Raw genomic sequence first — 55903 nt, forward strand, 5'->3', positions numbered from 1 at the left:
CCAGGGCCAGATCGGCTATCACGATTTCGAAGGCGTAACCGTGCGTCCGGAAGAGGGCGAGCGGCTGGTCGAGAATCTCGGCGATCATTCGATCCTGATGCTGCGCAACCATGGCCCGGTGGTTATGGACAAGACCATCCCCGGCATGTTCGTGAAGATGTGGGCGCTCCAGCGCGCCTGCGAGATTCAGGTCGCGACGCTCAGCCAGGGCGAGGCGAACGTGATTTCGCAGGATGTCGTCGACGTCCACCAGCGCGATTTGTCGGTCATGGCTTCGCAGGGCGGCGCGGGTGTGTTCGACTTCGAGGCCTGGAAGCGCCGCGTGTCGAAGCTGGACGACAGCTGGAAATACTGACCGCTCGCGCTAGAAGCGCCCCATGACCAGCATGACCGTCAACGGGAAGCCCGTTCGCTTCCTGATGGACCCCGACACGCCGCTGCTGTGGGCGCTGCGCGACGCGGCCAATCTCACCGGGACCAAATACGGTTGCGGGGTCGGCGATTGCGGCGCCTGCATGGTCCATGTCGACGGCGAGGCGCTGCGCAGCTGCCTGATCACCATTGCCGAAGCCGAAGGTCGCTTCATTACCACGATCGAAGGGCTGAGCCGCGACCGCTCGCACCCGGTGCAGCAGGCAATGGTCGCCGAACAGGCGATCCAGTGCGGCTTTTGCACGCCGGGCATGGTCATGGCGGCGAGCGCGCTGCTGGCCAAGACCGCGACCCCGAGCGAGGCGGAGATCAAGGCGGCGATTCCCAATCTCTGCCGCTGCGGCGTCTATCCGCGGCTGGTCCGGGCGATAGAGCGGGCGGGGCGGGTGGCGCGGCGTGCGGAGACCATCAGCGCCGCGCCCGCTCCGGGTGTCAGCACCGCGGATGCCGCGCGCGAAGTCCCTGCGATAGGCGCCCCGCAGGCCGACGAGTAGCCACGGTGCCGTTGGAGCGGAGCTTGTCGCAGGAAAAAGCGCGAAGGCCGCTTTCGTCCGGCCGCTCTCTCGCCTAGGCCTCCCCACCTCAGGAGGAGATTCGACCGATGAAGGCGACCATCTGGCACAATCCGAAATGCGGCACGTCGCGCAAGACGCTCGCGATCCTCGAGAACCTGTCGAAGGTCGAGGTCGAAGTGATCGAATATCTCAAGGATCCGCCGAGCGCGGAGAAGCTGGCGCAGCTCTATCGCGACGCGGGGCTCACTCCCAACCAGGGCCTCCGCCTGCGCGGCACCGACGCCGAAGAGCGCGGCCTCCCCGATGCGTCGGCCGACGCCGTGCTGGCGGCGATGGCGGCCGATCCGATCCTGATCGAGCGGCCGCTGGTTGAGACCGACAAGGGCGTGCGCCTGTGCCGCCCGCAGGATACGGTGCTCGAAATTCTTTAGCTTGTCGCGTGCGGACCGGACCTCTGTCCGGCCCTTGCGGTCCCATCCCACACCCCCTCTCGGCCACCCACGGCACGGTATCTGATGGGTGGCCGGGAGGGGGCGTGGGGCGGAACAGCCGAGCCGTCAGGCGAGCAGACTAGCGCCGTTCGCGCGTAAGCTCGCTGTCGGGCTGCAGCGCGACCAAGCCATAGGCGAAGACGGCGAGGCACAGGCCGACGATGAGGCCGAATCCGACCCATTCGGAGTGATTGTAGGACCACACGCCGAGCGCGGGGGCGTAGATGTAGCTCGCCCCTGCGACCGAGGCGGTGATGCCCGAGGCCTGCCCCTGCTCCTCGCGTGTGACCGCGAGCGAGGTACCCGCCGTCGATCCCGGGCGGAAGAGCCCGAAGCCGAGCGAGGCGAGCGCGAAGGACAGCGCGATCAGGTGGAGATCCTGCGCCACCCCGAGCAGCACGGTGCCCGCTGCCGCGGTGGCGATACCGACCAGCGTGGCGGCGCGCGGGCCGAGATCGAAGCGCGGGATGATCCCCCACTGGGCGAGCAGGGTGGCCAGCGCGCCCGCCATCAGCACCAGCCCGATCGGGCCGGTCCCTTCCGCTGGGGTCGCTCGCAGGCCGAGCCGGTCGAGGACGAGGAACCCCGCTATGCCGAGTACCATGGCCTGGGCGTGCCCGCCCAGCAGGCCGCAGACGATCCACGGCCTCAGCCGCGGCTCGAACCAGCGCAGTTTGCGTGCGGAGGCCTGCGGCTCGACCTCCTGCGCCTCGCCGTCGCGGTCGGGATCGGGGTCGGCATTGGTGGCATTGGCGCCGCCGGCATAGGCCGCGGTGGTTCCGCGCGCCGGGAACTGCGGTTCGTCGTCGGGCAGCCGCAGCCGCAACAGCACCAGCGCGATCACGCCGATGGCCGAGAAGATCAGGAAGGGACCGGTCAGGCCGATCACCGGCAGCACCATCAGCGGGGCGAGGGCAGGGCCGATGACGGTTCCCAGGCCGAAGCTGGAGGCGATCAGCGAGAGCGCCTGTGTGCGCTGCGCGCGCGGCGTGCGGCTGGCGACATAGGCCTGCACCGCCGGCGGGGCCGCGCTGCCGAAGCCGCCATAGAGGCTGCGCGCGGCGGCGAAGGCGAGCAGGGCGGCGGTCGCGCCCAGAATGCCGTTGAGGCCCAGCCACAGCATCGCGCCGCACAAGGTGAAACTGACGATGAAGCCGACCAGGCCCAGCGCCATCATCGCCTTGCGGCCGCGCCGGTCGGAACGGTCGGCCCACAGCGGCGCGCAGATCACCCACAGCAGCGCCGACCAGCTGTAGGCCAGGCTGATCCACACATCGGCCACACCCAGTTCGGTGCCGATCGAGGGCATCACCGATTGCATGGCGGTGTTTCCCGCCGCCGTGGTCAGCATCACCGTGAAAAGCAACGCCATGCGCCCGCGCGGGATGGCGGAGGAGGCCGCCGGCGCGGGCCGGGCGAGCGTCGAGGCGGGATCGGTTTCGGCCATAGCTCGTCGGGTAAGCCGAGGTCGGGCCGCTTGCAATGGCGAAGACAGGCTGCCAGACCGCAGGTTTGTTGCCTGAGGTCGCAAGGAAGTCTCACTTGAATTCGGATCAAAGCGTTGGCGTAATCGAACGACCCGGCATGCGGCAGAAGGCCGCGCGCTTCTTCGGTCAGTGGGGCGTGTTCTTCCGCGGCTTTCTCGAACATCCGCGAATGGTCGGATCGATCATCCCCTCATCGCGCTTCACCATCGAGAAGATGCTGGCCCCGGTCGACTGGGGGCGGTGCGAGGTCTTCGTCGAATACGGCCCAGGCGTCGGCACCTTCTGCCAGCCGGTGCTCGACCGGTTGCGCCGCGACGGCACGCTGATCGTGATCGACACCAATCCGCTGTATATCGACTATCTCCGCAAGCACTTCCGTGACAGCCGCTTCCATGCAGTGCACGGGTCGGCGGCCGATGTGGTCGAAATCGTCAAGGCCCATGGCCACGATGGGGCGGACTACGTCCTCTCGGGCCTGCCCTTCTCGACGCTTCCCGACGGGGTCGGCCCGGCGATTGCCAAGGCAACCCACGATGTGATCCGTCCCGGTGGCGCCTTCCTCGTCTACCAGTTCTCGGCCAAGGCGCGCGACTTCATGGCCAAGCACTTCCGCCGCATCGACCGCGGTTTCGAATTGTGGAACGTGCTTCCCTGCCAGCTCTTCTGGGGCTGGAAGGACAGCGAGGCCTAGGCCTCGACCGCGCCGTCCGGCCCACGCGCCAGGCGGTTGAGCTGCGTGTGCACCGCCGCGAGTACGCAGACCACGATCACGATCATCGTCGCATTGACGAAGCCCGACATGACGGCTTCGCCGAGCAGCGCCGCCTGTTCGCCGAACAGCGCGAAGCCGAGGCCGAAGACCAGCGAGAGAACCGCCGACAGCACGATGAAGGCGATCAGCAACAGCAGGTAGAAGGCGAACAGCCGCACGCTGTTGCCGCGCGTCAGCGACCACGAGCGCCGGAGCGCCCTGATCGGGTTGAGTTCACCCTCGATCGCGATCACCGGTGCGGCGAGCGAGAGCTTGGTGACGATGTAGCAGATGACGACGAACGCGATCACCCCGCCGAGCGCCGCGAGCAGCTGCAGGCCGGTGACCGCGCCGAGCCCCACCAGCAGCATCGCCACGATCGCGATCAGCGCCGATTGCATCAATTGTGCGGCGATATAGCTAGGCACCGACCGCGCGCCGGTGGCCAGCGCCTCGCCCACGGTGGGATTGGCGCGCCGCCGGACCAGCGCCAGCATGGCCAGCAGGCCGGCGCCCTGGACCAAGGCGAGGATCAGGAACACCCACCAGTATCCCACGTAGAGTTCGGTCACCGCGGCCATCATGGTGTCGGGATTGCCGGTCGCTTGCGCCTTCTGCAGATCGGCCACTTCAGGCAGGGCGAGCGTGATCCCGGCATAGGGCAGGAAGAAGAACACGCCGGCGATTACTGCCAGCAGTCCGAAATTGCGCGACAGCAATCCGGTGGCGTCCTTCCACGCGGTGTCGAGATCGAATTTCATGCGGGGCTCTCTCCTTTGCCCCTTGATAAGCGCTTCGCCAGTCGCCACGCAATCGCGCATGTCCATGCCTTCACCCGAAACCATCGAATGGCGCACGGAGCCGGGGCAGATCGGCTATCGCGACGCGCTGGAAGCCATGACCGAGCGCAACCGTGCGATCGCCGAGGGGCAGGCAGCGGAAATGGTCTGGCTGCTCGAGCACCCACCGGTCTATACCGCCGGGACCAGCGCCGACGGGGCCGAGCTGCTCGACCCGCGCTTCGAGGTGGTCGAGGCGGGGCGCGGCGGGCGCTATACTTATCACGGGCCCGGCCAGCGGGTCGGCTACGTCATGCTCGATCTCAAGCAACGCGGCCGCGACGTGCGCTGCTTCGTCCACTCGGTCGAGGGCTGGGTCATCGCCACGCTGGCGGACATCGGGGTCGAAAGCTGGCGCAGCGAAGGGCGCATCGGCATCTGGACGCGCGATATCGATGGCCGTGAGGCCAAGATCGGCGCAATCGGCGTGCGCGTGCGGCGTTGGGTGACGATGCACGGCTTCTCGGTCAATCTGGCTCCCGATCTGTCGCATTTCACCGGTATAGTTCCCTGCGGGATCGAGGAATTCGGCGTCACCAGCCTCCAGCGGCTCGGAATCGACCTTGCGCCCGCGGCCTTCGATGAGGCATTGCGGGCGCGCTTCGGCGATTTCCTCGAAGCGCTCGAAGGAAAGGCCTGCGCGCTGCCATGACGTTTCGAACAGCTGCCTTGTTGGTCGCAGGCACGGCGCTGCTGTGGGCCTGCGGCGACGATACGCCCGCCGAAGAAACGCCGGCCGAGGCCGGGCGCAATGCCCAGGGCGAGGTGCTGGGGGGCACGATCAGCGACGACATGCTCCCGCTCGACCGACTGCGTTCGCAGGCGCCTTCCCTCCGCGAAGAGCCCGCGTCGCAATCTGGCACCCCGGCTGCGAGCGAGGCGGAGGCTGACAGCGCGGAAAGCGATGGCGAGGCCGCACCGGCGGAGGCGGCGGAGCCCGTCGCAGAGGCTCCCGCGGAGGATTAGTCCTCGCCGAGCAGGCGCTTGGCACGCAGCAGTTCGGTCGGGCCGACCCGGCGATCGCCTACCGTCACCATGCTTGCGCCCGGATTGGTGGCGAATGCCGAGACGACCTTCATGGCTTCGCTCGTCTCGCTTTCGATCGGAGCGAAGGCGGCGTTGATGCCCGCTACCTGCGAAGGGTGGATCGCGAACATGCCGGTGAAGCCGTCGGCCCTGGCTGTTTCGGCGATCCGTAATCCCGCGTCCTCGTCGCGGATTTCCCGAAACGGATATTCGATCGCCCCGAGCCCGCGGGCATGCGCGATGAGCAACAGCTGTCCGCGTACCTGAGCGAGCGGGTCGCTCCAGCGCCCCCCGGGGCCGCGCAGCCGGCGGGCGCCGATGGCATGGGCCAGCGCGACGGCATCCCACGTCAGCGCGCTGACTCGGGGGTGCAATTCGTCGACGAGGCGCCCCAGCGCCAAGGCGCAGGCCGGGGTCGAACCGAGCTGCGGGACGATGCGCGTGACATTGGCGGCGAGGCCCGCCCGATCCTCGATCTCGTAAAGGACCGAGGCCAGTTGGCGAATGTCCTCGGCCCCGCGGCAGTGCGACAGCACGATGCCATGCGGTGAGCCGTTCATCGCGGCTTCGAGGTCGTCGCGCCAATGCGGCGTATCGAGACCGGGGATCCGCGCCCAGCGTTCGAACCTGCGTTGCGCGAGCACCTGTTCGCGATGCGCGCGCAACCAGTCGGTCGCATCGGTCCTCGCGGTGGCCTGCCGGGCAGGCTGCAAGGGTCGGGAGAGATCGATGACGACGGCCTCGGCACCTGCCCCGGCCGCCGCATCGAGCGCCTTTCCATTATCCGCCGGGATCAGGATCCACGAGCGCACACTTGCCTCCAGTTTCTCGCCGCACGGCGAATCACCCGGCGGCAGTTTGCTTGACCTCGGTTACCATCGGGTAATCGATGTAACCCTCCGGTCCCGATCCATACCAACTATGCGGAACATTGACATTAGGGGCGATTGCCAAGCCCAGGCGGAAACGTGCGGGCAGGTCGGGATTGGAAATGAAATCGCGGCCCCAGCTGATCGCATCGGCCCGGCCAGCGTCGATATCCGCCACCGCGCCCTCGGGCGTATAGTCGCTGTTGAGCACAAGGGCGCCCGAATAGAGCTGGCGAATGAGCGGGCTCTGCTTGGGGACTTCGGTCGAGCCGAAAGTGCCGTCGGGGCCCGGCTCGCGCAGTTCGAGGAAGGCAAGGCCGAGGTCCTCGACGACGCGGGCGGCGGCGCCGAAGATCGCGGCCGGGTCGCTGTCGTCGCAGCCCTGCGTCTCGCCATTGGGGGAGAGGCGTACGCCGACGCGATCCGCGCCCCAGACGTCGATCAGGGCGGTCAGGACCTCGCGCAGGAAGCGCGTGCGGTTTTCGGGGTCACCGCCATATTCGTCGGTGCGCAGATTGGTGCTGTCGCGCAGAAACTGGTCGACCAGATAACCATTCGCGCCGTGCAGCTGGACCCCGTCGAAGCCGGCCTTCTTCGCGTTTTCGGCGGCGTGGCGGTAGTCCTCGACGATGCGCTTGATATCCTCGGTGGTCGCCTCGCGCGCCCGTTCGTAGTCCTTGCGGCCCTCGAACGTGTGCGCGTGGCCCGGGGCGGTCGTCGCGCTCGCCGAGACCGGCGGATTGCCGTCGAGGAACAGCGGATGGACGAGGCGGCCCATGTGCCACAGCTGGAGGACGATGAGGCCGCCTTCCTCGTGCACGGCGTCGGTCACCAGCTTCCAGCCTGCGACCTGCTCCTCGCTCCAGATGCCGGGTGCGGCAGGCCAGCCGAGGCCTTCGACGCTGATCCCGGTCGCTTCCGAGATGATCAGGCCGGCGCTCGCGCGCTGGCGGTAATAGGTTGCCATCATTTCGTTCGGGACCGAACCCGGCTGGGTCGAGCGACCGCGCGTGAGCGGGGCCATGAAGATGCGGTTCTTGGCCTCGAGGGCCCCCATTGTCAGCGGCTGGAACAGGCTATCGTGCATGCGGGACAAATCCTTTTTGCTGGCGCGACTTGGCCATTGAGCTAGGGGCGGGTCATGGACCGCGCAACCGCCACGCCGGACAAGAATGGCTTTCAGGTCGACGCGTGGCACTTTGCCGCGCTGATCGCCGGCAATGTCGCGCTTGCGCTGGGGCCATGGCTCGTGCGCCTTGCCGATACCGGCCCCGTCTCGGCTGCGTTCTGGCGATTGCTCCTGCCGTTGCCGCTGCTCGCACTGCTGGCATGGCGGGGACGATCGCCTGGTCCGCTCGACCGCAAGCTCGCGCTGCTGTGCATGCTCGCCGGTGCCTTTTTCGCCTTCGATCTGGCCAGCTGGCACATCGGTATCGAGCGTACTCGCCTCGCCAATGCCACACTGTTCGGCAATGCCGGCAGCGTGATCCTGATGGTCTGGGGGCTGATCGCAGCCCGCCGGGCACCGCTGGGTGCGGAAGCGGCCGGAGTGGCCGCTGCGCTTGCAGGTGCGGCCATCCTCCTGGGGCGCAGTCTGGAGATTTCGACCACGAGCTTCGTCGGCGACCTGTTCTGCCTGGCGGCGGGGATATTCTACGCCTTCTACCTGCTGCCGGCGCAGCGTGCGCGGGCGGTGCTGGGGCCATGGGCGGTGCTGATGCTGGTCAGCATAGCTGCCACGCCGCTGCTGTTCGGCATGGCGCTCGCGGCGGGCGAGCCGGTGTGGCCGGGTGCCGCCGGCTGGACGCCGGTGCTCGTCCTCGCGCTCAGCAGCCAGATCGTCGGGCAGGGCCTGCTGGTCTATTCGCTGCGGCACTTCCCGCCGCTGATCATCGGCATGGCGCTGCTTACTCAGCCTGCCATCGCGGCGCTGGTCGGCTGGCTCGTCTTTGGCGAGTTGCTCATGCCGCTCGACATCCTCGGAATGATGCTCGTCGGTACGGCGCTGGTCCTGGCGCGCGTTTCGGGCAAGGTCGGCCGGGTTCGCTGACGCGCTACCAGAAGGTCCGGTTGAACTCGGTCAGGTGGGCCTCGAAGCGCTCTAAATCGGGACCGACCAGAGTGAGGCGCGCTTGCTCGGCGAGCTTTTCGGCCTGCTCCTTGAGCAGCGCCTGCCGCTTCTCGTGACGTATCGGCATCGCCGCATTGGCCAGCGTATCGAGCATCACCTCCGATGCGATAGGCGAGGCGGCGACCGCGCTGCGCATGGCGCCGAAACCCCGGCTGACATAATGGTCGAAATCGTCGGGTAAGGGAATGACGGGGCAATCCTCCCCATCCTGCCCGCAAATCTCCTTGCGCAGATCGCGCCGTCCGATCTCGGCCGTCGCCGCGCCGAGCCAGTGGAGCGCGTTGATCGCGGTGAAGGGATCGTTGATTCCGGGGGACAGGGCGCGCAGGCCGATCTCCACCAGTTCGTCGATCAGGAACTGGGGATCCTGTTCGGGGGTGCGCGTCGAGCCAAGCGTGAAGCAGTCGCGTACGCGGTTCTCGATGTCCTCCGGGCTGGATCCCGCGACATCGATGAAGGGCATGTCGCGATGGACGAAGTCGCCTGTGCGCACGCGGAGCGAGAAAGTGCAGCCGCACTTGCGCGCGATCCGGGCGAGGTCGTCGAAATCGATCAGCTGCACATAGCCCGTATCCCATGCGGTGAGCGGCTTGCCCCCTTGGGATGGCAGCGCGTCGCGGAACTCGTCCTCGACCGGATAGGTCTCGCAGATCGCGTCGAGCAGGCGTTCGCCGATATCCTTGAGCACCTTGTTGATGCGGATGGACGAGGGGATGTGGTTGAGGAAAAAGACCAGCACCGCCACGCAGAGCCCCATCAGCGCATAGGCGACGAGCAGCGAGAGTTGCGGTGTGAAGCCAGGGAGCGCCGTGGCCGCCGCATCTGCCGCCGCTGCGGGGGTCTCGTCCTCGGCACGGACCGCGCGCAGCACGATCAGCGCATAGACGAAGCTGCCGATGAAGGTCGCCAGGCTCAGCTGGTTGCCGCGGTCCTCCATGAAATTGGTCAGCAGGCGCGGGCCGTAATTGCCGCTGGCATAGGCGACCGCGGCGATCGTGATCGAGAACACGGTCGAGGCGACCCCGATCATGCTGCCCGCCATGACGGTGAGCATGTTCGCCGCCCCCTGCGGGCGCGCGGGGACGATCCAGTCGACCTCGTTGAGGAACTCGGCAAATCCGGCGCGGTCGATCCAGACCATGACGAAGGCCAGGGCCCCTCCGATCACCGAAAAGAGTGCCGGATAGAACCAGTAGTTCGCGTTAAGCCGCGCCCAGAAAAAGCGTATGTCGGCGGTCAAGCGCCCATCCCCTGCCAGTGTCGGTCACGGGATGAACGCGTGAGCCGCATTTGGGTGCCTTAGTCCGCCCCGCTGCCGATCTCGCGATTGAGATAGGCGAGCAGCAGCGCCGCCCGCTTGGCATCTTCCACGTGATCGGCGCCGACCGAATGACCGCCCTCGCGGTATTCGTGGTAGTAGAACGTTTGGCCGTATGCCTCGTGCTTGGCCGCGGCCTTGCGTGCGTGCCCCGGATGCACGCGGTCGTCGAGCGTCGAGAGATAATAGAAGGCGGCGGGGACGCCGGGCTCGTCGCTCATGTTCTGATAGGGCGACCATTCCTTCATGAAGGCCCAGTCTTCGGGCACGTCGGGATTGCCGTATTCGGCCATCCACGAGGCGCCTGCCAGCAATTTATTGTAGCGCCGCATGTCGATCAGCGGGCTGCCCGAGATGATCGCGCCATAGAGGTCGGGGCGCTGGTTGGCGACCGCGCCGACCAGCACGCCGCCGTTCGACCGGCCGGAGGCCGCGATGCGACCGGGTTTGGCGAGGCGGTTGGCAACAAGATCGTCGGCCACGGCGTGGAAATCGTCGAAGCTGTTCTGGCGTTTCTCGCGCAGCGCGTCCTCGTGCCAGCGCGGGCCGTACTCGCCGCCGCCGCGGATGTTGGCGAGGACATAGGCGTTGCCGCTTTCGACCCAGAACAGCGCCAGCGGGCCGCTGCGGTAAGGTTCGGCGGTCAGGTATTTGGGGGTCTGCGCCGCGCGGAAGCCGCCATAGGCGTGGATCAGCGTGGGCAAGGGTCCTTCGGCGCCCTTCGGACGAACAAGGTAATAGGGGACCTTGGTGCCGTCCTTCGAGGTCGCGAATTTCTGTTCGACGGTGAACCTGCTCGCATCGAACTGCGCCGGTTCGCTGGCAACGGCGACCGGCGCACCTTCGCTCGGTACGGCGTAGAGCGTCGGCGGCGTAAGCATGCTCTCGACCGTGACGAAGGCGGTATCGCCCTTGCCGCTTGTCTCGGCGATCTGGATCGTGCTGTTGGCAGGCAGGTCCGTTTCGCGCGGCGTCCAGCCCGAACTTGCGGGCGACAGCTCGATCAGCTTGCCCGACACGTCGTCGAGCACCTTGACCCAGAGCTTGGTTTCCGATGCCGCGACCTGTTCGACCGCCTGCGTTTCGCTGGGGCGGAAGATGGTGAGGGGGGCGCTTTCGACACCGCGCAGCACATCGTCGAGCGACCAGGCAAGCAGGGCGCCGGGCTGTTCGGCACCGTCTGCGGTCTCGAGTTCGGAATTGAGCTTGGCGATGACGAACCCGCCGAGCACGGCCTCGAATTCGGCGTCCTCGGGAAGCGGCAGGGTCACCGTCGTCCCGTCTTCCTTCACCAAGGCGAATTCATTGGTCCAGAAGCTCGGGCTGCGATTGATGAAGCGCCAGCGCGTATCGCCGTCGAGGACCGAGAAGCCCGAAACGCTGATGTCGGCCTGTTCGCCCTCCGCGACCTGCCGTGCAGCGGAGAAGTCGGTCCCGCGCTGCCATAGCCTGACAAGGCGCGGATAGCCTGAATCGGTGAGCGATCCTTCGCCCTCGTCGGTGCCGACGAACAGCGTATCCGCGTCGAACCATGCGACGTTGGATTTCGCCTCGGGCAGGGTGAAGCCGCCGTCGACGAATTGGCCGCTAGTGACATCGAACTCGCGAACCACGTCGGCATCGGTGCCGCCCGCGCTGATCGAAACGAGGCAACGGGTATATTCCGGGGCGAGGCAATTCGCGCCGTGCCAGACCCAGCTCTTGCCCTCGTCGCGGCCGAGCTGGTCGACATCGATCAGCGTGCGCCACTCGGGCGTGCCCGCCATGTAGCTATCGAGGCTGGCGATGCGCCACAGGCCGCGCGGATTGTCCGCGTCGCGCCACAGGTTTGTAACCTGGTCGCCCATGATTGCATCGGGCATGGCAATCTGGCGCGTGTCGTCGAGGATCTGCTTCGCCCACGCCCTGGCCACCGGGTATTCCGGCTGGACCGTCAGCACAGCCTCGGTATCGGCATTCCACTGGTCGACCTTGGCCAGCGCCTTCTCGCCCTGGATCTCCTCGAGCCAGATATAGGGATCGTCGGCGTCGGTATCCTGCGCCGCGAGCGGGGCGGCGGTGAAGCAAAGCGCGGCGGCCATTGCCAGGCGTGCGACCATTGTGTTCTCTCCCTCAATCATTGTGTCAGACCCTCCCCAGATCGCCCTTGCCGATGGTGCCGCTGGCCATTTCGAGCATGCGGTCGAGGCTTTGCTGGGCTTTCAGGCGCAGGCCTTCCTCAATCTCGATGCGCGGCTCGAGATCGCGCAGGCAGGCGTACATCTTCTCCATCGTGTTCAGCGCCATATAGGGGCAGATGTTGCAACTACAGTTGCCGTCCGCGCCGGGGGCACCGATGAAAGTCTTTTCGGGCAGCGCCTTTTCCATCTGGTGGATGATGTGCGGTTCGGTCGCGACGATCAGCGTGTCGCCTTCGAAGGTCTGCGCGAACTGGAGGATGCCGCTGGTCGAGCCGACGTAGTCCGCATGGTCGACGATGGTCGGCGGACATTCCGGATGTGCGGCGACGGGCGCACCGGGGTGCTGCGCCTTGAGTTTGAGCAGCTCGGTCTCGCTGAAGGCCTCGTGGACGATGCAGACACCCGGCCACAGCAGCATTTCGCGACCGAACTTGCGGCTCATGTAGCCGCCCAGATGCCGGTCGGGGCCGAAGATGATCTTCTGGTCCTCGGGGATTTGGCTGATGATCGTCTCGGCGCTGGAACTGGTGACGATGACGTCGCTGAGCGCCTTCACCTCTGTCGAGCAGTTGATGTAGGTCAGCGCGATATGGTCGGGGTGCTTTTCGCGAAATGCCTTGAACTTGTCTGGCGGGCAGCTGTCCTCGAGGCTGCAGCCCGCGTCCATGTCGGGCAGCACGACGATCTTCTCGGGGCTGAGGATCTTGGCAGTGTCGGCCATGAACTTCACGCCGCAGAAGACGATCACGTCGGCGTCGGTTTCGGCCGCCTTGCGCGAGAGCTCGAGGCTGTCGCCGACGAAGTCGGCGATGTCCTGGATGTCGGCGGTCTGGTAGTAATGCGCGAGGATGATCGCGTTCTTCTCCTTGCGGAGGCGATCGATCTCGGCGAGCAAATCCTGTCCGGCAGGAAGCTTGGTTTCGGCAGTCATCGGTGATCCCGTTCTCTGGCGTTTGGGCGCTTATAGACAGAACGGGCCCGATGGCGAGTGCGTTCCGGACAAGTCCGGTTGTGCGGCGATCACATGGCAAAACCCGGTGGCAGGAAGGCCTGCATCGGACGCTCCGCCCCCGGCGTCCCGGCGATAACCCAATCGGTGAATGCGTAGCCGAGCGGCGAATAGGCGAGTGCCATGGAAGCGACGAACACCGCTGCATAGATGCCGAGGCCCCACCAATAGGCGGAGTGGACGCTCCCGGTGCGGCGCTTGTCGGCGATCATGCCGATAATAGGAAAGAGCATCGTGAGGGCGGTGGTGATGATCCAGGCGTAGGGTATCATGAAGGGCATGGGCAGAAGGCGGCCCAACCCAGGCCCGGTCAGGATCGCCATCGAGCACAGCATTAGCCGGCGATGCCAACCGTTGTAGCGCTGGCGCCGCAAGGCCCACCAGGCGAGCCCGCCGAAGCACACCAGCAGGGCGAGATTGCTGACGAGGAACTCGTTGACGTCGAAAAAGAACGGCCCGCCCGTACGCCGCGCGACCGTGACCATGATGACGCTTCCTGCCGCCACCATCAACGGCACCCACACATAGGCCAGCCTGCCGAGGCTGCGGTGGAGCGCCCATTGTCCGGCCGAAGCGGTGAGGTGCTGCGCGACATAGAGGCCGATCCAGCCCATGAAAATGAAGGCATGGACATGATAGGCGAGCGGCACGGCGAAGGTCGACCGGCCCATCGCGAGGTTCAGCGAAAAGCCTGCGACGATCGTCGTCGCCATGACCAGCGCCATGATCAGGAAAAAGCGCCGCTCCGCAGAATCGGCAACGGGGCGCGGGCCGCCCCCAGCAATGGTAGCCATGAGTTCCCTCCACAATGCGCGACCCGCATTGTCCGGTGTATTGCATGCCTAATACTGCGATCCGAAGACGGAGGAAAGTACCGTTTAGCGGTCTGGAATCGGCTCTCCGTCGAAACGCACCTCCACCTTGACGTCGCCATAGCCTGCAACCTGCATCGGGATCGCAAGGTTCTGGCGCACGGCTTCCTTGGCTGCCTCTCTCGCCAGCGCGAGGACTTCGGGATTTTTTGCGAACTCGGCTGCCTTGCGTTCCGCCTGACGCGAATTGTTGCGGGCCAGGTCGGCACTGGCATCGCGACTGACATAGGTGCCTTCGGTGAAGGTCTTCTGCGCCGCCTCGTCGAGATTTGGTCGCGAGATGCGCAGCGTGGGGAGCTCGACCGAGAGCGTTTCGGTTTCGGGATTCCATCCGAAGCGGTCGCGATCCATGCTCGACAGATCGAGCCGGTATTCGACGGTCGCCGGAATGATCGCGGCCTGGCGGCTTTCGAGCAGGTCGAGATTGAGCACGCCGCGCCGGTCGACGCTCTCGGCGACAACTTCGAAGCGCGAGGAGAAGACGGTCAGCGAGTTCTGCTTCTCGAAGGCGAGCATGGCGCTGCCGACCGGGTCGCCTTCCTCCTCGTAGAGGAAAGCCCGCCACCCGAGCCATGCGACGGCGGCGAGAAGGACGATCACGATCAGCCACGGCAATGCCTGCACGCGGGCGAGCGGCTGGTCGCGGTGCAGCTCGGGCTGGATCGTGGGTTCGCGCGTTTTCAGATCGTCTGCCATACATCGCCCGAACGGGCGACGAGGCCGCGGCGTTCCAGATCGATGAGATGCGCCGTGACCGACATTTCCGCCGCCTTGTGCAGTTTGGGGTCGAGACCCTTGTACATCTTCGGAACGAAATCCGCCGATGTATGCGGGCCTTCGCCGAGATGGCGGACGATCTGGCTTTCGCGCTGACGGCGGTGGCCGATCATTCCGCGGACAAGCTGGCGCGGCTTGTCCACTGCCTCTCCGTGCGCTGGATAATAGACGCGGTCCTCGCGCGCATAGAGCTTCTCCAAGCTCTGCATGTAGTCACCCATGTCGCCATCGGGCGGGATCACCACGCTGGTCGACCAGCCCATGATGTGATCGCCGGTGAACAGCGCCCCACTCTCTTCGAGAGCGAAGCACAGATGGTTGGATACGTGCCCGGGGGTCGCTACGGCGGTGAGCGTCCAGCCGGGGCCGGTCATCGCCTCGCCGGTTTCCATGACGCGGTCGGGTTCGTAGGTTCGGTCGAAGGCCGCGTCGGCGCGCGGGCCGCTGTCGTCGAGCACCAGCGGGGCGCAGCCTACGACTGGGGCTCCCGTGCGTGCAGCAAGCGTCTTCGCGGCGGGGGAATGGTCGCGGTGGGTATGTGTGCACATGATCGCACAGACATGTTCCTCCCCGATCGCGGCGTCGAGCGCCAGCAGGTGGGCCGGATCATCGGGGCCGGGGTCGATCACCGCGCAGCCATCGCCGAGGCCGACGATATAGGTCTGTGTGCCGGTATAGGTATAGGGCGAGGGGTTGGGAGCGAGCACGCGCCGCACCAGCGGTTCGAGCTGCATCGCCTGCCCGGTGGGCCAAGGTTTGGGAGGAGGTCCTGCCATGCCCTTGCATATGGGGACAAGGCTGCGCCATGTCACGTCCCGCCGTCTGCAAGGGAGAGAGCATGGCCGACCGTATCCTCGTCCTCGATGCCGGGACCACCTCGACCCGGGCGATGATCTTTGCACCCGACGGAACGCTGGAGGGCGTCGCCCAGGCCGAACTGACGCAGCATTATCCCAGGCCCGGCTGGGTCGAGCACGATGCCGGCGAAATTTGGGAGAAGATGCTTTCCTGCGCCCGCGAAGTCGTCGGCGATGTGCCGGATCGGATTGCCGCCATCGGTATTACCAACCAGCGCGAAACCGTCGTCGCGTGGGACCGCGATACGGGCGAACCTATCGCACGCGCGATCGTCTGGCAGGACCGTCGCACGGCCGAATTCTGCGCCGGCATGAAGGATTACGGTCACGAGCCGGAAGTTCAGCGGCGCACCGGCCTGCTGCTCGATCCCTATTTCTCGGGCACCAAGATGCGCTGGATGCTCGACCACGACGAAGCGGTTCGTGGTGCGGCCGAAAAGGGCACACTCGCCTTCGGTACGGTCGAGAGCTGGCTGGTCTACAAGCTCTCGGGCGGCGCGCATCTTACCGATGCGAGCAACGCCAGCCGCACGCTGCTGCTGGCGCTCGACGGGGCGCAGTTCGACGAGGATCTGGGCGAGCTCTTCGGCGTGCCCCGCGCCGCTCTGCCCGAGGTCGTCGACACGCATGGCCGGCTGGCCGAATGCCACACCGATTGTCTCGGCGCGGCCATCCCGATCTGCGGCCTTGCGGGTGACCAGCAATCGGCCACAATCGGGCAGGGCTGCCTGGCTTTCGGCGAGACCAAGGCGACCTATGGCACCGGCGCCTTCGTGCTCACCAACAAGGGGCAGGACATTCCACGTTCGGACAACCGCCTGCTGGGTACCGTGCTCTATCAAGAGGCAGGACAACGGACCTATGCGATCGAGGGCGCCTGCTTCGTCGCCGGCAGCCTGGTCCAGTATCTCCGCGACCAACTCGGCCTGATCGGAAGTGCGGCGGAGACCGAGGCGCTGGCGCGCTCGATCGAGGATAGCGGCGAGGTCGTGATCGTTCCAGCGCTCGCGGGCCTGGGCGCACCCCATTGGGCGCCCGGTGCGCGCGGGGTCATTTCCGGCCTCAGTTTCGCCAGTGGCAGGGCGCAGATCGCGCGCGCCGCGCTCGAGGCAATGGCGCACCAGACACACGATCTCGCAAGCGCCTTCGCCGCGGATGGTGCGCCGTGGTCGCGGCTGCGGATCGATGGCGGCATGAGCGCCAACGACTGGATGGCGCAGGACCTCGCGGATATGCTCGACATCGAAGTGGAACGACCGGACTTCGTCGAGACCACCGCGCTCGGGGCGGCCATGCTCGCAGCCGTGGGATGTGGGATGCACGCAGGCCTCGAAGCCGCCGCCAAGGCCATGCGCGGCGGGGCGCGGTGCTTTGCTCCGCAGATGGAAGAAGAGGTTCGAGAAGCGCGGTTGGCGCGCTACGCCAAGGCACTCGCCGCGGCCTGATCAGCCGAGAGCAAAGGCCTGGGCAAGGCGTCCGTGGAGCGCGGCGACTGGCGGAGCCGCGATCCGATCGATCCGCCAGTCGCGATCGAGCCGGGCCACGCGTGCATGGAGCCGCTCGCTATCCTCGATCAGGGCGCAGGTCGCGGGTTCGAGCCGCGCGAGATTGTCCGCGTCGCTCGCGCGTTCCTCGGGCAGGGCGCCACAACGCGCGATCTGCTGCTCGGACAGTTCGCCGGCGAGATAGGCGCGCTGGTTGAGCAGCCAGGCCAGAACATGCATCAGCCGCGTCGTCGTACGCAGGCCTTCGATGGAGAGGGCGACGCGGGTCAGATCGTCCGGGTTTTCGCTCCGCTCGGTGAACCGCAGGTCGAAGGCAGCGCGCGCATCGTCGGCGAGGACGAGCGCTTCGGCATAAAGGTCTTCGATGATTTCTTCGTTGAGATCGCGAGCAGGCATGGAGAATTTCCTACGCATCGCCGCGACCCGCGGCCAGAAGATTAACCACGCCCGTCCCGTCGTGAAACGCCGGGCAGGGGGGACATGAGCGCGCTTCAGGCGATGATATCGGGGAGCAGCAGATCCTCGATCGCCGCGATGCGATCCCTCAGCGCCAGCTTGCGCTTCTTCAGCCGGGCCATCTGCAACTGGTCGACGAAGCCGCGTTCCGCGCCGGCATCGCCCAGTGCCGCGATCGCCACATCGAGATCGCGGTGCTCGCTGCGCAGCAGTGCCAGTCTCTTGCGCAATTCCTGTTCGTTCACGCCGCCAATTCCAGATTGTCGCCCGTCGCGACCGACCTGCCGCATGCCCCCAACTCGGCGCTTTGTAAATTATCAATCCTGTGGTTTGATACTTGGTCTGCGGCTCGTTCCGCGCTTGCGCACGAGTCGCTCCTGAGGTCGTACAACCGTAAAGGAGACTACTCCGATGCAATCATCCCATGTCGATGCGCTCAAAGCCAAGCATGCCGGTCTCGAAGCCCGCCTGCACCAGGAACAGACGAGGCCGGCGCCCGACATCGCGATGATCCAGCAGATCAAAAAGCAGAAGCTCCGGATCAAGGAAGAGCTCGCTTCCTGCTGATTGCGGAAACTGCGGAGCGGGGCCCCGCGTCCCGCTTCCGCATTTCGACTTATTTGCTATAGGCTTCGGCCATGTCAGCCGCAGCCTCCGCCCGCCAGATCCTCACCCGCCTGCACGAGGTCATGGCCGGGCGCACCCATGCCCAGCACAAACTCGACCGCGTGGTCGAGATCATCGCCGAAAGCCTGACGAGCGAAGTCTGTTCGATCTACCTGCTGCGCGAGGGCGCGCTCGAACTTTATGCGACCCGCGGCCTCAATCCCGAAGCGGTTCACGTCACCCGGCTGGCCGTGGGCGAGGGCCTGACGGGGACCATCGCCAACAACATCGAGACACTGAACCTCGCCGAGGCCAAGGCGCATCCCGATTTCGCCTATCGCCCGGAAACGGGTGAGGAGAAGTTCCACTCCTTTGCCGGCGTGCCGATCGTCTATCGCGAACGCGCGGTGGGCGTGCTGTGCGTCCAGCACGTCGAGCCGCGGCGCTACGAGGATGTCGAGATCGAGGCGCTGCAGACCACCGCCATGGTGTTGTCCGAGCTGATCGCGCACAAGGAACTGGTCGATGGCGAAGAGGCGATCGATCTCGACATTGCGCATATCGAGAACGACGTGCTCGAAGGCCTGACCCTGGTGAAAGGCCTCGCGGCCGGACAAGCGGTGTTCCACCAGCCGCGGATCGAGATCGACCAGGTCGTGGCCGAGGATATCGAGGCCGAGCGCCAGCGCGTCTACCGCGCTTTCGACAAGATGCGCGACCAGATCGACGCGATGGCCAAGGAGCCCGAATTCGGGAAGGGTGGGGAACATGTCGAGGTCCTCGAGACCTACAAGATGTTCGCCTATGACGAAGGTTGGAGCCGCCGGATCAACGAGGCGATCGACAGCGGACTGACCGCCGAGGCGGCGATCGAGCGCGTCCAGCAGCGTACGCGCATGCGCATGCGCGAGATCGACGATCCGCTGTTGGCCGACCGGATGCACGATCTCGAGGACCTGTCGAACCGCCTTTTGCGGATCGTCTCGGGCCAGCTGGGTACGGCGGCGACCCAGGGGCTCAGGCGCGACACGATCCTCTTCGCGCGCAATCTCGGGCCTGCCGAACTGCTCGAATACGATCGCCGACGCTTGAAGGGGGTGGTGCTCGAGGAGGGCTCGCTCACCGCGCATGTCGTGATCGTCGCACGTGCGATGGGCGTGCCGGTTCTCGGCCGGGTTACCGGCATCCGGACCCGCGTGGCCGAAGGCGACGAGGTCATCCTCGATGCCGACAAGGGTACGGTCACCCTGCGACCCAACCAGCAGGTGCTCGATGCCTTCGAGACGCGCTTCGCTCGTACGCGCGAGAAGCAGGCGGCCTATGCCGAATTGCGCGACGTCGAGCCCTTCACCCGCGACGGCACCCGCATTACGGTGATGATGAATGCCGGTTTGCGCGACGACATCAGCGCGCTGGCGATGAGCGGCGCCGACGGGGTCGGACTGTTTCGCACCGAATTCCAGTTCCTCGTCTCGTCCACCCTGCCGCAGCGCGACCGGCAGATGCGCCTGTATCGCGATGTTCTCGATGCCGCGGGTGACAAGCCGGTGGTGTTCCGCACGGTCGATATCGGTGGCGACAAGGCGGTGCCCTATCTCGACAATCCCGTTGCCGAGCGTGACGAAAATCCGGCAATGGGCTGGCGCGCCCTGCGGCTTTCGCTCGAACGCGAGGGCTTGCTCAAGGCGCAGGCACGGGCATTGCTCGAAGCGGCAGCGGGGCGAACCCTGTCGGTGATGTTCCCGATGGTGAGCGAGCCCTGGGAATTTGACGCGGGCAGGCAGGTGTTCGAGGATCAGCTCGCCTTCCTGCGCGAACGGCGCAAGCTGCTCCCGGAGACGATCGAGTATGGCTGCATGCTCGAAGTGCCCGCGCTCGCCGAGGTGCTTGATGTGCTGGCGCCGAAACTGTCCTTCATCTCGGTCGGCACCAACGATCTGACGCAGTTCCTCTTTGCCGCCGATCGCGCCAACCCCAAGCTGGCCGAGCGCTATGACTGGCTAAGCCCGGCGATCCTGCGCTTTCTGGCGCGGGTGTCGCAAACGCTGGTCGGCTACAATGTTCGGCTCGGCGTATGCGGAGAGATGGGCGGGCGGCGGCTCGAGGCGCTGGCGCTGCTCGGTATCGGTTATCGCCGCCTGTCGATCACGCCTGCGGCGGTCGGACCGATCAAGGAACTGGTCCGCAAGGTGGATCTCGTCGAACTGACCGAGCAGATGTCGCGCTGGCTGGCGGCGCCTCCACCCGACATGCGCAGTGCGTTGCAGGATTGGGCGGGTAAGCACGATATCGACCTTGACTGATTTCGTCGCGAAACCGCCTCTTCTCGTCGGTAGTGTGACGCTGTGCTATTATGGATGCTTGACAGGCGTGCCGCGGGTTCGCTTTTCCTGCGTCAAGACCAAAGGCGGGAAAACCGCAGGATCGCATTATTCGGGGACCGCATGAGCGACGAAGAATCCATTGAACAAGAGCCGGCAGTCGAAGCCGGCGGTGTTGGCGCGCGGCTGAAGCGTGCGCGCGAAGCAGCGGGGCTGGAACTGGCGCAGGTTGCCGCCGAGACTCGGATCCCGCAGCGACATCTCCTGACGATTGAAAATGGCGCACTCGCCGACCTTCCGGCACGTACCTATGCCGTGGGCTTTTCGCGCACCTATGCCCGCCTGGTCGGGCTCGACGAGCGCGAGATCGTCGACCAGGTTCGCATCGAACTTGCCGAAGGCGACGATCGCGGCGCGGCACCGACCCGGTTCGAACCGGGTGACCCGGCCCGTGTCCCGGGTCGCGGCCTCGTCTGGTTCGCGCTGTTCGCGGCCGTTCTGCTCGTCGGCGGTATCTACGCCTTCTACCGCAGCTATTTCGCGCCGGGCCTGGGGCCGGCGCCCCTGCAGGATCCCGCAGCTCAGGTCGCGGAGCGACCGCAGCCGCCGCGCGCTGCAGCAAGCCAGGCCGCAGCACCCGCCGCCTCAGGGCCGGTGGTCTTCACCAGCGAAATGGACGGTACATGGGTCAAGTTCTACGATGCCGCGGGAGAGCGCCTGTACGAAGCGCAAATGAACAAGGGTGACAGCTATACCATTCCGGCCGATGCCGAAGGGCCACAGGTCTGGACGGGCCGGCCCTATGCTCTGGCGATAACCGTCGGCGGGCGGCCGGTCCCCAAGCTCTCGGAGGACGACGAGGTGATCAAGGATATGCCGGTCACCGCCGCAGCCTTGCTCGCACGAGACAGGAGGCCGACCGCGCCGGACGAAGCGGCCGCCAACGAGGGCTGACCCCTCCGCCCCTCCCGAAAGGGGATAAGCCCGTTTCATGACCTCGACAGATTCGCGGGGCTAGGGCACTTTCGCAACCTACGGATATCCTACCAGGAGCCTACCGATGATGTTCGGATCGTTCGCCCGCAACCTGTCCATGATGGGAGCCGGCGTCGCTCTCTTGGCCAGCGCAACGCCGGCCTTGCCGCAGGACGGCAATGACGAAGCGCGCCTGCGCCGCCTCGAAGCCGAGGTCCACGCGCTGCAGCGCAAGGTTTTCCCGGGCGGCGACGGGCGCTTTTTCGAACCCGAGATCAGCGCCCAGCCGACGGTGCGCTCGACCGTCGCGAACCCCTCGACAAGCGCGGTAACCGACATCCTCGCGCGGCTCGATGCGCTCGAGGCGCAGTTGCAGCGCCAGACAGCGCTCAATGAAGAGAACGGCAACACCATCCGCATGCTGTCCCAGCGGATCGAGGCGCTCGAAGGAGCGAAGAGTACCAGCGCGGTGGTCGAAGCCGCGCCGAAATCCGCGTCGGAGACGAGTACCGGGGCCTCGCGCTCGGTAGCGACAGCAAGGGCTGCCGGCCCGACTGCCGAACGCCTTGCGGCGGTGCAGGCGATCGCCAAGCCGCAGACCGACGATCCGGCCGACGACGAATATTCCTACGGTTTCCGCCTGTGGGATGCCGGCTTCTATCCCGAGGCGCAGCAGCAGCTCACGCTGTTCGTCGAGAAGAACCCGAAGCACTGGCGCGCGACCTATGGACGCAACCTGCTCGGCCGCGCCTATCTCGACGATGGCAAGGCCAAGGAAGCGGCGCCCTGGTTCCTGAAGAATTATCAGGAAGACAAAGCCGGTGCACGCGCCGGAGACAGCCTGTTTTACCTGGCCAAGACGATGATCGCGCTGGAGGACACGCGCCGCGCCTGCATAGCGCTGGCCGAATTTTCCGAAACCTATCCCGCACTGGCGACGGGGCGGCTCCAGAGCGAGTACGATGCCGTGCGTGGCAAGGTGAAGTGCGATTGACGCTTTCGTAGACGAAGCGATCCTTGCGCGGTTCGAAGCCGGCTTCCGCGCGCACAGACCTATCGGCAAATTGGGCCTCGCCGTCTCGGGTGGGTCGGACAGCATGGCGCTTCTGGCTCTGGCCCAAGACCTGATGAACGACCGGATCGAGGTTGCCACGGTCGATCATGGCCTGCGGCCCGAAGCTTCCGAGGAATGCGCGCTGGTCGAGCGCGTGTGCCGCGCGCGCGGCATTCCGTGCCGTATCCTCGAGGTGCATGTGGCGGAAGGCAATGTACAGGATCGCGCCCGTGCAGCACGCTATGCCGCGTTCGGCGCATGGGCAGCGGAGCGGAAACTGGCCGCCATCGCCACCGCGCACCACGCCGACGATCAGGCGGAGACGCTGCTGATGCGCCTGAACCGCGGAAGTGGTCTGTCAGGCCTCGCCGGAATTCGCTCCTGTACGGTCATGGAAGGATGTCCGGTACCGATCATGCGGCCGTTGCTCGATTTCCGAAAGAGCGAGCTGCTGCAAATCGTTCAGGACCTGGGCCTGCCTTTCGTCGAGGATCCGAGTAATCGCGATGCGAGCTTCGATCGGGTCAGGATCCGCCGCGAACTGGAACGGGCCGACTGGATCGACCCGCGGGCGTTGGCCCAATCGGCCGCGCATCTCGAGGAGGCGGAACGCACCTTGCAGTCGGTCGCCGACCGGCTGTGGGATTCGAAGGCCTCGGTCGGCGAGGCGCGCGTCGCCATGCCGGTGACTGCTTGGCACGATATTTCGGCAAGACTTGTCACCCGCGCGATCGAAACGCTGGGCGGCAACGTGTCGCGCGGTGAGGTCATCTCATTTCTCAAGACCTTCGGCAAACGCGGGAATATAGCCGGTGTGCTGATCGAGCAGATGGAGGACTTCTACGTCTGTACGCCCGAACCACCGCGTCGCGGCGGCTGAGGGCGACCTCAGATGATGCTGTCGCCGAGGCCGATCCGCTGGCCATCGGTGATCACAACCTTGTCGCCCTTCTTGGCGATGGCGAAGAGGCGGCTGGCGATCTCGTCGGGAACGCCGATACAGCCATGGCTGGCATAGCCGTTCTCGACGAGGTGCCCGCCATGGATGGCGACGCCGTCGTTTGTCAGGAACAGGCTCCAGGGCATCGGCGCATTGCCATATTTCTCCGAAACATTGTGACGGTCCTTCCATAGGATCGGGAACACCCCGAGCGGGGTCGGGTGCTCGTCTGTACCGAGCATCACGGCTGCCGCGCCGATTTCGTAGCCGCCCCGGAAAATAGAGATGACGCGTGCGTCGAGATCGACGGTCACGAGCAGGGGGCCGTCGGGCACACCTTCGTCGTTCCAGTGCCATTCGCCATACTTTATCGGGCCGTCGATCTGCAGGATGCGACGGACGGTGTAGAGCCTGTCAGCATCGGCGGCAGCCTTGGCGGCAATCGCGCCATGCGCGAAGACGGGCTGGGCGGCAGCTTGGGCCGACTCGACAGGTGCCCCCCCCGGCTCATCATCTGCCGTCGCCCGGCCGCCCAAGGCGACGCCAGCCAGCACCAGCCCGACCGCAACGGTTCCCCCACCGATCCACTTCAGAATCACGTCCATGGCGATACTATGCCCGCGAAGGGATGAATTTTCCAGCAACGCGCGGTCGGCGTCCCGCGCGGGCACATGGTTCCTCCGAACCGGTCAATCCGCCAGCGTCGCGGCCTGGCGGGCCAGTTGTTGCACCTGGCGCTCGTCGACGGGGCCGCGCGGGGCCACCCAACTGCCGCCCACGCACAGGACGGGATCGAAGGCGAGCCATTCGGCCGCATTGGCCAGCGAAATTCCGCCTGTAGGGCAGAAACGGCATTGACCGAAGGGAGCTGCGAGCGCCTTGAGCGCGGGCAGCCCGCCTGCCGCCATGGCCGGGAAGAACTTGAAATGGGTCAGGCCGAGATCGAGCCCCCGCATGATATCTCCGGCGTCCGCGATCCCGGGAAGGAAGGGGATTTCGGCAGCGTTTGCGGCTTTGCCGAGCGGCTCGGTGAGACCGGGCGACACGATGAACCGGCTTCCTGCGTCGATCGCCTCGGCGAGCTCCCGCCCGTTGGTCACCGTTCCCGCTCCGACGATCGCGCCGTCTACCCTGCTCATCGCACGGATCGCATCGAGTGCGACCGGGGTGCGCAGTGTGACTTCGAGCACCGGGAGCCCGCCAGCAACCAGCGCGCGCGCGAGCGGTTCGGCATGCTCCAGTTCGTCGACCACAATCACCGGTATGACCGGTGCGGTCTGCATGATGTCGGCGATGGTCATGCGTGTTCCCTGGCAAATGCTGCAGCGGCACCGAACAGGCCCGGCTGCGGATGGGTGATGAGCTTGACGGGGATCGATGCCATCAGCTCCTGGAAGCGGCCCTTGGCCTTGAACCGCTCGGCAAAGCCCGACTTCACCAGTGTCTCGCGGATGCGATAGCCGAGCCCTCCGGCGATGACGACGCCGCCGAAACCGCCCTGAGCGAGTGCGATATCGCCGGCAACGCTGCCCAGTGACAGGCAGAACCGGTCGACGGCCGCCGCGGCGAGGCTGTCGCTGCCGTCCTGCCCCCGTTTCCAGATTCCGATGTCGTCTTCCTCGGCGACCGGTTTGCCCTCCATCGCGGCGAGCGTCTGGTAGATATCGGAAATGGCGGGACCGGCAACGACGCGTTCGACCGAGACTCGGGTATGACGCTTGCGCAGGCGGGCGAGGATCGCATCGTCGATCTGGTCGAGGGGGGCGAAGTCGATATGTCCCCCCTCGGTCGCCGAGACGCGATAGGTTCCGTCGGGCTCGCGGTAGAGATGGGCAACGCCCAAGCCGGTCCCGGGCCCGAGGACGCTGAGGCGCCCGGTCGGCGCGAGCGGCTTGTCGGGACCGGTCAGGTGGATGAACTGATCGTCGTCGACGCGCGCCACCGCGTGCGCCACCGCCTCGAAATCGTTGACGATGCAATAGTCCTCGACGCCGAGCTTTTCGCGGACCATCGCCGGGCGGATGATCCACGGGTTGTTGGTGAAACGGATTACATCGCCGCCCACGGGCCCGGCGATGGCCATCGCCACGCGCGGCGGCAGGGTTCCGCCCATGCGCTCGCGGAAATCCTCCCATGCGGTCTGGAAGCTGGCATGATCTTCGGTGTGGAGCGTCTCGGGTTCACCCAGGCTGATCGAGCCGTCATCGGCCACCGTGGCGATGGCGAAGCGAGCATGCGTGCCGCCGATATCGACGCTGACGAGATCCATGGTCACAGACCCGCCATCGCGAGCATGGCCGATGCACCTTGTTCCGCGCCATCGGCACCGGCACGGAACATGGCGAAGAGTTCGCGGCCCATTCCGATATCGGGATCGGGGGCCGGGGCAGGCTCGCGGCTGTCGAGATCGGATCCGGTCGAAAGCTCTCCCGTAACCGCGCAGACGCGCACGATGTCGCCATCGCGCAGCTTCGCCAGCGGGCCGCCACCAAGCGCTTCCGGCGTGCAGTGGATCGCTGCGGGCACTTTGCCCGAGGCGCCCGACATCCGCCCGTCGGTAACGAGTGCTACCTTGTAGCCGCGGTCCTGCAGGACGCCGAGCGCGGGTGTGAGCTTGTGCAGTTCGGGCATGCCATTGGCGCGCGGGCCCTGAAAGCGGACGACCACCACCACATCCTTGTCGAGTTCGCCCTTGCGGAACGCTTCGTTGACGGAGGGCTGGTCCTCGAAGATCCGGCACGGCGCTTCGACGGTCCACCGCTCGCGCTCGACAGCGGAGGACTTGAAGCAGGCACGGCCGAGATTGCCCTGGACCAGGCGCATGCCGCCATCAGCCTGAAAGGGGGCAGAGGCGGGCCGCAGCATTTCGCTGTCGCCCGAAGGTCCCGGCTCGCGCCAGGTCAGCGTGTCGCCATCCATCCCGGGTTCCCGCGAATAGGCTTCGAAGCCGCCCTCCCACACGGTCACGATGTCGGCGTGGGCGAGGCCCTCATCAAGCAGGGTGCCGATGACGTAGCCCATGCCGCCGGCCTCGTGGAAATGGTTCACGTCACCCGAGCCATTGGGATAGACGCGAGCGACCAGCGGCACCGCCGAGGACAGTTCGGCGAGGTCGGTCCAGTCGAAGCGGATTCCGGCGGCGCGCGCCATGGCGGGAATGTGGATCGCGTGGTTGGTCGATCCGCCGGTAGCGAGAAGGCCGATTGCCGCATTGATGATGGCCTTTTCGTCAACCACGCGTGAGAGCGGGCGGAAATCCTCCCCCGCCTTGCCGATCGCGGCGAGCCGGTGAGTGGCGGCGCGGCTCAGTTCCTGCCGCAGCTTCGCGCCCGGCTGGACGAAGGCCGCGCCGGGTACGTGGAGGCCCATCATCTCCATCATCATCTGGTTGGAATTGGCGGTGCCGTAGAAGGTGCAGGTGCCGGGCGAATGATAGCTGCCCATCTCGCTGGTGAGCAATTCCTCGCGGCTCGCCTTGCCCTCGGCATAAAGCTGGCGGACGCGCTGCTTTTCCTTGTTCGAAATACCCGTACCCATCGGGCCCGAGGGCACGAAAATCGCGGGCAAATGGCCGAAGCGCAGCGCGCCCATCAGCAGGCCGGGTACGATCTTGTCGCAAATGCCGAGTAGTGCGACACCATCGTACATCGCGTGGCTCAGTGCGATCGTGGTCGAAAGTGCGATCGTATCGCGGCTGAAGAGCGACAGTTCCATGCCCGCCTCGCCCTGCGTCACCCCGTCGCACATGGCCGGCGTCCCGCCCGCGACCTGGACGGTGGCGCCGACCTCGCGCGCCCAGATCTTCATCCTCTCGGGATAGCGATAGTAGGGCTGATGGGCCGAGAGCATGTCGTTATAGGCCGTCACGACGCCCAGATTGGGGCCCCTGGCCGCCATGATCGCGGCTTGGTCCTCTTCGGCGCCGGCAAAGGCATGGGCGAGGTTCGAGCACGACAGCGATCCGCGATTGACCTGCCGCTCGCCTTCGCGCTCCATAAGATCGAGATAGGCGGCCCGGCTGTCGCGCGAGTTGGCGATCACCCGTTCGGTAACGCGATGGATCGTATCGTTGAGCGGTTTATTCGTCATGCCAGCTTACCCCGTCACGTTCTGCCAGCGCGATGGCAGCGCTCGGGCCCCAGCTGCCCGCGCCATAAGTCTTGGGTTTGATACCCTCGCTTTCCCACAGCGCGCGGATGGCGTCGATCCACTCCCATTGCGCCTCGACCTCGTCGCGGCGAACGAAGAGCGTCTGGTCGCCCTCGATCAGGTCGAGCAGAAGACGTTCGTAGGCGATGCGGCGGACCGCGCCCGAAAAGGCGTCGGGCATGGCGATGTCGAGCGGCACCTGGCGCAGCCGGATGCCCTCGCGGTCCAGTCCGGGAACCTTCGCCATCATCGACAACTGGACGTTCTCTTCGGGTTGGATACCGATGACGAGGCGGTTGGGCTGGGTGCTCGCCCCGCGCCCCTCGAAGATCGAGTGCGGAATGCAGCGAAACTGGACGACGATTTCGGTCACCCGCTCGGGCAGTCGCTTCCCCGTGCGCAGGTAGAAGGGCACGCCCTTCCAGCGCCAATTGTCGACATGCGCCTTCAGGGCGACGAAGGTCTCGGTGTCGCTGTCCTTCCCGAGTTCCTCGTCGTATCCAGGCACGGCCTCGCCGTTGACAGCCCCCGCGCGGTACTGGCCGGTCACGGTCTGGTCCCTGGCAATAGGGCGAAGCGCGCGCAGCACCTTTACTTTTTCATCGCGCACCGCGGTTGAATCGAAGCTGGACGGGGGCTCCATCGCCACCAGCGCCAATAGCTGGAGCATGTGGTTCTGGACCATGTCGCGCAGCGCCCCGCTGTCGTCGTAATAGGCCACCCGCGATTCCAGCCCCACGGTCTCGGCCACGGTGATCTGGACATGATCGATATAAGTCGAATTCCACACCGGTTCGAACAGCAGATTGGCGAAGCGCAGCGCCAGCAGGTTCTGGACGGTTTCCTTGCCGAGATAGTGATCGATGCGGAAGATGCGATCTTCGGAGAAGGCCTTGGCCACCGCGTCATTGATCTCCTTGCTCGACGCCAGGTCGGTGCCGAGCGGCTTTTCGAGACCGATGCGGACGTTGCCCTGCGTCAATCCGGCATGGACGAGCCCGTCGATGGTCGGTTCGAACAGGCTCGGCGCGGTCGACAGGAAGATCGCCAGCCCCTTCTCGTATACGCCGACTTCCTTCGCCAGCTCGTCATATCCTTCCAGCGTCGTGGCATCGACAGGGATGTAACTAAGCCGGTTGAGAAAGTCGGCCACGCCACCGCGGCGATGGTCGGGCAGGTATTTCTCCAGCGCTTCGCGGGCGAAATTGCGATACTCCTGCGTCGACAGCTCCGAACGCGCCGTGCCGACGATCTTCAGCTCTGGCTCAAGCAGGCCGTCCGCATCGAGCGCGCAAAGCGAGGGCAGCAGCATGCGCTGGGCGAGGTCGCCGGTGGCGCCGAACAAAAGCAGGCGATCTGCGGGTGCGTTCATGCAGCGGGCCTGACGATCATGGATGCTTCCTCCTCCATCAGGCGGATAACAGCGCGGGAAGAGGTCCGCCAGCGGGCTGCATTCCTATTCTTTGGTAGTGCCCCCAAGCCGCGCCAGCTGATCGCGGGGAAGCGAACGGCAGGGGAATGCTCAGACAATGACATTGGCGGGGGGCATATCTCCATCTGGTCGCTCAACGCGGCAGCCGCGCGAACGTTTCGAGGAGCGCGTCTACGAAAAAGGGCCCCAGCAAGGGGCCCTTTGTAATTGTGACTGAGGTGCGGGCTTAGCCCTTACCCAGCAGCCATTCCCAGATGTTCCACATGGTCGTACCTCCTGATTGCTCAGGAGTTATATGTCATTAACCATATCTCTTTGTAAAGCCTAAACCATGTTTGCGGCCGGTCTCTCTATATCAAGACTCTGATATTCAAGGAGATTAGATAGGGATAGCGGGCGCGAAAAGGCAAAGCCCTGAACCTGCTGACAGCCTGCGTTCTCGAGCAATGGGATATCCTGCGGGTTCTCAAGACCTTCCGCCACAACGGTGATTCGCGCGTCGCGGCCCATCGCGGCTATGCTCGAGACGATCGCCAAAGCCTTGGGATCCTTGCCGATATTTGACACGAACAGCCGGTCGATCTTGATCTCGTCGAATGGCAGTTCGTAGAACGCCTCGAAACTAGCTGCGCCGATGCCGAAATCGTCCATCGAGATCCTGACGCCGATCGCCTTGAGTTCGTCGAGGATGCTTGCGGCCACGCTATGGTCCGAAATTCGCGCGGTCTCGGTTATCTCGAGCGTCAGCGATTGCGGGGCGAACCGCGTCGCCTGAAGGACATTACGCACCAGGCCCACGATACGCATGTCACCGAGCAAGGTGGCCGAGATGTTGACCGACATCGAAATCATGTGGCCGCGGAAATGCAGCAGCTTTCCGGCGGAGCAGGCGCTCTGGAGGACATAGCGGGTCAGATGTTCCATGCGCCCGGCCTTTTCGCACTGCTGGATGAAGTGCATGGGCGAGATGAAGCCGCGTGCCGGGTCGTGCCAGCGGGCCAGGGCCTCCACGCCGACGATCGAATTCGTGCTCAGATCGATCTTGGGCTGGTAGACGCAGTAGATTTCCCCTGCTTCCATCGCCTCGTCGATGCGCGCGCGAAGCGAGATATCCCACAGAAGGTCGGTCTGCGAACCGGTCTCAGCAATGGCGATCGGATTATGCGCTTCGGAGGTTTCCTCTGCAGCGGCAACAGCTGCCGCCAGACGGGCAGGCGGATCGCCGTCGATCGATGCGATGCCGAAGGTGATGCCGACGTCGACTGAAAAGCCGCCAACCTGGACGGGAGCAGCAAAGATCGCGCGCAGTCCCTCCAGGTGTTCGACGACTGCTTCGGTCTCCTCGGTTGTTACGTGCCATCCGAGGTGATGACCTTCGCTGTAGACCGCCAGGTTGGGGTCGGCCGCACGGAGGCGGTCGACGAGCTTGAGCACATAGCTGCCCTTGTCGTCCGACCTGAGCGTTTTCAGGACCCGCTCGTAATTCTGGATTTTGGCGATGACGATGTGGCCGCTGGCGATCGAATCGCGGACAAGGCGCGCTTCGAGGGCTCGAATCTTGGGGAGTCCCGTCTCCAGATTGACCATCTCGAGACGCCGTTTCCAACGCATGCGCGAGCGGAAGATGGCGTAGATGACCAGGAGCGCGGCGCCATACGAGAGTTCCACGCGCACACCGATCTTGGACGTGGCAACCAGGAGGATCGGCGCAAGTGCAACGATGAGCGAATAGGCTACCCAGCGACGCCTGCGTGTCCTGCATACAGCCAGTACGAGAACCAGCAGGGCGGAGAAGATGAATAGGGTAGCAGGCCCGCTGAGGCTTCTTGTATAGCCTGCCTTCAGCGTCTCCGCGCCATAAATATCGACGTAGCTTGCAGGTGCGTTCGCAAGGCGCGGGATTCGCTGCTGACTGCCCGGAACTTGTCCGCTGTGGCCAATTACGACGGTCTTTCCCGTGATTTCCACCGAATGTGAATGTGCCGCCGCAGCATTCGGTGACAGCGCCGCAATCGAGATTGCGGGAATGCGCGCGGGAGGAATGCCGTAGTCGACCGGAAAGATCGCTTTTGGATTGCCAACGATGCCTGCCATCGACGAAGCGGCGGAAGGCACTTGCTTGCCATTGACCAGGTAGCTGTAGTGGAGCTCCCAGGCGAGGCCCGACCAGTCACGATCGGTTTGGTCCGAGACGACTCGTCTTGCAGCTCCCGCTATTTCAGGCGAAGTGGCTCGGATGGCTTCATCGACGGTTGCCCCGTAGACCTTCCGATCAACCAGCGTGATGCGTGGACCGAGGTCGGCGATTGCGCGCGCGAGCTCTGCATCGGCCTTCCGATCATCCGATTCAGCGAAGGTCATATCGAGGTAGACCTTGCCCACGCCTCTGCGGTCGAGCTCGTCTAGCGCGGTGGCCAGCTCGTAACGTCTTTGCGGCGACCGCGGATCGTTGTGGACTTCATCGGAACCGATGAAAACGATATCACCCGACGGGCTTCTCTCTGCAATTCGCGACTGGATCAGCCAGAAGAATTGATCCAGCGGTTGGAGGAACGTAATTCCGTAGAGCGCAAGGGAGATTATCCCCGCCCACAGGAGGTTGCGCAGGCGCTCGAACAGCCGTCCACCGAACAGCGAACGCCAAGGGTCGAGGATCGGACCGGCCAGTTTCGAGATGCGTTGGTCACCCATCGGGCGCCCTTATGAGGGTCTTAAGTTTAAGAAAGTTTTGATGGGGGCGGCGAGGATACTTCGTAAGCCAACGAGGCTGCGGCTTGCGAAGGTAAATTCCGCTTTAGCAATTGGCGTGAAGAAAAATCGCGCAAGGGGCGCGACGGATCGCTCGGTGCTGCAATTTTCTTATTTTAGAAGAGTAGCATAGGTAGCCAGGATCGCGGTTTGCCAGGGTGGTTAACTACCCCCGAAGGTGTATCAGGCTACCGCTCCGAACAGGTCATGCGCATCGCTGTCCTCAATTGAGACAGTTACGATATCGCCGGAGGCGAGCCCCTGAGGAACGTTGCGAAGGTAAACCGCGCCGTCGATTTCGGGCGCATCGGCCTGGCTGCGCCCGGTTGCGCCGATGTCGCCGTCCTCATCGGGCTCGCCGACTTCGTCGATGATCACCGGGATCTGCCTTCCCACCTTGGCAGCAAGCTTGGCGGCGCTGATCCGCTCGGTCACTTCCATGATCCGGGCGTAGCGCTCTTCCTTGACCTCCTCTGGCACGGGATCGGGCAAGGAATTCGCCTGCGCACCTTCGACGGGTTCGAAGCGGAAGGCCCCGACGCGGTCGAGCTGGGCCTCCTCCAGCCAGTCGAGCAGATACAGGAAGTCCTCTTCGGTCTCGCCGGGAAAGCCTACGACGAAGCTCGACCGGATCGCGATCTCGGGACAGATCGCGCGCCAGCCCTTGAGCCGTTCGAGCACCTTGGCCTCGTTCGCCGGACGCTTCATGGCGCGCAGGACCTTGGGGCTGGCATGCTGGAAGGGAATGTCGAGATAGGGGGTGAGCAGGCCCTCCGCCATCAGCGGGATCACTGCATCGACATGCGGATAGGGATAGACGTAGTGCAGCCGCACCCAGGGCGGCACGCCGCCGCCGATGTCGAGCTGGCCCAGCTCGCGTGCGAGATCGGTCATGTGCGCGCGTACGTCACGGCCCTTCCAGCTGCGGCTCTCGTGCCGCGTGTCGACGCCATAGGCGCTGGTGTCCTGGCTGATGACCAGCAGTTCCTTCGTACCCGCCGCGACCAGCTTTTCCGCCTCGCGCAGGACCGCATCGATGCGCCGGCTGGCGAGCTTCCCGCGGAGGTCGGGGATGATGCAGAAGGCGCAGGAGTGATTGCACCCCTCCGAGATTTTCAGATAGCTATAGTGGCGTGGCGTCAGCTTCACGTCGGGCTGCGGGATCAGGTCGATGAAGGGCCCCTGGCTCGGTGGGGCATGTTCGTGAACCGCCTCGACGACCGCCTCGTACTGGTGCGCCCCGGTCACCGCGAGCACGCTCGGATGCGCGGCGCGGATGGCATCGGCTTCCTCGCCCATGCAACCGGTTACGATGACGCGGCCGTTCTCTGCAATCGCCTCGCCGATCGCCTGCAGACTCTCTTCCTTGGCGGAATCGAGAAAGCCACAGGTGTTGACCAGCACCACGTCGGCGCCGGCATAGTCGGGGCTCATGGCATAGCCGTCGGCGCGCAGGCGCGTGAGGATACGCTCGCTGTCGACCAGTGCCTTGGGACAGCCGAGGGAAACCATGCCGACCTTCTTCTGGTCGGGGATCGGGGTCGTGGTAGTGCTCATGATTGCGCGCGCCCCTACACCCGAACGCGGATTTACGCTAGCGTCCAGCTCGTCGAGGGTTTCGGGGAGAGCGGATATGGGTGAAATCAACCTCGGGGCAGTGCTGCTGGGCGCGCTGGCCTTCTTCCTCGTCGGAGCGATCTGGTACGGCGTGCTGTTCGGCAAGGCATGGCAGAAGGCCGCGGGGATGAGCGACGATCAACTCCAGGGCACCAACATGCCGCTGATCTTCGGCCTCACCTATCTTGCCGAACTGGTGGTCGCGTTCACCCTGTGGCATGCGATCGCGCGCAGCGGTGCAAGCGACCGCGCGGTGATGATGATGGCCGTGGGCTTCGGCGCGACGATCATGGCCCCGGCCGTCGGGATCAATTACCTCTATTTGCGCAAGAATTTGAGGCATTTCCTGATCGATGCTGGCCACTTGATTGTCGGCATGGCAGCCATGGGCGGCGTCTTCCTGCTCTTCCGCTAGCGATCAGCTGGGCTCGAGGTCCTCGCGATCGTGGCCGTCGCCCTGCGTTTCGCCATGGGATGTCGGGACGATCTCGACCACGACGTCGCCCGGCTGCAGCGTTTGGCACTCGGGCTCCCAGAAACCGAGCGCCTTGCCCCGGCGATAGACCCTGAGCCCGCGCCCTCCCGATTTCAGTTCGGCAAGCGTCTTGCCACATTCTTCTTCGGTCACTGCACGTTCTATCAGCTGCACGCGGCCGGAAATGCTGGCGAGGTCGGCGAGATATTCGGCGATATGCTCACCTTTGGCGCTTCCTGCCAGCAAGAGGCCGGTGAAGCGGACGGGGTTGATGACGTTGGTCGCGCCAGCCTGTCGGGCAATCATTTCGTTATCGTCCGCGCGCACGACGACGCTGATCGGCACCGCAGGAGCAAGCGCACGGGCCGTGAGGGTGATAAGGATTGTGGTATCGTCGCGCCCTGCGGAGATCAGCACGTTCGATGCTTCCGCGATCCGCACCGCCTTGAGGGTTTCGTCGCGCGTCGCGTCGCCCGCCAGGACATTACAGCCGAGTGCCTCGGCTTCGGTCAGACGATCTTCGCTCGGATCGATCACGACGATCCGGCTCGGTTCGGTGCCGCGTTCGATGAGTTCGGCGACCGCCTCGGAGCCCGAGATGCCGAAGCCCAGAACCACGATATGGTCGCACAATTGTTCCTGGATACGGGCCATGCGCCACTGCTCCCATGTGCGTTTGATGAGGAAGTTATAGGCCGTGCCGACGAAGATGAAGAGCACGGCGAAACGGACCGGCGTCACGATCACCGCCTCGACCAGCCGCGCGCGATCGGAGATCGGGGCGATATCGCCGAAGCCGGTAGTGGTGATCGAGATCATGGTGAAATAGACGACGTCGAGGAAACTCACCTCGCCATCGAGATTGTCGACCAGGCCCTCGCGGTCCCACCAGTGGATCATAACCACGGCGAAGATCAGCAGCAGCGCGAGGCCGAGGCGAATGCCGAGATCGCCCCAGACGGGCAGGCGCACCGCGCGGCGCAGGGGCTTGACGCCCTTGCTCATCCGCAGTTGGCGGGTGCGCGCGTCGGCCATTAGGCGAAGCGTCCCGCCAGTGCGCCCAGCGAAGAGTGGTGCGTGAGGTCGAGCTGGAGCGGGGTGACCGAGATGAAACCCTCGTCGATGGCCTCGAGATCGGTGCCGTGATCGAGCGTGTGTTCGATCGCCTCAAGCCCGAACCAGTAGTATTTGAAGCCGCGCGGGTCGCGTCCCTCGACTACTGTCCCGCGCGAATAGTCGTGAAAGCCCTGGCGCACCGCACGGATGCCCTTGACCTCGCCGGCAGGGATGGGCGGGAAGTTCACATTGACCAGCGTGCGCTTGGGCAGCGGGGTGTCGAGCAGGGGGGCGAGCACTTTCGCGCCCCATTCGACCGCCGCACCGAAGGGAACGTCCTCGCCCAACCCCTCTTTCGAATAGACCTGGCTCAGCGCGATCGAGCGAACCCCGGCCAGCGCGCCTTCGATGGCGGCGGAGACCGTTCCCGAATAGGTAATGTCGTCGGCCAGGTTCGCCCCGCGATTGACGCCCGAGAGGATCACGTCCGGCAGGCCGCCGAGCACCTTGCGCATGCCCATGGTCACCGCATCGGTGGGCGTGCCGGTGACCGAGAAACGGCGCTCGTCATGCTGGCGCAGGCGGACCGGGCGGGTGAGGGTGAGCGCATGCCCCATGCCCGACTGTTCCTCGTCGGGGGCGCAGATCCAGATGTCGTCGCTGAACTGGCGTGCGATGCCTTCGAGCACCTCGAGGCCCGGAGCGCGAATGCCGTCGTCATTGGTCAGGAGGATGCGCATCAGGACCGGGGCTCCAGCTTGGTGACACCGCCCATATAGGGGGCCAGCACCTCGGGTAATGTCACGCTGCCATCGGCATTCTGGTAGTTTTCCATCACCGCCACCAGCGTGCGCCCGACCGCGAGGCCCGAGCCGTTGAGCGTATGGACGAAGACGGTCTTCTTCTCGCCTTCGGGGCGGTAGCGCGCATTCATGCGGCGGGCCTGGAAATCGCCCGTGTTCGAGCAGGAGGAAATCTCGCGCCAGGCGCCCTGGCCGGGCAGCCAGACCTCGAGATCGTAGGTCTTGCGCGCGCCGAAGCCCATGTCGCCGGTGCAGAGCAGCATGCGGCGATAAGGCAGGTTCAGCGCCTCGAGGATTCCTTCGGCACATTTCGTCATCCGCTCGTGCTCGGCCTCGCTGTCTTCGGGGCGGCAGATGCTGACCAGTTCGACCTTCTCGAACTGGTGCTGGCGGATGAAGCCGCGCGTGTCGCGACCGGCGGAGCCTGCCTCCGAGCGGAAGCACAGCGTGTGCGCGGTCATACGTATCGGCTCGGCAAGGTCCGGCAGGATCTCGCCGGCGACCGAGTAGGTTAGCGGCACTTCGGAGGTCGGGACGAGCCAGCGATCGTCGGTGGTACGAAAGCTGTCTTCGGCGAACTTCGGCAGCTTGTCGGTGCCGTACATGGCATCGTCGCCCACCAATACAGGAGGGTTGCACTCGGTGTAGCCGTTCTCGCGCGTCTGCCTGTCGAGCATGAACTGCGCCAGCGCGCGGTGGAGGCGGGCGATATCGCCGCGCAGGAAGGTGAAGCGCGCGCCCGACAGCTTGGTGCCGGTCTCGAAATCCATGCCCAGCGCGGGGCCGAGGTCGGCATGTTCCTTCGGCTCGAAATCGAATTCGCGCCGGTCGCCCCATTGGTGGATTTCGACATTGTCGTTCTCGTCCGCACCCTGCGGCACGTCCTCGGCGGGGAGGTTGGGCAGACGGGCGAGCATGTCGTCGAGCTCTTTCCCGGCGGCAGCGGCGGCCGCTTCCCATTCGGGCATGCCGGCCTTGATCTCGGCGACCTCGGTCTTGAGCGCCTCGGCCTTCTCCGTGTCGCCCTGGCCCATGGCCTGGCCGATCGCTTTCGAAGCGTCGTTGCGGCGGCTCTGCGCCTGCTGGACCCTTGTCGTCGCCTCGCGCTTCTTGGCGTCGAGTGCGACGATCGTATCGGCCACCGGTTCGGCACCACGGCGGGCGAGAGCGGCATCGAAGGCTTGCGGATTGGCGCGGATGAAGGCGATATCGTGCATGGTCCGCGCCTATGCCTTCTCGGGTTCGGCTTGACCAGTCACTTCGCCGCCGCCGGATCGGGCTTTCTCGGGCACGACTCGAGCCGCCGCCCGTTCAGGGGCAAATCCAGGAGCTTGAAGGCAGACCGCTTGACCGACCGACCGATCCAGCCGCCGCGCCGTACGCGCTTCATCGATATCGCCGAAGGCGCCATCAGGGCGGGACGCAAGCTGGGCTGGGTGGATCCCGCCAGTTTGGAAAGGGACTACCTGCTCGAAGAGGCCGCGCAGGCAACCGGCCTCGACGATTTTGGCGATCGCTGGTTCGAACGTCCCTTCGAGGTCCTGCTCGACAGCGTGAAGCGCGAGGCACGCCTGAATGCGGCGGGCGATTTCTCCGCCATGAAGATGTTCCACCATGTGCTGCGCGACCGGCTCTACACCCAGATGTGGTTCAAGCGGCACCCCGAAATCCTCGCGCGACCGCTCAAGAACCCGGTGGTGATCGTCGGCCCGATGCGCTCGGGAACGACCCGGCTTCATCGCCTGCTCGCCAGCGACCGGCGCTTCGCCCATCTCCGCAGCTTCGAGACCATCAGCCCCGTACCGCGCCCCGGGTACGAAGCCGTGATGGAGGGCGAGGAGGAGGACTTCCGACCCAAGCTCGCCAGCCGCATCCTCAAGGTCGCGCGGCTCGTCAATCCGCGCACGCTGTCGATTCACCCCACCGGTCCCTACGAACCGGAGGAGGAACTGGGGCTCGTCGCCGCTTCGATGTACGGGATGAAATGGGAGGCGCAGTGGCATGTGCCGGGGTACTCGAGATGGTGTGCGGGCGAATCCGCCGTGCCGGCCTATCGTCATATGGCCGACCTCCTGCGGCTGATCGGCTGGTCGCAACAGGAGAGCTCACTGCGGCCATGGATCCTCAAGACGCCTCAGCACATGTTCGACCTGCCCGCTCTGCTAGAGGTCTTTCCTGACGCGAGGCTGATCTTCACCCATCGCGATCCCAAGAAGGTCGTCGGCAGCGCGGCCTCGCTCGCTTGGAACCAGACGATCATCTATTCGGACCACAACGACCCGGTCGAAACCGGCCGGGAATGGCTCGGCAAGACGGCGATGATGATCGAGCGCATGAGAACTGCGCGCGACAGCATCCCGCGCGAGCGGATGATCGACGTCCAGTACGAGGACATGGAGAACGACTGGCGCGCGACGATGGAGCGCGTCTACCGCTTCCTCGGCTTCGAGATCGAGCCGGCGATTGCTGGAATGCAGGCCTATCTCGACCGCTCGGCGCGGCTCAAGCGACGGCCGCATCGCTACAGCCTCGAAGAATTCGGCCTTGCGGAGGGTGAGGTTGACGAGCGCTTCGCCAACTATACCGAGACCTACGGCATTCCCGTCGAGAACGTGGCGCCGCCCGCGCGGCTGCGACGGGTGGCCCGATAGAAAAAGGGCGGAGCAAAGCCCCGCCCCCTGAAGTCGAGAGAGTGCCGGATCAGAACTTGAACTGGCCGGTCACGAAAACCCGGCGCGGGTCGCCGTAGAAGCCGGTCAAATTCCCTTCGAGGCCCAGCACAGTGCCGGTGACGAAGTCGTAGCCGGCGACGATATAGCGCTTGTCGAACAGGTTCTTGCCGTGGAGGCCGACCGACCAGCGATCGCTGTCGTCGGTATAAACGATGCTGGCATCGACAAGGGCGAAGCCATCCTGATCGAGCGGTCCGGGCAGTTCGAACTGGCTCGAATCCGAGCGCAGCGAGACCGAACCGAGGAAATCGACGATGCCGCTGCCTACCGGCAGCCCGAGGTCGAACCCGGCATTGGCGGTGATGTCGGGCGTGTTCTGGAAGACGCGCTGGTCGGCGACATCGTTGCCGAAGGCGTCGATGAAAGTGTTGTATTTCGCATCGAGGATGCCCAGCGCCCAGTTGAAGGTAAGGCGGCTGCCCGGCCCGGCGAAATCCTTGCCGACGATGGCCCGGCCTTCGAATTCGAAGCCGTTCACATCGGCGTCGCCCGCATTCGAGGTGATGCCGATGAAGCTGTCGTTAGTCCCGTCACCATCGGTATCGAAGCCGACCGAGCCCGGTATCTGGACGTCGGTATAGTCGCCCTTGAATGCCGCGAGGCTGACGAACAGCCGGTCGTCGAGCAGCGAGGCCTTCCAGCCGATTTCATAGCTGTCGACCTTTTCGGGAGCGAAGCTGAGGAAGGCGTACTGATCGGCGTAGTCGATGTCGCCGTCGCCATCGAGGTCGGGTGCGGCGGTCGATTGGCCGCGCGGGTCGAAGCCGCCGCCCTTGAAGCCCTTCGAATAGGTGAAATAGAGCGTGTGGTTGTCGTTGGGCTTGAACGCGAGCGAAGCGCGCGGCGTGAATTCCTTGAAGGTCGCGCTGCCCGTAAAGTCGCTGGTCACCGCGATGGCGGTCGCGGTCGAAGGCGGGAAGAGGTCCGAGAAGCCGCCGATGAAGGTGGTGCGCAGGATGCGGCTGTCCCGCTTGTCCCAGGTATAGCGACCGCCAAGCGACAGGCTGAGCTGGTCGGTGATGTCATAGGTGAAGTCGCCGAAGATCGAATAGGTCTCGGTATCGACATCGCCCAGCGTCTGCGCATTGAGCCCGGGCAGGCCGATCAGCGCGCCGGTGGTGAACAGCGCCACGTCGAAGGCGGTGAAGGCGTTGGCGTCGAGGTAATAGGCGCCGAGCACGCCCGACAGGCGGTCGCCCTCGTAGAGCAACTGGAGTTCCTCGCTGAACTGCTTGTTCCGGTAGATCGCGGGGACGTCGAGATCGGCGGCGGGAAGGCTGTCGAAATCGATCGGCGTGGTCGACCTATCCTTGCGGTAACCGGTGATCGACTTGAGCGTCACCGTGTCGCTGACTTCATAGGCCACGGTCAGGCCGCCGCCATAGGCTTCGACCTCCTGCTCGACCACGTCGAGGCCCGCGCGCGTGTCGTAAACGTTATCGAGGACGGGGGCCCCGCTGAAGGCACCCGGCAACAGGCGGTGGCCCTGGCGCGGGTCCGAATTGTCTTTCACGTAATCGCCCGAAAGACGGATGAAGAGCGGGCCGTCGTCGAACTCGATCGTCCCGCGGGCGGCCCAGACGTCCTTGTTGTAGTTCTCGACCCCGGGCTGAGTGAGGTTGTCGCCGTAGCCGCCGCGCGAAAGACGCGCGCCGCTGACGCCCACCTTCAGGCTGTCGCTGAGCGGCGTCGAGGCGGTGACGATGAGGTCGGCCTGGTCGTAAGAGCCATAGGTTCCGCGGACCTTGACCTCGGTGTCGTCGGGCAGGCGTGCGGTGACGTATTTGATTGCGCCGCCGATGGTGTTGCGCCCGTATAGCGTGCCCTGCGGACCGCGCAGCACCTCGACCCGCTCGACATCGTAGACGTCGAGCACTGCGCCTTGGGGACGGTTGAGATAGATGTCGTCGACATAGAGACCGACGCCCGCCTCGAAGCCGGCGACCGGGTCCTGCTGACCGACGCCGCGAATGAAGGCGGTAAGCGTCGTGTTGGTGCCGCGGCTGACCTCGAGGGTGAGGTTCGGCACTTCCTGAGCGATTTCTGTGATTTCGAGCGTCCCGCCCTTCGTCAGCTCCTCGCCCGAAAGCGCGGTGATGGCAAGCGGCACGTCCTGGATGCGTTCCTCGCGGCGACGCGCGGTCACGACAATGGTGTTGCCTTCCTCGGCCAGTGGGGCGGGAGGCGTGTCGTCGGCTTCCTGGGCCGAGACGGGGGCTGCGGACAAGGCGGCGAAAGCGACGCCGGCGAGCAGGCTCGCAGCGAGGAATTTGGTGGAACGCGTGATCATTTTTCCCTCCCGAACATTCTTATGCGAGCGTCAATACTGAAACTTGAACCACCTTTCAAGTTAGATGTTGATTGATGCCATGGGGGCGGATAGCGTAGGCGCATTGGAGGGGGTGTTCCGCAATGACCAGCGATGTGGCCATGACGGGGAAGGAGCCGCGGACCGAGCGCGGGCGCAAGACGCTGCGCAAGCTCCTCGATGCTGCCACGCGCGAGTTCGCGGACCACGGATTCCATGACGCGTCGATCAGCGGGATTACGCGCCGCGCCGGGGTCGCGCTGGGCAGTTTCTACACCTATTTCGACAGCAAGGACGCAATCTTCCGGGCGCTGGTCTCGGACATGAGCGCGGGCGTAGCGCAGGCCGCGCGCGAGGCGCTCGATCCCGCAATGGGCGCGCTCGAGATCGAACGCGTCGCCCTGCGCGCCTTCCTCGCCTTCGCCGCCGAGCACAAGGAAATCTACCGCATCATCGACGAGGCCGAATTCGTCGATCCCGAAAGCTACCGGGACCATTACGAGACGATCGGATCGCGGATAGAGGAACGCCTGCACGCTGGAGGGCAGGCAGGCGAATTGGCGCAGGACCTCGGCTCGGTCGAGGCCTGGGCGGTCATGGGCATGAACGTCTTCCTCGGCCTGCGCTATGTCATCTGGGCGCGCGAGGGCGATCCTCCCTTCGACGACATCGCCCGCCGCGCCAACGATCTTCTCGCGCGCGGGGTCGGCTCAGGCCAATCCTGACCCACGGAACCGCGCCGCAGCGAAGCCGTTGGTTTCGCAAAGGAGAATGATCACATGATCGGCAAGATTATCGGAGCTTTCGTCGGCGACAGGCTCGCCAAGGAAACCAACGCCATCGGCGGCGCCAGCGGTGCTGCTCTCGGCGTCGTGGCCAGCACGGTCCTTCGTCGGATCAGCCTTCCCGCCATGGTTGCGCTCGGCGTGGGCGGCTATGTCGCCAAGAAGGTGCTCGACAAGAAGAGTGCAGAAGAAGAGGCCGGGGCAGGCTCTCCCAAGCCCACCGAGGCGCCCGCGGCTCGGAGCAAGACCACCGCAAAAGCCGCCTGACTTCGTGTCGTTGAGAATGCCATGCAGGACCGCCCGCTCGGGCGGTCCTTATGCTATGGGTGGTGCCGTTCTTCCTTTCGCTGCGCCGACATGATCTGCCGATAGGGTCGTCAGAATGCCGTATTCCTCGCGCCGGAACCGCGCGGGGAGACAGGAGAAGACATGACAGCCGCAAGCGAGCCCCCCGTCGAACCCCCGCTCATCGAGCTGCCGATCGAGACGGCCTCGCGCGGTTTCTACGACGGCTTCAGTCGCGCCGTCGCGATCCCGTCGAAGGTGATCGTCTCGCTGCTCATCATGTGGGCGATCTTCTTCCCCGTACGCGCCAACGAGACGCTGGAAGCGGCCAATTCGCGTATCATCACGTCCTTCGCTGGCTGGTACGTCTATCTCGTGGCGTTTTTGATGCTGGCCTGTTTCGTGCTCGCGCTCGTGCCCAAATCGGGCCGACTGCGCATCGGCAATGCCGGTGAGAAGCCGGAATTCGGCCGCTTCTCCTGGTTTTCGATGCTGTTCGGCGCAGGCATCGGGATCGGGATGCTGACCTACTCGACCGGCGAGCCGCTATCGCACTTTGCGAACAACCCGGAAATCATTCGCGGCGCGGTCGCAGCGGAGTCGGTCGAGGCGGTGCGCCCCGCCTACGCATACACCTTCCTGCATTGGGGTTTTGCCGCTTGGGGGACCTACGCGCTGGTCGGCCTCGCAATCGGCTATGTCGCCTACCGGCGCAACCTGCCTTTGACTGTCCGCTCGGCCCTCGCGCCGCTGTTCGGGCTCAAGCTTTCCGGCCTGTGGGGGCATCTGATCGATATTGTCGCGGTCGTCGCGACGCTGCTGGGTGTGGCGGTCACGATGGGGCTTGGTGTCGAACAATTCGTGGCGGGGCTCGCGCGGCTGGGCCTCGGCGACTGGCTCCTCGATTCGGACGGGTCTTCGTCCGCGCTAGCCATCATGATGGCGCTGTTGATCCTCGTCGGCGCATCGACGCTCAGCGCGCTGTCCGGCGTGGGGAGAGGCATCAAATGGCTCTCGAACCTCAACATGGTGCTTTCCGCGCTGTTGCTCGCATTGTTCCTGATCGTCGGGTCGGGCTTCTATGGGCTGCGGGTGCTGGGGATCGGCCTGTGGGACTATCTGCGCACCCTCGTGCCCAATTCTCTCACGCTGTTCGAGGGGGGGAGTCCCATCGGTGAAGCGCTGGTCCAGTGGCAACTCGACTGGTCGGTCTTCTACTGGGCGTGGTGGATAGCCTTCGCACCCTTCGTCGGGATGTTCATCGCTCGCATTTCGCGGGGCCGAACCATTCGCGAATACGTCCTGGGGGTGATCCTCGTCCCCTCGCTGATGTGCTTCGTGTGGATGGCCATCGTCGGCGGTACTGCCATCGACCTGGAACTGAGCGGCATGGCCGGGGGGCGCATCCTCGAGACCGGAATTTCGGACCAGCTCTACGCGACCCTGGCGGTCCTGCTCGGCCCCGTCTCGACAATGATAGCCTCGGGCCTCGTGGTGGTGCTGTTGCTGACCTATCTCATCACATCGACCGACAGCGCGATCCTGATCGTCAACACGATCAACGGCGCGGGCGAAAGCGAGGGGAGTCGGCGACGCCATATCATTTTCTGGGGCATGGCACTGGCCCTGATGGTCGGCAGCATGCTGATCCTCGGCGGGATCAATGCGATCCGCATCACGATGATCATCGGTGCGCTGCCCTTCAGCTTCGTGGTCGCCATCATGGCGATCGCGATACTCAAGGCTGTGGCATTCGATCTCCGGCGCAACCGTCACGGCGTGCCCACTACCGCCCAGGCGGTTGAGGACGCATTGAGGGGCAAGTAGCCGCACTCATGAACGCGGTCGCGTGATTGTCGTGGTGAGAATGGTGGGCGCGGCAGGGATTGAACCTGCGACCCCACCCGTGTGAAGGGTGTGCTCTACCACTGAGCTACGCGCCCGCCCGGCTGAGCCGCTGGCGAAGCAGCGGCAGGGCAGGGGCGCGCCTTTACTGTGCGAATCGGCGCGTGGCAAGCACCCTAGCCGAACAGCAGGGCTACCACCCTCGCGAGCCACCCATGGGGAGCGGATGCCTGCACCCGGGCCGGCGCCGTCGTCGGACAGGCGAGGCAATAGGCCTGCGCACCCCTTGCCCCGAGCAGGCGTTGCGTATCGGCGGAGACCTGGGACACCAAGGCGACCTGCCCCTGTGCAAGGCGCGCGAAGACGTCGCCGCCCGAACCCCGCTCCTCGCCATCGCCGATCAGCCACTGGCGCAGCAGCGTGTCGTAGGTCGAGGGCCTGGTACCGAGATACTGGACGTGCCAATTGTCGCCGAGGTCTGCCTGCGCTGCGGTCCATTGCAGCGCTTCCTCCAAGCCGCCGTATTCGTCGACGAGGCGAAGCTGGCGTGCGGTCCCGCCGTCCCACACGCGTCCCTGGCCAACGGCGTCGACCTGGTCGCGGGTCATGTCGCGTGCCTCGCCCACGCGGGCGAGGAAGTCCTCATAGCCGTTCTCGATGAAGGCCTGCATCATCGCGTCGGTTTCGGGGGTGAAGCCGCCGATCAGGTCGGGCTGGCCCGACAACGGCGTGGTGCGCACCCCGTCGCTGGTCACGCCGACCATCGCCGCGGTCTGCTCGAAGGTCGGAACGACCGCGAATATCCCGATCGAGCCCGTGATGGTTTCGGGTTCGGCGAAGATCCGGTCGGCCGGGGTCGAGACCCAATATCCGCCGCTTGCCGCGACATTGGCCATCGAGACCGCGATCGGGATCTCGCGCGCCTTGTGGCGGAGGATCGCTTCGCGGATCGCCTCGCTCGCCAGAACCGAGCCACCGGGCGAATCGACGCGGACCACGAGCCCCGCGAGATCGTCTTCGAGCGCCTCGTCGAGCAGGCCGGCGATCCTGTCGCCGCCGGCTACGCCGGGGCCGGCATCGCCATCGACGATCTCGCCCGCCACGGTGATCACGCCGATGGGTTTGCCCTTGCGGGGGAGGGGGTTGTCCTCGAGCCACACGGCGAGATCGGTGTGCGGATAGGCGTTGGGTCCATCGCCCCAGTCGTCTGCGCCGACCAGTTCGACCACGCGCTTTTCGAAATCGGCACGGCTGCCGAGCTTGTCGACCAGCCCCGCCTGCAAGGCGGCGGTGGCGAGGTCGCCCTTCGCCGCCGTGATCCACTCGACCGGTTGGGTGGTGATGCGCGCGATATCGGCGCCGGGGCGCGCCTTCTTTAGATTGGCGCGATATTCCTCCCACAGCGTTTCATACAGGGCGCGGGCATTCTCGCGCGCCGGCTCGGACATGTCGCTGCGGCTGTAGGGTTCGACCGCGCTCTTGTATTCGCCGACCTTGTAGACGCGTGCGTTGACCTTCAACTTGTCGAGCAGTCCGGCGTAGTAGAGTCGCTCGCCACCGGGGCCGGCGACGACGGCGCCCCCCAGCGGATTGACCCAGACCTCGCTCGCATGCGCGGCGAGGAGCATGGAATCGTCGGTATAGGCGGTGGCATAGGCAAGCACCGGCTTCTCGGCGGCGCGCACGCGATCGAGCGCCTCGCCGATTTCCTGCATGTGGACCTGGCCGCCGCCGAGGAAACGGTCGAGATCGAGCACGACGGCGGTGATGCGATTGTCCCCGGCGGCTTCGTCGAGGGCGTGGACCAGTTCGCGTGCCTGGTATTCGCCCATCGGTGCCGTGCCCGATAGGAGCGCCTCGATCGGGTCGATCTCGGCCCGTTCCTCGACCACCACGCCGTCGAGCGCGATCAGCAATGCGCCTTCGCGCACCGAGGCCGGGCCGGGCCGCGCGGTCAGCACCGCGAACAGCGCCGAGAAGAACAGCAGCATGAAGACGAGCACCAGCCCGTCCTTGATGCCGACCAAGAGGCGCCAGACCTTGCCAGCGAATTTCATGCGTCAAATCTCCTGTCTGCATGTCGAGTTAGGGAAGCGCGCGGGACTTTGCCACCGGAAAGCGCTTGAGCGGCACAGGCTGCTCGACTAAGGGCGTGGTCTCAATGACATCGACGCCAAAACCGCCGCACGCGGCCCGCTATCCGGCGGGCGGCCTCGCGTTCCCGCACCGCGACCTGATCGGTATCGGCCAGCTCGAACGGCACGAGATTCTCTTCCTGCTCGACGAGGCGGAACAGTGGGTCGCGCTCAACCGCCAGGCGACCAAGCACGAAAACCTGCTGTCGGGCCTGACGGTCATCAATGCCTTCTTCGAGAATTCGACGCGGACTCTGCTGAGCTTCGAGATCGCCGGCAAAAGGCTGGGCGCCGACGTGGTCAATATGCATGCAGCGCAGTCGAGCGTGAAGAAGGGCGAAACGCTGATCGACACGGCGATCACGCTCAATGCCATGCGCGCGGACGCGATCGTCATCCGCCATGGTTCGAGCGGAGCGACCCAGTTGATCGCCGACAAGGTCGACTGCCCCGTACTCAACGCGGGAGACGGGCAGCACGAACATCCGACGCAGGCGCTGCTCGATGCGCTCGCCCTGCGCCACGCGCTGCGCGCTCGCGGCACGGCTGCGGAGGATTTCACCGGCCTGACTATCGTGATCTGCGGCGACATCCTGCACAGCCGCGTGGCGCGCTCCAACCTGCTCTGTCTCCAGGCGCTCGGCGCATCGGTGCGGCTGTGTGCCCCGCCCGCGCTCATGCCGGTGGGGATCGAAGCCATGGGGGCCGACGTGTTCCACGACTTCGATGCCGCGCTCGAAGGTGCGGACGTGGCGATGATGCTGCGGCTGCAGACCGAGCGGATGAGTGGCCAGTTCATCCCCTCGGCGCGTGAGTATCATCATCTCTACGGGCTCACGAAAGAGCGTCTCGAGAGGGCTGCCAAGGATGCGCTGGTGATGCACCCGGGGCCGATGAACCGCGGGGTCGAGATCGACAGCGAGGTGGCGGACATGATCGACCGTTCGATCATCACCCGGCAGGTCGAGATGGGGGTCGCGATCCGCATGGCCGCGCTCGACGTGCTCACCCGCCGCGCGCGCGGTGTCGCAGGCTGGGGAGAGGCGGCATGAAGCAGCAGCGCCCCCTGACGATCACCTCCGGCCGGCTGGTGACTCCCGATGGCCTTCGCGACGGCGGTTTGCGACTGGTCGATGGCCTGATCGACGGCGTCGGTGTCGACCCGCAGGATGGTGACGAGATCGTCGATGCCGGGGGACGTCTCGTGGTGCCGGGTCTGGTGGATCTCGGCGTTTTCGCGATCGACAAGCCGGCCTTCCACTTCGGCGGGATCACCCGCGCCGCGCTGATGCCCGATCAGTCGCCGCCGCTCGACCTGCCGAGCCGCGTGTCCTATATCGCCAAGAGCGGCAAGCCCGACTTCTGGGTCCACCCGCTGGCGGCAGCGACGCGCGGCCTCGAGGGGCGCGAGATCGCCGAACTGGCGCTGATGCGCGAGGCGGGGGCACGGGGCGTCGCCACGGGCCGCCAGTGGATCGCCGATTCAGGCGCTATGCTCCGGCTGCTGCAATATGCCGCCATGCTCGACATGGTGGTGATCGCCCATGCGGAGGATGCGGCGTTGGTCGGCAGCGCTGTCGCCACCGCGGGCGAAATCGCCACCCGCCGAGGCCTGCCGAATGCCCCCGCCGAAGCCGAGGCGATCGCGCTCGCCCGCGACATCGCGCTCGCCGAAATGGCGGGCGCCCGGATTCACTTCCGGCAGGTCACGACGCGCGCCGGCCTTGCACTCGTGCGCGCGGCCAAGGCTCGCGGCTTAGAGGTCACCTGCGGCGTCACGCCCGCGCATTTCATGCTCTCGGATCTCGCAACGGTCGAATTCCGCACCTTTGCCCGGCTGTCTCCGCCGCTGCGCTGTGAGGACGACCGGAAGGCGGTCCGCGAGGCCCTCGCAGATGGCACGATCGACGTTATCGCCAGCGGCCACGACCCGCGCGGTCCCGAAGACAAGCGCCTGCCTTTCTCCGACGCCGAGCCGGGCATGGCGGGGGCGGAGACGCTGCTGGCCATGGCACTGTCGCTGGTACGCGACGACTTGATCGATCTGTCCCGCGCATTCGATCTCGTCGCGACGGCGCCCGCGCGGCTGCTGGGCGCCCCGGCCGGCGCTCTTGCAGCCGGACTGGAGGCCGATGTCGCGATCGTCGATCCCGACCGTCCCTGGGTCATCCAGAGCGCCAGGATGGAGGCGACCGCCGGCAACACGCCGTTCGACGGCCAGCCGACGCAGGGGCGGGTCACTCAGCTCTACAAGGGCGGCGTGGCCATCAAGCGCTAGGCAGAGAAAGCCCCGCCCGGATCGCTCCGGACGGGGCACTCGATGGTACGTTGGGCGACGCTGGATGTTTCCTAGCGCGCTGCGACCCGAACGTCCGAATTCACGACTCCGAGGGCTCCGGGAAGCGGGCGGCTGGCGGCATAGGCGATACAGCCGCCACCCTTGCCCTTGACCGTCCGGCACATCGACAGTGCCGACGATTTGGCAAAGCCGGTTGCTGCGACGCGGTAGTAGATCTTGCCGTTGACGCGGGCTTTGGTGATCACGCGCTCCGCATCGCCCAGCTCGGGATAGCGTTTCTGAAAGGTCTTCCAGGCTTCGTGCGCGTCCGACATGGAAAAGAACGAACCCAGCTGGACGTTGTACTCGCCGCTGGCAAAGCTTGCCGGAGCGGGCGCCGAAACGGGCGCGGCCGATCCCGCGACACGCGGCGCGACGGTGCGGGCCTTGGGCGGCGTCGGTTGGGCGACTTCGTTCGACACATAGCGAACGCGGTCGAATTCCGGCGCAAGCCCGGCATCGGCCATCGCAGCATCGCCGCTGTCGTCGTAATCTGGTCCTGACGAAACATAGTCCGGCGCAGAGGCGACAGCCGGCAGTTCTTGGGCAAAGGCGTAGTCGCGCGCCGGAGCGGCGTCATAGGTTTCATACCCGCCAGCATCTTGCGCCGCGAGCATGTCGACGCTCGGGTGGTTGGCCATCGCGAGCATCTGCGGCTGGCCCGGATCGACCTGAGGCGTGACGCCGAGGAGGTTTGCGACTCGCGTAGTGAAGGCTTCGGGGCGAACCAATGCTGCCCACTGGGCCATGCGGTCGCCGACTTCGCCGGCGGGCACGTCTTCCGCCGCCATCACGCGAGCTGCGCGCCAATTGCCCTGCAGCGCATAGGCATAGGCGAGATTCTGGCGGACCTTCGCCGTGTTCTGGCCGGCACGCAGCGCATTGCTGAGGACGTGTACGCCCTGGTCCGGCCGACCGGCGAGCGAGATCGCCAGGCCGAAATCGGCCGGGTCGAGCGAGCTCTCGAAGCGCTGGAGCGTCTCGCGCGCGCCGACGTGGTCTCCGATGGCAATCAGCGCCAGCGCATGGCTGATTACGGTGCGCGGGGCGGTATCGCCCAGTTCCATCGCTTCGGAGAAGGTCGTCGCGGCCGAGGCGAAGCGGCCATCTTCGAGATAGGCATTGGCCAGCAGCGTGCGGCTATAGGCATCGCGCGGGCTTGCCAGCACCGCCGCTTCTGCGTGCTCGACGGCCTTCGACGCCTTGCCCCTCATCAGGGCCTTTTCGGCATGTTCGGCCGAGTAGGCGTGGCTTGGTGCGGCCTTGCCGGTGCACGCCGTGAGCGCGGTGCCAGCCAGCGCAGTGGTAACCGCGAGCTGGACGAACCGCTTGGTCCTGGCTTTCGTCTCGGTGCTCATTTTAACCCCCTTCGAAGGCGTAAGTGCGTCGTAAGACTTCATTTGGTGCCGTGCTGCACCTGAGCAGCGAGGCTTGCGATTTCGGGCATTTCGGCGAGCAGCGCGTCGAGCGCGTCGGTCACCAGCTGCTGCGCGCTGCGTCCGCGAACGGTACAGGCGAGGCGCAGCATGAGATGGCGTTCCTGGTCGAGCCGCAGCGTGAAGGCTGCGCGCTTGCCCTGCGCGCTGGCAGGCTTGCGCGAAACGGGTGCGGCTTGGGCGGGCTTTTCGAGCTGCGCCTGGATCCGGGTGAGCGATTCGCGCACCTGGTTGGGCGCTTCCGCTTCGCTGGTCGAATGCGGAACCATGGCAAAGAGGTTGTCGGCCGAAGCGACCGGCTTGCGCTGCGCCGCCTCCTCGTCACCCATGTCGTTCCAGCCCAGATCTTCGAGATTGGCAGCGGCTTCGCGGCCGTCGACCGGGCCGATGATCCCCGATTGCGGACGCATCGCCGGCTTGGCACCACCCTTGCGCGCGAGCAGGGTGGAGGAGAGCGAAGCGAAATTGGCGTCAGACATCCTTCTGCCTCCGCCCTTCCGGGATTACTGGGCCACGCGGCGACCGAAGCCGCCGACGGGACGGTGGATGCCGGCAATCGCGGACTGCGAATGCGGCGCGGCGAAGACCGTCCGGCGGAAATTCTTTTCCAGGCGGTCGGCGATGTACTTCCACAGCGCGGTAACTTCGGCTGCGCTGCGGCTTTCGGGATCGACTTCCATCACCGTTCGGCCGTCGATCATCGAGGCCGCGAAATCGGTGCGGTGATGAAGCGTGATCGGAGCAACCGTGCCGTGCTGCGACAGCGCGACGGCGGCTTCGGAGGTGATCTTGGCCTTCGGCGTCGCGGCATTGACCACGAACACCAGCGGCTTGCCCGCGCGTTCACAGAGGTCGACCGTGGCGCCCACGGCGCGCAGATCGTGCGGGCTGGGGCGGGTCGGGACGACGATCAATTCGGCAACCGAGATCACCGACTGGATGGCCATGGTGATCGCCGGGGGCGTATCGATGACTGCCAGCTTGAAACCCTGCTGACGCAGGATCGCCAGATCGGTTGCGAGACGGGCGACGGTGGTCTGCGCAAAAGCGGGATATTCATCCGCTCGTTCGTTCCACCAATCGGCCAGCGACCCCTGCGGATCGATATCGATCAGGACGACGGGACCGGCGCCGGCGCGTTGCGCCTGAACCGCCAGATGTCCCGAGAGCGTGGTCTTGCCCGATCCGCCCTTCTGCGATGCCAATGCCAGTACACGCAAGACTTGGTCCCCCTGGTTTGCGCCAGTATCCAGTTCAGAAAGCTGCGATCATCGACCGCGGTCTTGCCATGGCAATCGCAGACTACCCCTAATTTAGGGTTAAGCCGGTTCGGATTTGGTGCCTGGGGTGAGGGCGAAATCGGCAGCAACACTTTGCTAACGGGCGATTTACTATAGGATGACGCAGAACCGGCCCGTTCGCCGGTATGCTGGATGGGAAGATTGGCGATGCGAGCTTGGGCGAAAGCAGGATTGATGGCGGGTTCGGTTGCCGCGCTGGCCTTGGTCTCAGTTCCGGCACATGCCGATGTAAAGGCGGGCGTCGATGCCTGGACCAATGGCGATTTCGCGACTGCAGTGCGCGAATGGGCAGGGCCGGCGGCGGCAGGCGACCCCGACGCGCAGTTCAATATGGCGCAGGCCTATCGTCTCGGCCGCGGGGTCGATACCGATCTCGCGCAGGCGGAAGCGCTCTATGCCAAGGCTTCGGCGCAGGGTCACGTGAAGGCGGCCGACAATTACGGCCTGCTGCTGTTCCAGCGTGGCGCGCGCGAGCAGGCGATGCCCTATATTTCAGCCGCCGCATCGCGCGGTGATCCGCGGGCGCAATATTTGCTCGGCATAGCCCATTTCAACGGCGACCTCGTCGCCAAGGACTGGCGGCGCGCCTATGCGCTGTTGACGCTGGCCAATTCGGCCGGCCTGCCGCAGGCCCGCGGCGCGCTGGCCCAGATGGACGAATATATCTCGCTCGAGGATCGGCAGGCGGCGCAGCCGCTCGCGGCCTCGCTCAAGGCCGAAGCCGATGCGGCTCGCTCCCGCCAGCTTGCGGCAGCCGACCTCGGGCTCGGCAACGATGCGCCGACCGGTCCGGTGGTCACCGCGCCCGCTTCGCAATCCGTCGCAGCCCGCCCGTCCGGGACCCCGAGGGTCGCCGGCACTTCGGCCGCATCGCAGGCGGCAGGGGCGGACTATACCTTGCCAGCGCAGAGACCGACGGTGATTGCCCGTCAGGCCGAGGCGACGCCGACGCCAGCGCCTGCGCGTGACGTTGCTGCCGCATCTTCCCCGCCCGCCGTTATGTCGCGGACCCCCGCTGCCACAACCCGCACCGCGCCTGCGGCAGGCCCGTGGAAGGTCCAGCTCGGCGCCTTCGGCGTGCCCGGCAATGCCGAACGGATGTGGAGCCGGATCTCGGGTCGGCCCGAAGTGGCAGGGCACAGCCGCCTGCTGCTCAAGTCGGGCAAGCTGACACGACTGCTTGCCGACGGCTACGCAACCGAAGGCGCGGCCAAAGCCGCTTGCACCTCGCTCAAGCGCAGCGGCCAGGATTGCCTCGTCACGCGCTGAGACCAATTGGCTTGGCACCTGCGCGGGCTGCGCTAATGCGGCCCCATGCAGGATCACGATGACGGATCAGCCCGCGCAATAGCTGAGGGCCAGAGCGCCACCCCGATTGCAATTGCGGGTGATAGTCGCATCGCGAGCCTCGACCTCATACGCGGGCTCGCGGTCATGGGCATTCTGTTCGCGAACATCATCGCCTTCGGCCAGCCGATGAGCGCCTATCTGTACCCGGCTGCCTTCGCCGTCCCGCACAGCATGGCCGAGGACTGGATGTGGGTCGCGCAACTCGTGCTGGTCGACGGGAAAATGCGCGGCCTCTTCACGCTGCTGTTCGGGGCGGGGATGTACCTCTTTCTCGAAAAGGCCTGGGCGCGGGGGCAGGGAATCTGGCTGCAGGTGCAGCGCCTGTTCTGGCTCGCCCTGTTCGGTCTGGCACATTTCTTCTTCCTATGGCGCGGCGACATCCTGTTCCTCTACGCCTGCGCCGGAACCGCGGCGCTGTTGTTTGTGGGCCTGCCACGGCTCCACCAGTTGGTGCTGGGGGTGCTCGGCTATATCGGCGGAGCGCTCCTGTATGCGGGTTTCGTCGGCTTCCTGCCAATGGTTGCTGATGGCGATCTCGGGCAGCGCCCCGCCTATTCGCAGATGGCCACGGATCTCGAAGCAGACAAACAGACCAATCTCGCAGACGGCCGCTTCGAGACCGAGCTGATAGCAGGGGGCGACTATCACGGATGGGTTGCACACAATCTCGCCGCACATGGCGGCGATTTGCTCTTCAATCTGCTGATGTCCTGGTTCGAAACGCTGCCACTGATGCTGATCGGCATGGCCGCCTATCGTTATGGATTGTTCGACGGTCGCCTCGATGCCCGCCGTCAGCGGCTCTGGGGCTGGGCGCTGTTTCTCGCAGGGACGATGTTCACCGTGCCCGTGGCACTGTGGGCCGAGACCGGCGGGCTGACCTACTATGGCACGCTCGCCGCTGTGGTGGGCTGGTCGATGCTGCCGCGGGGGCTCGCGATCCTCGGGCTCGTCGCCCTGCTCGCATTGTGGGGCCGGCACGCACACGGTCCGCTGGTGGGACGGATTGCGGCGGCGGGCCGGGCAGCCTTCACCAACTATCTCGGCACTTCGGTGCTGATGCTGCTGCTGTTCCACGGTTGGGCGGGCGGATTGTTCGGCAGGCTCGGACGGAGCGAGCTCTATCTCGTGGCGCTGACCACCTGCGCACTCATGCTGCTGTGGTCCAAGCCCTGGCTCGACCGCTTTCGCTTCGGTCCGCTGGAATGGCTGTGGCGCTGCCTGACCTATCGCCGGCTGTTTCCCCTACGCCGATGAAGACTGCGCTTGCTAATGAGAACGGTTCTCACTAGATATGCTGTTGCGAGTCAGTCGCAGGAGCCTTCGAGTGTACATTTGTGTCTGCAATGCCATCCGGGAAAGCGAGCTGCGTCACGCCGCGCGTCACGTCTCGGGCGATGCGGAAACGTGCTATGCGGCGCTCGGCAAGCCGGCCTGCTGCGGCACCTGCCTCGACGAGGCCGATGCGATCCTGCAGGAAGAGCGCGAGTTCGGCATGGTGCCTGTCGCGGCTTAGTTTTCCGCTAACGACAATCGCTCGCAACTGGCGGATTTCCGCGGTTTTTCGCTCCCCGACCATTGCCAGGCGGGTGCCCTGAAGCGCATAGGGTTTGCTTGCCCATCAGCAAGGAGACCAGGCCATGCAAGGCGATTCCAAGGTCATCGAGTTCCTCAACAAGGCGCTCACCAACGAACTGACCGCGATCAACCAGTACTGGCTCCACTATCGCGTGCTCGCCGATTGGGGCGTGACCAAGCTCGCCGAGTACGAGCGGCACGAATCGATCGACGAGATGAAGCATGCGGACATGCTCGCCGAGCGCATCCTGTTCCTCAACGGCCTACCGAACTTCCAGGCGATCCACAGGCTGAAGGTCGGTGAAACGGTCGAGGAAATCCTCAAGGCCGATCTGGCGGTCGAAATGGAAGCGATCCCGCTGCTCAAGGATGCCATCGCGCATTGCGAAAGCGTGCGCGACTACACGAGCCGCGAGATCTTCGAGCGTATCCTCGAAAGCGAGGAAGAGCATGTCGACTTCCTCGAAACCCAGTTCGACATGATCGCACGCATGGGTCTGGAAAACTACGTCCAGCTCAACAGCAGGCCGGCGGGCGAGGGCGGGGAAGACTGAACGCGCTCAGCCGACGCGCCAGAAGGTCGCATGCTCGCCGCCCAGCTTGGCGAGGCGGGCAAGACGGCGATCTCCCTCCCAGATTTCGGCGTCTCCGCTGCCGAGGTTGATGTCGGCGATCGTCAAGGCAGTGGCGATATCCAGCGCCTCTAGGGCGATAGCTTCATCGTCGCGCTTGGGTGAACCGTGAATCGCAATGCGCAATCTGCTCATGCTGGCCTCCTTGCCCTGGAAGCGAATATCGCACGGCAAGATGAACCGGTGGCGAAGCATCGGCACGGTTCGACGCGGAATAGCCTTCGACTGGTCGCGAAGCGCTCAGATTTGGTTCGCTGAAACCCTGCGCTCGCGCATCCGTTCGCGGTTACGGCGGGCGGCGGTGCGCGTTTCCATCAGGAAAGAACCCAGCCCGGCGACCAGCAGTCCCATGCAGATCACCCAGGTGATCGCAACCAGCGTGCCGAGCGCGGCCTCGACGAAGGCGCTGAAAAACAGCAGCATGATCACGACGCTGATAGCCAGCGCCGATGCGGTGCTGAACATCACCGCGCGCTGGGCATAGATCCGGCGCTGCTCGAGCGCGGGCAATTCCGCCCGCATGGCCTCCATGTCGCCTTCCTCGCCGGCCTCGAGAATGCGCTCGATCTTGTTGGCGACCCAGATCAACCTATTCGTCATGACGTTCATCACCGCCCCGATCCCGGCTAGCAGGAAGGCCGGCGCCAGGCTCAGCTGGACCACCTGCTGCACCCGCATGCTCGAACTGGTCCGTTCGATCAGGTCGATCGCGCCCGTGCCCGCAAGGATGTCGAGCATTTTGCGCCTCAATCCTTCTGGTACGGGTTCTTCGGCGCCTTGAGCACGACGCGTACGGGCACGGCATCGAAGCCCAGCTTGTCGCGTATCCCGTTGACCAGATAGCGCTCGTAGCTCTTGGGCAGCATGTCGAGCCGCGTGCCGAAAACGACGAAGCGCGGAGGGCGGATGCTGGCCTGGGTGATATAGCGCAACTTGATCCGCTTGCCCTTGGGCGCGGGCGGCGGGTTGGCTTCGAGCGCATCGTCGAACCAGCGATTGAGCGCGGCGGTGGGTACGCGGCGGCTCCATGCGGCGCGCAGCTCGAACGCCGCGCAGAGCATCTGGTCGAGCCCCTTGCCGGTCTTCGCACTGACCGCGAACAGCGGCAGGCCGCGAACCTGCGCGAGCCCCTCGTTGAGCGCTTCGCGAATACCGTTGAACAAGGCGCTTGCGCCTTCCGCGACATCCCACTTGTTGATCGCGATCATCAGCGCGCGACCTTCCTCGAGCACCATGTTGGCGATCTTGAGGTCCTGCGATTCGAGCCCGCGCGTGGCGTCGAGCAACAAGACGACGACTTCGGCGAAATCGACCGCGCGCCGGGCGTCGGCGACCGAAAGCCGTTCGAGCTTGTCGGTGACCTGTGCCTTCTTGCGCATGCCGGCGGTGTCGATCAGACGGATCTCGCGCATCTCGCCGTCCCGCGGATCGCGCCATTCCCAATCGACGGCAATCGAATCGCGGGTGATCCCGGCCTCGGGCCCGGT

General features: G+C 65.4%; 54 protein-coding genes and 1 tRNA gene (1 of these 55 cut by a window edge). 24 read left to right on the forward strand and 31 right to left on the reverse strand.

All coding sequences use genetic code 11. The features are described from left to right. The 3 genes from ACN4E0_RS10545 to ACN4E0_RS10555 form a co-directional block, all read left to right on the forward strand. A partial coding sequence (locus ACN4E0_RS10545) for a class II aldolase/adducin family protein (RefSeq protein ID WP_419567655.1) occupies window positions 1-355 on the forward strand: 355 nt, incomplete at its 5' end. 22 nt (window positions 356-377) lie between these two features. Continuing rightward, window positions 378-926: a (2Fe-2S)-binding protein gene (locus ACN4E0_RS10550; RefSeq protein WP_419567656.1), complete on the forward strand. Its 549-nt coding sequence runs from the start codon at window positions 378-380 to the stop codon at window positions 924-926. A 107-nt stretch (window positions 927-1033) separates the two neighbouring features. Further along, on the forward strand, window positions 1034-1378 hold the full coding sequence (locus ACN4E0_RS10555) for an ArsC/Spx/MgsR family protein (protein WP_419567658.1): 345 nt from the start codon (window positions 1034-1036) through the stop codon (window positions 1376-1378). Window positions 1379-1517: 139 nt separating this feature from the next. Here the strand turns inward: ACN4E0_RS10555 and ACN4E0_RS10560 are convergent, their stop codons facing one another. Next, on the reverse strand, window positions 1518-2885 hold the full coding sequence (locus ACN4E0_RS10560; protein WP_419567659.1) for an MFS transporter: 1368 nt from the start codon (window positions 2883-2885) through the stop codon (window positions 1518-1520). A 137-nt stretch (window positions 2886-3022) separates the two neighbouring features. Here ACN4E0_RS10560 and ACN4E0_RS10565 point away from each other — a divergent pair, with 137 nt between their 5' ends. Next, window positions 3023-3616: a class I SAM-dependent methyltransferase gene (locus ACN4E0_RS10565; protein ID WP_419567798.1), complete on the forward strand. Its 594-nt coding sequence runs from the start codon at window positions 3023-3025 to the stop codon at window positions 3614-3616. Here the strand turns inward: ACN4E0_RS10565 and ACN4E0_RS10570 are convergent. Next, window positions 3613-4437, reverse strand: coding sequence for a glycerophosphoryl diester phosphodiesterase membrane domain-containing protein (locus ACN4E0_RS10570; protein ID WP_419567660.1), 825 nt, complete (start codon window positions 4435-4437; stop codon window positions 3613-3615). The genes ACN4E0_RS10565 and ACN4E0_RS10570 overlap by 4 nt on opposite strands. A gap of 64 nt (window positions 4438-4501) precedes the next feature. On the opposite strand from ACN4E0_RS10570, the gene lipB reads away from it, so the two are divergent. Both lipB and ACN4E0_RS10580 read left to right on the forward strand, forming a co-directional pair. Continuing rightward, window positions 4502-5167 (forward strand): lipoyl(octanoyl) transferase LipB, encoded by a 666-nt coding sequence (gene lipB / locus ACN4E0_RS10575; protein ID WP_419567800.1) that lies wholly within the window; start codon window positions 4502-4504, stop codon window positions 5165-5167. Continuing rightward, window positions 5164-5481: a hypothetical protein gene (locus ACN4E0_RS10580; protein WP_419567661.1), complete on the forward strand. Its 318-nt coding sequence runs from the start codon at window positions 5164-5166 to the stop codon at window positions 5479-5481. Before lipB ends, ACN4E0_RS10580 begins: the two co-directional genes overlap by 4 nt. On the opposite strand, the gene ACN4E0_RS10585 is transcribed toward ACN4E0_RS10580, so the two are convergent. Next, window positions 5478-6353 (reverse strand): HpcH/HpaI aldolase/citrate lyase family protein, encoded by an 876-nt coding sequence (locus tag ACN4E0_RS10585; protein WP_419567662.1) that lies wholly within the window; start codon window positions 6351-6353, stop codon window positions 5478-5480. The genes ACN4E0_RS10580 and ACN4E0_RS10585 overlap by 4 nt on opposite strands. Before the next feature lie 31 nt (window positions 6354-6384). Beyond that, complete coding sequence (locus tag ACN4E0_RS10590; protein ID WP_419567663.1) at window positions 6385-7497, reverse strand: alkene reductase; 1113 nt, start codon at window positions 7495-7497, stop codon at window positions 6385-6387. Window positions 7498-7551: 54 nt separating this feature from the next. Between ACN4E0_RS10590 and ACN4E0_RS10595 the strand changes: the two genes are divergently transcribed. Then, the gene (locus ACN4E0_RS10595; protein WP_419567665.1) at window positions 7552-8460 is read left to right on the forward strand and encodes a DMT family transporter; all 909 of its coding nucleotides are present in this window, start codon (window positions 7552-7554) and stop codon (window positions 8458-8460) included. Window positions 8461-8464: 4 nt separating this feature from the next. Here the strand turns inward: ACN4E0_RS10595 and ACN4E0_RS10600 are convergent, their stop codons facing one another. The 6 genes from ACN4E0_RS10600 to ACN4E0_RS10625 form a co-directional block, all read right to left on the reverse strand. Further along, a complete protein-coding gene (locus ACN4E0_RS10600; RefSeq protein WP_419567667.1) occupies window positions 8465-9781 on the reverse strand; it encodes a DUF2254 domain-containing protein in 1317 nt (438 codons plus the stop codon). A 59-nt stretch (window positions 9782-9840) separates the two neighbouring features. Continuing rightward, complete coding sequence (locus ACN4E0_RS10605; RefSeq protein ID WP_419567669.1) at window positions 9841-11940, reverse strand: prolyl oligopeptidase family serine peptidase; 2100 nt, start codon at window positions 11938-11940, stop codon at window positions 9841-9843. Window positions 11941-11983: 43 nt separating this feature from the next. Continuing rightward, window positions 11984-12970, reverse strand: a complete 987-nt coding sequence (nadA, locus tag ACN4E0_RS10610; RefSeq protein WP_419567670.1) for a quinolinate synthase NadA — start codon at window positions 12968-12970, stop codon at window positions 11984-11986. A gap of 89 nt (window positions 12971-13059) precedes the next feature. Next, window positions 13060-13842: a hypothetical protein gene (locus ACN4E0_RS10615; protein WP_419567672.1), complete on the reverse strand. Its 783-nt coding sequence runs from the start codon at window positions 13840-13842 to the stop codon at window positions 13060-13062. An 84-nt stretch (window positions 13843-13926) separates the two neighbouring features. Continuing rightward, window positions 13927-14616, reverse strand: coding sequence for a DUF4230 domain-containing protein (locus ACN4E0_RS10620; protein ID WP_419567673.1), 690 nt, complete (start codon window positions 14614-14616; stop codon window positions 13927-13929). After that, window positions 14601-15473: an MBL fold metallo-hydrolase gene (locus ACN4E0_RS10625; RefSeq protein ID WP_419567674.1), complete on the reverse strand. Its 873-nt coding sequence runs from the start codon at window positions 15471-15473 to the stop codon at window positions 14601-14603. The genes ACN4E0_RS10620 and ACN4E0_RS10625 overlap by 16 nt, the downstream gene beginning before the upstream one ends. 62 nt (window positions 15474-15535) lie before the next feature. Between ACN4E0_RS10625 and ACN4E0_RS10630 the strand changes: the two genes are divergently transcribed. Beyond that, the gene (locus ACN4E0_RS10630) at window positions 15536-16999 is read left to right on the forward strand and encodes a glycerol kinase (protein WP_419567675.1); all 1464 of its coding nucleotides are present in this window, start codon (window positions 15536-15538) and stop codon (window positions 16997-16999) included. Here the strand turns inward: ACN4E0_RS10630 and ACN4E0_RS10635 are convergent, their stop codons facing one another. Together ACN4E0_RS10635 and ACN4E0_RS10640 are read right to left on the reverse strand one after the other, a co-directional pair. Further along, window positions 17000-17455 (reverse strand): DUF1465 family protein, encoded by a 456-nt coding sequence (locus ACN4E0_RS10635; RefSeq protein WP_419567677.1) that lies wholly within the window; start codon window positions 17453-17455, stop codon window positions 17000-17002. It lies immediately after the preceding gene. A gap of 95 nt (window positions 17456-17550) precedes the next feature. Then, window positions 17551-17760 (reverse strand): YdcH family protein, encoded by a 210-nt coding sequence (locus ACN4E0_RS10640; RefSeq protein ID WP_419567679.1) that lies wholly within the window; start codon window positions 17758-17760, stop codon window positions 17551-17553. Window positions 17761-17926: 166 nt separating this feature from the next. Here ACN4E0_RS10640 and ACN4E0_RS10645 point away from each other — a divergent pair, with 166 nt between their 5' ends. The 5 genes from ACN4E0_RS10645 (at window position 17927) to tilS (ending at window position 23351) form a co-directional block, all read left to right on the forward strand. Further along, complete coding sequence (locus tag ACN4E0_RS10645) at window positions 17927-18082, forward strand: YdcH family protein (protein WP_221603367.1); 156 nt, start codon at window positions 17927-17929, stop codon at window positions 18080-18082. Between the two features lie 71 nt (window positions 18083-18153). Then, window positions 18154-20424 carry a phosphoenolpyruvate--protein phosphotransferase gene (gene ptsP, locus ACN4E0_RS10650; RefSeq protein ID WP_419567681.1) on the forward strand — a complete coding sequence of 757 codons (2271 nt, stop codon included), beginning with the start codon at window positions 18154-18156 and terminating at the stop codon, window positions 20422-20424. Between the two features lie 141 nt (window positions 20425-20565). After that, the gene (locus tag ACN4E0_RS10655) at window positions 20566-21396 is read left to right on the forward strand and encodes a helix-turn-helix domain-containing protein (RefSeq protein WP_419567683.1); all 831 of its coding nucleotides are present in this window, start codon (window positions 20566-20568) and stop codon (window positions 21394-21396) included. A 109-nt stretch (window positions 21397-21505) separates the two neighbouring features. Then, complete coding sequence (locus tag ACN4E0_RS10660) at window positions 21506-22411, forward strand: tetratricopeptide repeat protein (RefSeq protein WP_419567802.1); 906 nt, start codon at window positions 21506-21508, stop codon at window positions 22409-22411. A 70-nt stretch (window positions 22412-22481) separates the two neighbouring features. Further along, window positions 22482-23351: a tRNA lysidine(34) synthetase TilS gene (gene tilS / locus ACN4E0_RS10665; RefSeq protein ID WP_419567685.1), complete on the forward strand. Its 870-nt coding sequence runs from the start codon at window positions 22482-22484 to the stop codon at window positions 23349-23351. Window positions 23352-23359: 8 nt separating this feature from the next. On the opposite strand, the gene ACN4E0_RS10670 is transcribed toward tilS, so the two are convergent. From ACN4E0_RS10670 to rimO, 7 genes are all read right to left on the reverse strand, one after another. Further along, window positions 23360-24016: a L,D-transpeptidase family protein gene (locus tag ACN4E0_RS10670; RefSeq protein ID WP_419567686.1), complete on the reverse strand. Its 657-nt coding sequence runs from the start codon at window positions 24014-24016 to the stop codon at window positions 23360-23362. 84 nt (window positions 24017-24100) lie between these two features. Continuing rightward, window positions 24101-24712 (reverse strand): bifunctional 4-hydroxy-2-oxoglutarate aldolase/2-dehydro-3-deoxy-phosphogluconate aldolase, encoded by a 612-nt coding sequence (gene eda / locus ACN4E0_RS10675; RefSeq protein ID WP_419567688.1) that lies wholly within the window; start codon window positions 24710-24712, stop codon window positions 24101-24103. Beyond that, a complete protein-coding gene (glk, locus tag ACN4E0_RS10680) occupies window positions 24709-25680 on the reverse strand; it encodes a glucokinase (protein WP_419567804.1) in 972 nt (323 codons plus the stop codon). Before glk ends, eda begins: the two co-directional genes overlap by 4 nt. Window positions 25681-25682: 2 nt before the next feature. After that, on the reverse strand, window positions 25683-27500 hold the full coding sequence (gene edd, locus ACN4E0_RS10685) for a phosphogluconate dehydratase (protein ID WP_419567689.1): 1818 nt from the start codon (window positions 27498-27500) through the stop codon (window positions 25683-25685). After that, window positions 27490-28932 carry a glucose-6-phosphate dehydrogenase gene (gene zwf / locus ACN4E0_RS10690; protein ID WP_419567691.1) on the reverse strand — a complete coding sequence of 481 codons (1443 nt, stop codon included), beginning with the start codon at window positions 28930-28932 and terminating at the stop codon, window positions 27490-27492. Before zwf ends, edd begins: the two co-directional genes overlap by 11 nt. Window positions 28933-29316: 384 nt before the next feature. Next, on the reverse strand, window positions 29317-31683 hold the full coding sequence (locus ACN4E0_RS10695; protein WP_419567692.1) for an EAL domain-containing protein: 2367 nt from the start codon (window positions 31681-31683) through the stop codon (window positions 29317-29319). A 240-nt stretch (window positions 31684-31923) separates the two neighbouring features. After that, entirely contained in the window at window positions 31924-33297 is a 1374-nt protein-coding gene (gene rimO / locus ACN4E0_RS10700; RefSeq protein WP_419567694.1) for a 30S ribosomal protein S12 methylthiotransferase RimO, read from the reverse strand. 76 nt (window positions 33298-33373) lie between these two features. On the opposite strand from rimO, the gene ACN4E0_RS10705 reads away from it, so the two are divergent. Next, window positions 33374-33772, forward strand: coding sequence for a DUF1761 domain-containing protein (locus tag ACN4E0_RS10705; RefSeq protein ID WP_419567696.1), 399 nt, complete (start codon window positions 33374-33376; stop codon window positions 33770-33772). A 3-nt stretch (window positions 33773-33775) separates the two neighbouring features. Here the strand turns inward: ACN4E0_RS10705 and ACN4E0_RS10710 are convergent, their stop codons facing one another. The 3 genes from ACN4E0_RS10710 to serS are packed head-to-tail and all read right to left on the reverse strand — an operon-like array spanning window position 33776 to window position 36908. Further along, a complete protein-coding gene (locus ACN4E0_RS10710; RefSeq protein WP_419567697.1) occupies window positions 33776-34867 on the reverse strand; it encodes a potassium channel family protein in 1092 nt (363 codons plus the stop codon). Then, window positions 34867-35628, reverse strand: coding sequence for a 5'/3'-nucleotidase SurE (surE, locus tag ACN4E0_RS10715; RefSeq protein ID WP_419567698.1), 762 nt, complete (start codon window positions 35626-35628; stop codon window positions 34867-34869). Before surE ends, ACN4E0_RS10710 begins: the two co-directional genes overlap by 1 nt. Further along, on the reverse strand, window positions 35628-36908 hold the full coding sequence (gene serS, locus ACN4E0_RS10720; RefSeq protein WP_419567699.1) for a serine--tRNA ligase: 1281 nt from the start codon (window positions 36906-36908) through the stop codon (window positions 35628-35630). The genes surE and serS overlap by 1 nt, the downstream gene beginning before the upstream one ends. 129 nt (window positions 36909-37037) lie before the next feature. On the opposite strand from serS, the gene ACN4E0_RS10725 reads away from it, so the two are divergent. Then, on the forward strand, window positions 37038-38342 hold the full coding sequence (locus ACN4E0_RS10725; protein WP_419567700.1) for a sulfotransferase family protein: 1305 nt from the start codon (window positions 37038-37040) through the stop codon (window positions 38340-38342). A gap of 49 nt (window positions 38343-38391) precedes the next feature. Here the strand turns inward: ACN4E0_RS10725 and ACN4E0_RS10730 are convergent, their stop codons facing one another. Beyond that, complete coding sequence (locus tag ACN4E0_RS10730) at window positions 38392-40713, reverse strand: TonB-dependent receptor (RefSeq protein ID WP_419567701.1); 2322 nt, start codon at window positions 40711-40713, stop codon at window positions 38392-38394. Between the two features lie 122 nt (window positions 40714-40835). Between ACN4E0_RS10730 and ACN4E0_RS10735 the strand changes: the two genes are divergently transcribed. The 3 genes from ACN4E0_RS10735 (at window position 40836) to ACN4E0_RS10745 (ending at window position 43628) form a co-directional block, all read left to right on the forward strand. Beyond that, window positions 40836-41456 carry a TetR/AcrR family transcriptional regulator gene (locus ACN4E0_RS10735; RefSeq protein WP_419567702.1) on the forward strand — a complete coding sequence of 207 codons (621 nt, stop codon included), beginning with the start codon at window positions 40836-40838 and terminating at the stop codon, window positions 41454-41456. A gap of 54 nt (window positions 41457-41510) precedes the next feature. Further along, a complete protein-coding gene (locus tag ACN4E0_RS10740; RefSeq protein WP_419567703.1) occupies window positions 41511-41783 on the forward strand; it encodes a hypothetical protein in 273 nt (90 codons plus the stop codon). Window positions 41784-41945: 162 nt separating this feature from the next. Then, window positions 41946-43628, forward strand: a complete 1683-nt coding sequence (locus tag ACN4E0_RS10745; RefSeq protein ID WP_419567704.1) for a BCCT family transporter — start codon at window positions 41946-41948, stop codon at window positions 43626-43628. Window positions 43629-43669: 41 nt separating this feature from the next. Here ACN4E0_RS10745 and ACN4E0_RS10750 read toward each other — a convergent pair. Then, a tRNA-Val gene (locus ACN4E0_RS10750) sits at window positions 43670-43744 on the reverse strand. Window positions 43745-43822: 78 nt separating this feature from the next. Beyond that, window positions 43823-45703 (reverse strand): signal peptide peptidase SppA, encoded by a 1881-nt coding sequence (gene sppA, locus ACN4E0_RS10755; protein WP_419567705.1) that lies wholly within the window; start codon window positions 45701-45703, stop codon window positions 43823-43825. A 104-nt stretch (window positions 45704-45807) separates the two neighbouring features. Between sppA and ACN4E0_RS10760 the strand changes: the two genes are divergently transcribed. Both ACN4E0_RS10760 and ACN4E0_RS10765 read left to right on the forward strand, forming a co-directional pair. Next, entirely contained in the window at window positions 45808-46833 is a 1026-nt protein-coding gene (locus ACN4E0_RS10760) for an aspartate carbamoyltransferase catalytic subunit (protein ID WP_419567706.1), read from the forward strand. Next, the gene (locus ACN4E0_RS10765) at window positions 46830-48059 is read left to right on the forward strand and encodes a dihydroorotase (RefSeq protein WP_419567708.1); all 1230 of its coding nucleotides are present in this window, start codon (window positions 46830-46832) and stop codon (window positions 48057-48059) included. The genes ACN4E0_RS10760 and ACN4E0_RS10765 overlap by 4 nt, the downstream gene beginning before the upstream one ends. A gap of 71 nt (window positions 48060-48130) precedes the next feature. On the opposite strand, the gene ACN4E0_RS10770 is transcribed toward ACN4E0_RS10765, so the two are convergent. From ACN4E0_RS10770 to ACN4E0_RS10780, 3 genes are read right to left on the reverse strand one after another with little or no spacing between them, the layout of a single operon-like run. After that, window positions 48131-49477: an SPOR domain-containing protein gene (locus ACN4E0_RS10770; RefSeq protein WP_419567710.1), complete on the reverse strand. Its 1347-nt coding sequence runs from the start codon at window positions 49475-49477 to the stop codon at window positions 48131-48133. Between the two features lie 38 nt (window positions 49478-49515). After that, a complete protein-coding gene (locus ACN4E0_RS10775) occupies window positions 49516-50034 on the reverse strand; it encodes a hypothetical protein (RefSeq protein WP_419567712.1) in 519 nt (172 codons plus the stop codon). A 24-nt stretch (window positions 50035-50058) separates the two neighbouring features. Next, the gene (locus ACN4E0_RS10780; protein WP_221603310.1) at window positions 50059-50775 is read right to left on the reverse strand and encodes a ParA family protein; all 717 of its coding nucleotides are present in this window, start codon (window positions 50773-50775) and stop codon (window positions 50059-50061) included. A gap of 255 nt (window positions 50776-51030) precedes the next feature. Between ACN4E0_RS10780 and ACN4E0_RS10785 the strand changes: the two genes are divergently transcribed. The 4 genes from ACN4E0_RS10785 (at window position 51031) to bfr (ending at window position 54338) form a co-directional block, all read left to right on the forward strand. Continuing rightward, complete coding sequence (locus ACN4E0_RS10785; protein ID WP_419567715.1) at window positions 51031-52125, forward strand: SPOR domain-containing protein; 1095 nt, start codon at window positions 51031-51033, stop codon at window positions 52123-52125. 45 nt (window positions 52126-52170) lie between these two features. Beyond that, a complete protein-coding gene (locus ACN4E0_RS10790) occupies window positions 52171-53463 on the forward strand; it encodes a DUF418 domain-containing protein (protein ID WP_419567717.1) in 1293 nt (430 codons plus the stop codon). A 70-nt stretch (window positions 53464-53533) separates the two neighbouring features. After that, the gene (locus ACN4E0_RS10795) at window positions 53534-53722 is read left to right on the forward strand and encodes a (2Fe-2S)-binding protein (RefSeq protein WP_419567719.1); all 189 of its coding nucleotides are present in this window, start codon (window positions 53534-53536) and stop codon (window positions 53720-53722) included. Between the two features lie 124 nt (window positions 53723-53846). Next, window positions 53847-54338: a bacterioferritin gene (gene bfr / locus ACN4E0_RS10800; RefSeq protein WP_419567721.1), complete on the forward strand. Its 492-nt coding sequence runs from the start codon at window positions 53847-53849 to the stop codon at window positions 54336-54338. 6 nt (window positions 54339-54344) lie between these two features. On the opposite strand, the gene ACN4E0_RS10805 is transcribed toward bfr, so the two are convergent. From ACN4E0_RS10805 to der, 3 genes are all read right to left on the reverse strand, one after another. Further along, window positions 54345-54551, reverse strand: coding sequence for a hypothetical protein (locus ACN4E0_RS10805; protein WP_419567723.1), 207 nt, complete (start codon window positions 54549-54551; stop codon window positions 54345-54347). Between the two features lie 105 nt (window positions 54552-54656). Further along, window positions 54657-55154 (reverse strand): DUF2721 domain-containing protein, encoded by a 498-nt coding sequence (locus tag ACN4E0_RS10810; protein ID WP_419567725.1) that lies wholly within the window; start codon window positions 55152-55154, stop codon window positions 54657-54659. Window positions 55155-55162: 8 nt separating this feature from the next. Beyond that, window positions 55163-55903, reverse strand: partial view of a ribosome biogenesis GTPase Der gene (gene der / locus ACN4E0_RS10815; protein ID WP_419567727.1) — the 3' portion only. The gene runs 660 nt beyond the window's last position; the window shows 741 of its 1401 coding nt (coding positions 661-1401); its start codon lies beyond the right edge, outside the window; its stop codon occupies window positions 55163-55165.

Origin of the sequence: Qipengyuania sp., assembly GCF_048550555.1 — a bacterium.
Taxonomy (GTDB): domain Bacteria; phylum Pseudomonadota; class Alphaproteobacteria; order Sphingomonadales; family Sphingomonadaceae; genus Qipengyuania.

Coding starts and splice junctions, on each gene's coding strand:
- ACN4E0_RS10550 (WP_419567656.1), top strand. CDS start 378: ATGACCAGCATGACCGTCAACGGGAAGCCCGTTCGCTTCCTGATGGAC.
- ACN4E0_RS10555 (WP_419567658.1), top strand. CDS start 1,034: ATGAAGGCGACCATCTGGCACAATCCGAAATGCGGCACGTCGCGCAAG.
- ACN4E0_RS10560 (WP_419567659.1), bottom strand. CDS start 2,885: ATGGCCGAAACCGATCCCGCCTCGACGCTCGCCCGGCCCGCGCCGGCG.
- ACN4E0_RS10565 (WP_419567798.1), top strand. CDS start 3,023: ATGCGGCAGAAGGCCGCGCGCTTCTTCGGTCAGTGGGGCGTGTTCTTC.
- ACN4E0_RS10570 (WP_419567660.1), bottom strand. CDS start 4,437: ATGAAATTCGATCTCGACACCGCGTGGAAGGACGCCACCGGATTGCTG.
- lipB (WP_419567800.1), top strand. CDS start 4,502: ATGCCTTCACCCGAAACCATCGAATGGCGCACGGAGCCGGGGCAGATC.
- ACN4E0_RS10580 (WP_419567661.1), top strand. CDS start 5,164: ATGACGTTTCGAACAGCTGCCTTGTTGGTCGCAGGCACGGCGCTGCTG.
- ACN4E0_RS10590 (WP_419567663.1), bottom strand. CDS start 7,497: ATGCACGATAGCCTGTTCCAGCCGCTGACAATGGGGGCCCTCGAGGCC.
- ACN4E0_RS10595 (WP_419567665.1), top strand. CDS start 7,552: ATGGACCGCGCAACCGCCACGCCGGACAAGAATGGCTTTCAGGTCGAC.
- ACN4E0_RS10605 (WP_419567669.1), bottom strand. CDS start 11,940: ATGGCCGCCGCGCTTTGCTTCACCGCCGCCCCGCTCGCGGCGCAGGAT.
- nadA (WP_419567670.1), bottom strand. CDS start 12,970: ATGACTGCCGAAACCAAGCTTCCTGCCGGACAGGATTTGCTCGCCGAG.
- ACN4E0_RS10615 (WP_419567672.1), bottom strand. CDS start 13,842: ATGGCTACCATTGCTGGGGGCGGCCCGCGCCCCGTTGCCGATTCTGCG.
- ACN4E0_RS10620 (WP_419567673.1), bottom strand. CDS start 14,616: ATGGCAGACGATCTGAAAACGCGCGAACCCACGATCCAGCCCGAGCTG.
- ACN4E0_RS10625 (WP_419567674.1), bottom strand. CDS start 15,473: ATGGCAGGACCTCCTCCCAAACCTTGGCCCACCGGGCAGGCGATGCAG.
- ACN4E0_RS10630 (WP_419567675.1), top strand. CDS start 15,536: ATGGCCGACCGTATCCTCGTCCTCGATGCCGGGACCACCTCGACCCGG.
- ACN4E0_RS10635 (WP_419567677.1), bottom strand. CDS start 17,455: ATGCCTGCTCGCGATCTCAACGAAGAAATCATCGAAGACCTTTATGCC.
- ACN4E0_RS10645 (WP_221603367.1), top strand. CDS start 17,927: ATGCAATCATCCCATGTCGATGCGCTCAAAGCCAAGCATGCCGGTCTC.
- ptsP (WP_419567681.1), top strand. CDS start 18,154: ATGTCAGCCGCAGCCTCCGCCCGCCAGATCCTCACCCGCCTGCACGAG.
- ACN4E0_RS10655 (WP_419567683.1), top strand. CDS start 20,566: ATGAGCGACGAAGAATCCATTGAACAAGAGCCGGCAGTCGAAGCCGGC.
- ACN4E0_RS10660 (WP_419567802.1), top strand. CDS start 21,506: ATGTTCGGATCGTTCGCCCGCAACCTGTCCATGATGGGAGCCGGCGTC.
- ACN4E0_RS10670 (WP_419567686.1), bottom strand. CDS start 24,016: ATGGACGTGATTCTGAAGTGGATCGGTGGGGGAACCGTTGCGGTCGGG.
- eda (WP_419567688.1), bottom strand. CDS start 24,712: ATGACCATCGCCGACATCATGCAGACCGCACCGGTCATACCGGTGATT.
- glk (WP_419567804.1), bottom strand. CDS start 25,680: ATGGATCTCGTCAGCGTCGATATCGGCGGCACGCATGCTCGCTTCGCC.
- edd (WP_419567689.1), bottom strand. CDS start 27,500: ATGACGAATAAACCGCTCAACGATACGATCCATCGCGTTACCGAACGG.
- zwf (WP_419567691.1), bottom strand. CDS start 28,932: ATGAACGCACCCGCAGATCGCCTGCTTTTGTTCGGCGCCACCGGCGAC.
- ACN4E0_RS10695 (WP_419567692.1), bottom strand. CDS start 31,683: ATGGGTGACCAACGCATCTCGAAACTGGCCGGTCCGATCCTCGACCCT.
- rimO (WP_419567694.1), bottom strand. CDS start 33,297: ATGAGCACTACCACGACCCCGATCCCCGACCAGAAGAAGGTCGGCATG.
- ACN4E0_RS10705 (WP_419567696.1), top strand. CDS start 33,374: ATGGGTGAAATCAACCTCGGGGCAGTGCTGCTGGGCGCGCTGGCCTTC.
- ACN4E0_RS10710 (WP_419567697.1), bottom strand. CDS start 34,867: ATGGCCGACGCGCGCACCCGCCAACTGCGGATGAGCAAGGGCGTCAAG.
- surE (WP_419567698.1), bottom strand. CDS start 35,628: ATGCGCATCCTCCTGACCAATGACGACGGCATTCGCGCTCCGGGCCTC.
- serS (WP_419567699.1), bottom strand. CDS start 36,908: ATGCACGATATCGCCTTCATCCGCGCCAATCCGCAAGCCTTCGATGCC.
- ACN4E0_RS10730 (WP_419567701.1), bottom strand. CDS start 40,713: ATGATCACGCGTTCCACCAAATTCCTCGCTGCGAGCCTGCTCGCCGGC.
- ACN4E0_RS10735 (WP_419567702.1), top strand. CDS start 40,836: ATGACCAGCGATGTGGCCATGACGGGGAAGGAGCCGCGGACCGAGCGC.
- ACN4E0_RS10740 (WP_419567703.1), top strand. CDS start 41,511: ATGATCGGCAAGATTATCGGAGCTTTCGTCGGCGACAGGCTCGCCAAG.
- ACN4E0_RS10745 (WP_419567704.1), top strand. CDS start 41,946: ATGACAGCCGCAAGCGAGCCCCCCGTCGAACCCCCGCTCATCGAGCTG.
- sppA (WP_419567705.1), bottom strand. CDS start 45,703: ATGAAATTCGCTGGCAAGGTCTGGCGCCTCTTGGTCGGCATCAAGGAC.
- ACN4E0_RS10760 (WP_419567706.1), top strand. CDS start 45,808: ATGACATCGACGCCAAAACCGCCGCACGCGGCCCGCTATCCGGCGGGC.
- ACN4E0_RS10765 (WP_419567708.1), top strand. CDS start 46,830: ATGAAGCAGCAGCGCCCCCTGACGATCACCTCCGGCCGGCTGGTGACT.
- ACN4E0_RS10770 (WP_419567710.1), bottom strand. CDS start 49,477: ATGAGCACCGAGACGAAAGCCAGGACCAAGCGGTTCGTCCAGCTCGCG.
- ACN4E0_RS10775 (WP_419567712.1), bottom strand. CDS start 50,034: ATGTCTGACGCCAATTTCGCTTCGCTCTCCTCCACCCTGCTCGCGCGC.
- ACN4E0_RS10785 (WP_419567715.1), top strand. CDS start 51,031: ATGGCGGGTTCGGTTGCCGCGCTGGCCTTGGTCTCAGTTCCGGCACAT.
- ACN4E0_RS10790 (WP_419567717.1), top strand. CDS start 52,171: ATGCAGGATCACGATGACGGATCAGCCCGCGCAATAGCTGAGGGCCAG.
- bfr (WP_419567721.1), top strand. CDS start 53,847: ATGCAAGGCGATTCCAAGGTCATCGAGTTCCTCAACAAGGCGCTCACC.
- ACN4E0_RS10805 (WP_419567723.1), bottom strand. CDS start 54,551: ATGAGCAGATTGCGCATTGCGATTCACGGTTCACCCAAGCGCGACGAT.
- ACN4E0_RS10810 (WP_419567725.1), bottom strand. CDS start 55,154: ATGCTCGACATCCTTGCGGGCACGGGCGCGATCGACCTGATCGAACGG.